The following is a 56,545-nucleotide window of genomic DNA, read 5'->3' as shown; positions in this document are numbered from 1 at the left end:
GGGCAGCAGCACACCCTGGAAGGCCAGCAACATCAACGCGCCGGAGATCGCCGCGACCACGCCGGCGCCGACGGCGGCCAGCCCCGACCAGGTGGCGATCAGGCCGCCGGTGCCGGCGCCCAGCAGCCCGGCCGACAGCGCGGTCAAACTCAGGAACGGCAGCCCGTCGTGGTCACCGCCGAGCTCGAGGTCGCTCAGCAGCACGGTGGCCGCGATCGCGATGGCGCCGACGACGAAGGCGGCGATGTAGACGGCCGTCACGGCACCTCCTGCGAGTGTGAAATGCTCTCCGCAACGATCTTCGCATCCCGGTGGGGGCCGGGCTGACCACAATTTTGGTGGTGGACAGCCGAGCGGGTATCGTAGACCAATGGTGCGGTCAACGCGCCGACTCTTGCGTGCTTTCTGACGTCACTGGAACTTTCCAGCGAGGATCTCACGTTCTTGGTAGTCGGAGCGCAGGCTGCGCCGAGTACGGGCGCAAGCAGCACACATATGAGTTACGAAACCGACTGACAAGACACGAAACCAACACCAAGAGGATCGCCAACAAGACATGGCCAAGAAAGACGGTGCCATCGAGGTCGAGGGCCGCGTGGTCGAGCCCCTGCCCAATGCGATGTTCCGCATTGAGCTGGAGAACGGACACAAGGTGCTCGCGCACATCAGCGGCAAGATGCGGCAGCACTACATCCGCATCCTCCCGGAGGACCGCGTCGTGGTGGAGCTTTCACCGTACGACCTGTCCCGCGGCCGCATCGTGTACCGCTACAAGTAGACCGCCCGAAGCGCACAGCACTTCCAACCAGAGAACGAGAAGGATCGAACAGCCGTGAAGGTGAACCCGAGCGTCAAGCCGATCTGCGACAAGTGCAGGGTGATCCGCCGGCATGGGCGGGTCATGGTGATCTGCTCGGATCCCCGGCACAAGCAGCGCCAGGGCTGAGGATCTAGCCAAGATCCGCAGTCAGCTGACTACGCACAATTGAATGCAGAACTCCTAGTACCACTGAGCGGATTGGCCGCTCAGCACGTCCGGTTCGGAGGCCGGTCCCCGTACACAGCGGGAACGGACTGGGAGCGACACCTCCGCAAAGAAGAAGGAAACACACCACTGTGGCACGTCTAGTGGGCGTCGACCTCCCGCGCGACAAGCGTATGGAGATCGCCCTGACTTACATCTACGGCATCGGCCGTACCCGCTCCAACGAAATCCTCGCCGCGACCGGCATCGACAAGGAACTGCGGACCAAGGACCTGACCGACGATCAGGTGACCATCCTGCGTGACTACATCGAAGGCAACCTCAAGGTTGAGGGTGACCTGCGCCGCGAGGTGCAGGCCGACATCCGCCGCAAGATCGAGATCGGCTGCTACCAGGGCCTGCGGCACCGCCGTGGCCTGCCGGTGCGCGGTCAGCGGACCAAGACCAATGCGCGTACCCGCAAGGGCCCCAAGCGCACCATCGCCGGCAAGAAGAAGGCCAGGTAACACCTGATGGCAACTGCAAAGAAGGGCACCGGCCGCGGCGGCAAGACCACCCGTCGTCGGGAGAAGAAGAACGTTCCGCACGGCGCCGCTCACATCAAGAGCACGTTCAACAACACCATCGTGTCGATCACCGATCCGCAGGGCAACGTCATTGCCTGGGCGTCGTCAGGACACGTCGGCTTCAAGGGCTCGCGTAAGTCGACCCCGTTCGCCGCGCAGCTGGCCGCCGAGAACGCGGCCCGCAAGGCTCAGGAGCACGGCGTCAAGAAGGTCGACGTCTTCGTCAAGGGCCCCGGCTCCGGTCGTGAGACCGCGATCCGCTCGCTGCAGGCCGCCGGCCTCGAGGTGGGCGCCATTTCCGACGTCACCCCGCAGCCGCACAACGGCTGCCGGCCGCCGAAGCGGCGTCGGGTCTAGGCGCGGTTGAGACAGGCATAGGGAGAAACAACTCATGGCTCGTTACACCGGACCCGTCACCCGCAAGTCGCGTCGTCTTGGCGTCGACCTGGTCGGTGGTGACCAATCCTTCGAGAAGCGCCCCTACCCGCCCGGTCAGCACGGCCGCGCGCGGATCAAGGAGAGCGAATACCGTTTGCAGCTGCAGGAGAAGCAGAAGGCTCGCTTCACCTACGGCGTGATGGAGAAGCAGTTCCGTCGCTACTACCAGGAAGCCGTGCGTCGTGGCGGCAAGACCGGTGAGGAGCTGCTGCGCATCCTGGAGAGCCGGCTGGACAACGTGGTGTACCGGGCCGGCCTGGCCCGCACCCGCCGGATGGCGCGTCAGCTGGTCAGCCACGGCCACTTCACCGTCAACGGTGTCAAGGTCGACGTGCCCAGCTACCGGGTGTCGCAGTACGACATCATCGACATCCGGGAGAAGTCGCTGAACACCGATCCGTTCATCATCGCGCGGGAGACCGCCGGTGAGCGCCCGATCCCGTCCTGGCTGCAGGTCGTCGGCGAGCGTCAGCGCATCCTGGTGCACCAGCTGCCCGAGCGCGCGCAGATCGACGTGCCGCTGTCCGAACAGCTGATCGTCGAGCTCTACTCGAAGTAAACCCTCGGGGGCCTCAATTTCCGAGGCCCGCCGAGTACCCCCGACGGCATCAAATAGCGGGTGCCGAGAAGGAGAAGGAAAAACATGCTGATTTCTCAGCGTCCCACCCTGTCCGAAGAGGTCATCGCCGAGGACCGGTCGCAGTTCGTCATCGAACCGCTGGAGCCGGGTTTCGGCTACACCCTGGGCAATTCGCTGCGGCGCACGCTGCTGTCGTCCATCCCGGGCGCAGCGGTCACCAGCATCCGCATCGACGGTGTGCTGCACGAGTTCACCACGGTGCCGGGCGTCAAGGAAGACGTCACCGACATCATCTTGAACCTCAAGAGCCTGGTGGTGTCCTCCGAGGAGGACGAGCCGGTCACCATGTACCTGCGCAAGCAGGGGCCCGGTGACGTCACCGCGGGCGACATCGTGCCGCCGGCCGGCGTCACGGTGCACAACCCGGACATGCACATCGCCACCCTGAACGACAAGGGCAAGCTGGAGGTCGAGCTCGTCGTCGAGCGCGGCCGCGGCTACGTCCCGGCCGTGCAGAACAAGGCTTCCGGTGCTGAGATCGGCCGGATCCCGGTCGATTCCATCTACTCGCCGGTGCTCAAGGTGACCTACAAGGTGGAGGCCACCCGCGTCGAGCAGCGCACCGACTTCGACAAGCTGATCCTGGACGTCGAGACCAAGAACTCCATCAGCCCGCGTGATGCGCTGGCGTCGGCCGGTAAGACCCTGGTCGAATTGTTCGGTCTGGCACGGGAACTCAACGTCGAGGCCGAGGGCATCGAGATCGGACCGTCGCCGGCCGAGGCCGACCACATCGCCAGCTTCGCGCTGCCGATCGACGACCTGGACCTGACTGTCCGCTCGTACAACTGCCTCAAGCGTGAGGGTGTGCACACCGTGGGCGAGCTGGTGGCCCGCACGGAGTCCGACCTGCTGGACATCCGTAACTTCGGCCAGAAGTCCATCGACGAGGTGAAGATCAAGCTGCATCAGCTGGGTCTGTCGCTCAAGGACTCTCCGGCCACTTTCGATCCGTCCGAGGTTGCCGGCTACGACGTCGCCACCGGCACCTGGAACAGCGACGCCGGCTACGACCTGGACGAAAACCAGGACTACGCCGAGACCGAGCAGCTTTAACGAAACCGTCCCGGCCCTACCTGGTACGGGGGCCGGCCCCATTTAGGAGATAGTCGCAATGCCCAAGCCCACCAAGGGTCCTCGCCTCGGCGGTGGCTCCGCTCACCAGAAGGCGCTGCTGGCCAACCTGGCCACCTCGCTGTTCGAGCACGGCCGGATCAAGACCACCGAAACCAAGGCACGGGCGCTGCGGCCGTACGCGGAGAAGCTGATCACCCACGCCAAGAAGGGCACGCTGCACAACCGGCGTGAGGTGCTCAAGAAGATCCGCGACAAGGATGTGGTGCACACCTTGTTCGCCGAGATCGGGCCGTTCTACGCCGACCGCAACGGTGGCTACACCCGGATCATCAAGGTCGAGAACCGCAAGGGCGACAACGCCCCGATGGCGGTCATCGAGCTGGTCCGGGAGAAGACCGTGACCTCGGAAGCCGAGCGCGCTCGTCGCGCGGACGCCGCGCAGAAGGTGGCGGCTGCCGCCGCGCCGCAGGCCGCTGTCGAGCCTGAGGCCACCGAGGGCCCCGCGGCCGACGAGGCCACCGAGGCTGTTGCCGAGGAGGCCACCGAGGCCCCGACCGAGGCCCCGACCGAGGCTCCGGCCGAGGACGACGCTGCCAAGTAGCACCGACGTGACGACCGTGCCCGCCATCGACACCGGTGGCGGGCACGTTCGTTTGCGCCTCGACATCGCTTACGACGGAACCGATTTCGCCGGCTGGGCCACCCAGGCCGGTCAGCGCACGGTGGCCGGGGTGATCGACGCGGCGCTGACCACGGTGTTCCGCGTGCCGGTCGTGACCCGCACCGCCGGCCGCACCGACACCGGTGTGCACGCCACCGGTCAGGTCGCGCACGTCGACATCCCGGTCGACGCGCTGTCGCACGCCTATCCGCGCAGCACCCGACCCGGCGAGGCCGAGTTCACCCCGCTGGTGCGCCGACTGGCCCGGATGCTGCCGCTCGACGTCCGGGTGCGTGACATCGTGCGCGCCCCGGCCGGTTTCGACGCCAGGTTCTCGGCACTGCGGCGGCACTACACCTACCGGTTGGGCTTGGCGCCCTACGGTGTCGAACCGGCCGAAGCCCGCTTCGTGACGCCGTGGCCGCGTCCGCTCGATCTCGATGCGATGACGGCAGCTTCCCGAGAGTTGGTGGGACTGCACGATTTCGCCGCGTTCTGCCGACACCGGCCCGGCGGCACCACGATCCGCGAGCTGCAACGGCTGGACTGGGAGCGTCACGGTGCGCGCGGACAGTACCTGACCGCCCATATCACCGCGGACGCCTTCTGCTGGAACATGGTGCGCTCGCTGGTCGGGGCCATGTTGGCGGTGGGGCAGGGGCGGCGTGGAATCGATTGGGCCGCAGCCCTGCTCGGCGAAACCAGTAGGTCGAGTGATTTCGCGGCCGCGCCGGCGCGCGGACTGACCCTGGTGCAGGTGGACTATCCGCCCGACGACCAACTGTCGGCGCGCACCACGGTGACCCGCGATCTGCGCAGCAGTTCAGAGCTCACCGGCAGCGCCGACGGACAGTAGCTAGCCGTTCAGCCTGCCGGCCACGAAATCGGCTGCCTGGTTGACCAGTCCGGCGTCCACGTAGGCGCTGGCCAAGTGATCCGGCCAGTTGTTGCGCCAGGTTTTCGGGTCGGCCGGGTTGCAGATCGGGTCGGCGCCGTGGCACAGCTCGATGGTGCGGTCGGCGTAGACCGGGCTGAACGTGCTGATCGGGCCGACCCAGGCGACGCCGTTGCCGAACAATGCGACCGCCGCGATGTGTTGGTCGGTGCCGGGCGGTAGCGGGTTCTTGAAGCCCATCGCGGCGATCGGGACCGCCAGCACCACATCGGCGACCGCGGCGCCCAGCGAGTACCCGCCGATCACCAACCGGGTCTGCGGGCAGGTGTTGACCATGTGCTGGATGCGCCGACTCATGTCGTTGGCGCCGATGTCGACTTCGGTGTTGGCCGGATAGCGCACGGCGTACAGGTTGATGTTCTGATTCACCCGCGAGCGCAACGCGCTGACGAACGCGTTGCCGATCGTGCCGGCCCCGGACGGTTCGACCCGGCCGCGCGCGAAGATGACCTCGACCTGTGGACACGGGTCGGCCTGGGCCACCGCGAGCGAACCGGGCGACAGCGCCGCGAAACCCAACGGCGCCACCGCAACCACCGCTGCGAACACCACGCCGACGCAACCGAATCGCCGAAGAAGTCGGCCAGCAGTAAGTTTGACCACCTAAGCGATGGTAGCGCAGAGTCCGGTCGGCGGCCGGTGAGCGAACTCGGTCAGACCAGGCCGGCGATGAATCCGGCGGCCTGGCTGGGGAACGGGCCGGACTCGTAGTTGGTGTGCGCGAACGGGTTCCGGCCGTCCGAGCAGATCGGGTCACCGTCGGAGCACAGGTCGATCGACCGTCCGCCCAGTTTGCCGGAGGTCACCGGGATGCCGAACTTGGTCGACGGGTTGCCGAACACCGCGACCGCGGCGACCTTGCTGGCCAGGTCGGAGGCCAGCGGCGCCGACGAGCCGACCGAGCCGACCCTGTTGCCCAGCGGCGGCACGCCCATCAGCATGTCGACCACCGCGGCGCCCTGCGAGTAGCCGCCCAGCACCACCCGGGTGTCCGGGCACTGTGACGCCAGGTACGAGATCCGGTTGCTGGCGTCGTTGGCCCCGTCGGCTGCGGTCAGGAAGTCGTAGGAGGCCGGGTAGCTGACCCCGTAGGTGCTCAGCGTGCGGCCACCGAGCTGGCCCTGCAGCGAGTCGGCCAGCGCCTGCCCGACCCGGCCGATCCCGGCCGGTTCACTGGTGCCGCGGGCGAAGATCAGCTCGACGTCCGCGCACGGTTCGGCGGCGGCGGACGGGGTGGTGGGCGCGGTCGGCAGGGCGGCCGGGGCGATCAACATTGCGGCGGCCGCGACGACGGCGGCTGGGATGCGCGCCCAGCGAGGCGCGGCAAGAGAGTCGCTCATGGTGCCCAATCCTCACATATCGCCGGGCCGGGAAGAAATTTCGAGGCCCCGCTCACGTCGGGCCGGCCGACCTCAGACCAGGCCGGCCACGAAGCCCGCGGCCTGCTGGGTGGCGCCGGAGGATTCGTAGTTCTTGTGGGCAGCCATGCTTTCGCCGTCCGAGCAGATCGGGTCGCCCGGGTTGCACAGGTCGATGGATCGGCCCGCCCACACCGGGCTGACGGTGATCGGCAGGCCCAGCTTGGTCGACGGATTGCCGAACAGCGCGATCGCGGCCACGTGGTTGGGCGCATTCGGCGGCAGCGGGGCGTTGAAGCCGACGGCCGGCACCGGCACCGCGGCGATCACGTCGATCACGGCAGCGCCCTGCGAGTAACCACCCAACACCAGCCGGGTGTTGGGGCAGGTGTCGATCATGTACTGCACGCGACCGCTGGCGTCGTTGGCACCGCCGGCGGCGGCCAGGAAGTCGAACGAGGCCGGATAGTTGACGGCATAGGTGCTCACCGACCGGCCGCCGACCTGATTGCGCAGCGCACCGGCGAAGGACTCGCCGACCCGGCCGATCCCGGCCGGCTCGTCGGTGCCACGGGCGAAGATCACCTCGATGTCCGGGCAGCCGTCGGCGTGTGCGGTGGTCGGAGCCAGGACGGGTGCGGCCAGGGCGGCGGTGCTGGCGGCGATCAGGGCGGCAACGCGAGCAGACGTGACGGATTTCACAGTCGACACCTTAGCGATCGCTGGCCGCGGGGGTCGGTAGCGACCCGGCTTCCCGGGCCACCGCGGTGTCGCCGCGGCGCGCCAGGAGCAAACCGGCCAGCACCACGGCCGCGCCGACCGCTTGGGTCGGGCTCATCCGTTCGCCGACCAGCAGAGCGGCCCACAGCAGGGCGAACAGCACCTCGGACAGACCGATCAGCGACGCGAAACTGGGCCGCAGCATCGCCACCCCGACGATGCCCAACGAGTAGGCCAGCGCGGTGCTGATCAGGCCGAGGGCGACCACGGCCACGATCGGGGATGTGGTCAGGCCCGCGACGGTGATGTCGGCGCCAGTGAACCTCAACGGCATCATGCCGGTCAGACCGAGCAGTGCGACCGTCGCCGCACCGACCACCAGTCCGCCGGTGGCCAAGGTGATCGGGTGCAGCGCGTCGCCGTCGGGCGTCGGCCGCCGCCCGGTGTCGCTCATCAGGAAGTAGCACGCCGCGCACACCCCGGCGGCCAAGCCCCAGAGCACGCCGACCACGCTGACCTGCGCGCCGCTGAAGACGTCGAGCACCACCATGATGCCGCCGACGGCCAGCGCCATCCCGGTCAGGGTCAGCGTCGTGGGCCGCCGCCGGGTGGTCAGCCACAGCCAGCCGACCACCAGGATCGGCGCGGTGTACTCCAACAGCAGGGCGACACCCACCGACAGGTGCGCGACCGCGTTGTAGTAGCCCAGTTGGGCCCCCGCGATCGGGACCACGCCATAGACCACGACGGTGCCGGCGTGCCGGCGGGCCTCCCGCCACCAACCCGGGCGCAGTGCGCCGGCCACCGCGACCATGATCAGCGCTCCGGTGAGCAGTCGGACGGTGACCGCCGCCGTCGGGCTCCAACCGGCGTTCATCAGCGCCCGCGCGAACGGGCCCGACATCCCGAACGCCAGCGCGGAGGTCAGAGCGGCAAGCAACCCCAACACGCGCACACACCTCGGCTGTCATGAGTAAAATGATGTTTGGTCATGACGACGATAGAGCCGGAGGAAGTCACGGGTCAAATGAATTTCACTCATGACACCGAACTCACCTTGCGGGCCGCCTGTGTGCTGGTCAACAGCGACCGGATCGACGGTGAACAACTGGCCGACCAGCCGGCCCTGGATGGCTACCTGGCCGGGTTCGGTTGGACCGGCCGGCGGGACCACGACGACGCCGAACTGGCCGCGGTGCACCGGTTGCGCGCGCGGCTGGGCCGGCTGTGGGCCGCGGCCGACGACGAGGAACAGGCCGTCGGTCAGGTCAATGCGCTGCTCGCCGACACCCGCGCGGCTCCGTGGCTGACCCGGCACCCGGAGATGCCGCAGTGGCATCTGCACCTGGCGGCCGTGCACGACCCGTTGGCGCAGCGGATGGGTGCCGACATCGCGATGGCATTGGCCGATCTGATCCGGTCCGGTGAGTTGCGCCGGCTCAAGACGTGTGCCGCGCCGGATTGCCAGGCCGTGCTGATCGACCTGTCCCGCAATCGATCCCGCCGCTTCTGCGACACCGGCAACTGCGCCAACCGGCAACACGTGGCGGCCTACCGGCGGCGCCGAGCCAAGGCGGGGGCCGATGGCCGCTGAGCGGCTGCTCGAGCTGCGCATCCACGGCGTCAACAACACGCCGCCGGCCGCCATCCTGGACGCCGTGCAGCGCGAATGCGGCGACGCCGACGTCGGCTTCTACCGCCAGCGTCCGAACCCCGGCCTGGTGCGGGCGTTCTCCTGGGGCGGCGCGGCGCGCACCTCGCCGACCGGCAACTGGCTGAACTTCTCGAGCTGGCTGCGGGCGGTCAGCAACGCCGGGTGGTTGCTGATCATCCCGTTCGGCTTGACCAACGTGGCGTACTGGTCCCGACGCCTGGTCGGCCCGGGTCAGCGGTACCGGTCGGCGCGCGGCACCGCGGCGCTCACCCGGTTGTTCGGGCTGGGCCAGACCCTGCTGCTGGCAGCCACCTTCAGCACCGTCGGTCTGGCCTTGGCGCCGCAACGGATCGCGGCCGACGACCCCGGCAACCGCACCGCGGTGCTGTCGCTGGTGCCCTTCCTGGCCATCCTGGCCCTGGCGGTCACCGAGCAGATCCTCAACCGCAGTGAGCGGCCTTCGACCGCGCTGCCGGACCGGCCGGCCGAGGCGGCCGCCAGTCAGACCCCAGACCCGCGCGCGGTGGGCGACCGGTTCAAACTCGGCTGCCGCAACTTCTGGGCCATCACCGCCGGACCGCGGCAGGCAGCCCGGGTGCACACCGCGGCCGGTTGGGCGCTCACCCTGGTCTGGACCGGACAAACCTGGCGGCCGGAGCATCCGGCTGGCTACTGGCTCAGCGTCGGTGTGGCCGCCGGTTTGCTGACCGCCTGCGTGGCGCTGACCGCGGTGATGCCGCTGGTCTCGGAGGGGCCGGCGAAGCTGCAGCACTGGCGCCGCGGTGCGGTCACGGCGGTGTGGTGGGCCAGCCTGGCGGCGTTCGGCGCCCAGCTGGCTGCGCTGCTGGTGGTGCCGTTGCGGCCGACGACGCTCGGGTTGGCGGGGCTGTCCATGGTTCCGGGCGCCCTGGTGTTCGTGATGTTCGTGATCGCGGTGTCGGCGCTGGGCTGGCGCGCGCACCGGCGGGCGTCCTACCTGCTGACCGCGCTGCTGTTGGCGACCGGTGGCCTGGCCGTGCTGGCCGATCAGCTGGCACCGGCCGCGATCGGGGCGCGCGCCGGACTGGCCGCCACCGTGCTGGTGGCCCTCGCGCTGGCGGTCTGGTGCCTGCGGCTGCTGGCCTCGCCGCAGCCCGCCGAGGCCTGGCGGGGTGCGGCACCGGGCGTGCTGTTGCTGCTGGCGCTGACCGCGGCGATGCTGCTGTCCACGGTGTTCGTGCTGCTTTCGGCAGACTTGCTGGCCGACGGGCGGATCGGCAATCCGGGCGGCCAGATCGACGCGGTGCCCCCGATCTATCTGAGCTTTGCGGCGATCCTGCCGGTCTCGTTCCTGGTGCTCGCGGCGACTGCGGCCGTGGTGATCGGGCGAGTGCGCCGCTGCGCCCAGTTGGTTGAGCCGGACCTGGATGCCACCACCCAACCGCCCACCGGCGAACCGCAGGACCGGGCCCGCCGGACCGCGGCGCGCCGCCGGGCGGCACTGGCGCACCGCGCCGAACCGGCCGCCGGCGTGCTCGCGGCGGTGGCCGCCGCGACGCTGCTGGCCGGACTGGTGCTGGCCGCACTCGTCGACGACGCCGGCCGGGCCGAATCGGCGGTGCTGCGGCCCCTGACCACGGTCGGGGTGGGCGCCGCGATCCTGCTGGGTGTGACGCTGTTGGGGCTCGGCACGAACCAGGGCCGCCCGCTGGGCGTGGTCTGGGACCTGATCTGCTTCCTGCCGCGCGCTGCGCACCCGTTCGGGCCGCCGTGTTACGCCCAGCAGGTGGTGCCCACGCTGCTGGCGTACTGCCGAGCCTGGTTGGGTCCGGCGCGGCCGGCCCCGGCCACGGGTAACTGTCTGGTGCTGGCCGCGCACAGTCTCGGCGGTGTGCTGGCGGTGGCCGTGCTGCTGCAGTTGGATCAGGACTACCGGGGCCGGATCGGCCTGCTCAGCTACGGCAGTCAACTGCGCGCCTATTTCGGTCGGATCTTCCCGGAACTGCTGGGCCCCAACGTACTTGGCGTGCACGACGCCGGATCCGCCCGGTTGTTGCGCTGTCCCACCTTCGATGACCCGCCGTCCCGCCCGGCACCGGCCGAGGCGCCGGCCACAGTGGCCGAACTGCTCAGCTCCGCAGATCGGCTGCGGTGGGTCAACCTGTGGCGTCCCACCGACCACCTGGGTTTCCCGGTGTTCGACCGGCGGCCCGACAACGGCGTCGACGTGCCGGCCGACGAACTCATCACCGAAACCGCCGAAACCCGGCCGCGCGTCGACACCCACGGCGACTATCCGCGGGCGCCGCAGTACCAGCAGGCGATGGACCGGCTGCGGGCTCAGCTGAGCAACTGAGCGGGCAGCCACAACTCCGGGTAGCCCACCGCGAACACCGTCCCGTGGTAGCGGCCGCGCGGAAAGCCGGTGGTCGGCACGCTGATCCGGACCGCCCGATTCGACCGTGCTGGCAACGTCATTCGCGGTGGCGCCACGCTGATCTGGTCGGCCGGGATCCGGGACCCGTCGTGCGCGCACAGCTCACTGCAGGTCAACTGCACATCCGGCAGGTCCGTGCTGCCGTCGTTGTGTACCCACACCTCGCCGTGCGCCCAGCCGGCGGCACCGCCGGCGTCCGGATCGGCTCCGGACAGGATCACTCGTCCCGAGCAAACACGTTGTGGCAGAGCGAATATCGCGGTGTCACGGCGACTCGGCCAACCCGCCGTCGGCGAGCGCAGCAGGCGCCCGACGGTGGCCCACCACAGCTGAAGGAACGGATCGGCCGGGCCGGCGGGCCCGGCCGGATCAGGCTCGGCGCGGCCGGCGTCGTCGGCGCCGGACCGCGGGTCCCGGCGGTCGTTGCCGAGGGTGTCCAGCAGACGGTCCAGCAACTCGCTGGCGGCCCGAAAACCTTGTGCTTGTATCGCATTGAGCACTCGGGGGTCGGCGGCCCGATGCGTCTGGAACGGCCAGGGCACCGGCTCGGGTTCGGCCAATTTCGCTCCCCTCGTCGGCCCTGCGCAAGGTCGGTATCACGGTATGCTAACTGCGCATATGGGGTAGGAGGGGTAATGACTTCATCCAAGATGCCGCCCCAGGACGGCAACAGCACGTTGCTGTCGTTGCTGTCGATCTATGTCGCGATCGATCGGGCGATCCTGGCCGACCCCGCGGTGGGAGCCGCGGCCGAACCGTACCTGCCCACCTTCGCGGCGCACGCCGGTTGGTCCGAGCAGTTGCAGCGCGACCTCCACTTGACCGGGTTCCCGGATCTCGATGCGGCCCTTGACTATCTGACCGGCGCGGAGAACCTGTCCAAACCGGTGCTGTCCCGGATCAGCTTCGCGCTCGGCGTGCTGCTGAACCTGCCGTTGTCGCGCACCACCGGCACCGACGAGGCCATCGCCGGGGTCTTGGACCTGGCCGGGCCGATCCGGCGGGAACATCAGACCGGTTATTTGCTGGCGGCGTTGCTGCAGAACCAGTTCCACGGCTGGCGGGATTGGCCGGAGGTCGCCGCGCTGGCGGCCCGCGCCGGCTTGCTGGATCCGACCGTGGCAGCCCTGCCGCCGTGCCGGGCCCGGGTGGTCCGCACCGAAGCCGGTATCGACTGCGTAGAGGTGAAGACCGTTTTCGTCGACGACACCGTGGAATTCGAAGACGTCATCGCCATTCTGGACCCGCGGAACTGGGACAAGATCGGCGCCGACTTCTTCTGCAGGATCGACCCGGTCGCCGGCCTGGCCCCGAACGGGTGGGGCCGGTTGATGGAGTACGCCAGCCTGGGTTGTGGCTGGCTGCCGCCCTGGCGGACCGCGCTGAAATACTCCAAGGCCTCGGTCGGCACCGATCGGGCCGTGGTGCAGTACGACCTCGACGATTCCCAACCGTTTCCGTGCGGCGGTGACGGCGCCATCACGGTGGACCGCGGTTGGCTCCAGGTGGACCGCGGATCGTCGGCCGGAATGTCGACCGGGGTCACGGTGACCACGTCCAAGCTGGTGCACATCGATCCGCTGTCACCGTTCCTGCAGAAGCTGCTGGTCTGCACGTCCGGATACGGACAGGCCGCGCTCGACATGATCGTCGGCGGCGCGCAGAACCCGCCGGAGGACGCGGTGGGTTGGGCCGAGCCACCCGAGCCGGTCGCGACCGGGGCAGCCACCGGCTCTGGTGGCCAACCGCCCCCCGCGACCTCGCCCAGCAGCACGGCCGGTGGGTTGGCGGTCAGCATGGTTTCCGAATGCCTGGCGGCGCTGACCCGGGACAGCTCGGCGCTGGCCGCCAAGTGGGCCAAGGGGGCTCTGGAGCCCGACGACCTGAGCCGCTTCGGTGCGACGCTGGGTGCCCGGCTGGCTTCGGATCCGTTCACCTTCGTCAAGCGGCTCGCCGAACTTCCCAAGGGAGACAAGCCATGAACGGACTCGATGACACCGTGGACCGGTTCACCGCGACCACCGAGACCGCGGTCCGCGAAGCGCAAGCCCTGGCCCGCTCGGTGGCCGCCGAAATCGACTCCGGCAGTTACGGTCTGGACGGCTGGACCAAGTCGATGCTGCGGTTCTACGACATCGTGGCGCGCGGGTCGGCCAACCATCTGCAGAACGTGATGGGCAGTTGCGCACCGCAGGCCCCGGACGATGGGCCCGCGGGCACCGACATCAAGGTCCCGGTGGACGCGGCATTTGCCCGCAGCATCACCGTGACCGTCCCGTTCCGGCAGCTGGCCGGGACGCGCGTGATCCCGGATGCCGCGCTGAGATTCCACCCGGGACGCACACTGCCGGCCGGCGCCACGGCATTCCGGATCAGCGTCGCCGAGCCGCAGTACCTGGGTGCGTACTACGTCGGGACGGTGCGGCTGACCCGGGTCGTCACCGATCCGGCGAATCAGGGCGCAACCGACGTTCCGGTGTCCGTTGCCCTGTGAGTGATCCGGACGCCCGCTACATCGACGAGTTGCTCGACCGCGCGGTACGAGCGATCAACGCCGGTGACCGAGCCGGGGCCAGCGCGCTGGCGCAGCAGGTGTTGGACCAGGACGCCGGCAACGCCGACGCCGAGGATCTGCTCGGCGCACCCACCGATCGCGGCGAGATCCGGCGGCTGACGATCTTCTTCGCCGACCTGGTGGATTCCACGGCGTTGTCCACCCGGGTGGAACCCGAGGCCTACCGCACGGTGGTGGCCCGCTACAAGACTCTGGTCACCGAGATCGTGGAACGGTTCGGCGGCCACATCGGTTCGACCAAGGGCGACGGGCTGCTCGGCGTGTTCGGCCACCCGCAGGCCCACGAGGACGACGCGGTGCGCGCGGTGCACGCCGCGGTGGAGATCGTCCGGATGGTGAACCGGATCAGTGCGCAGGCCGCCCGGCGGTACGGCTTCGAGATCCAGGTCCGGGTCGGCGTGCACCGCGGTGTGGTGTACCTCGACATCGGCCAGGACGACGTGTACGGGCTGGCCGCCAACGTCGCCGCCCGGGTGTCCGGGCTGGCCCCGCCGGATTCCGTGGTGGTCTCCGCGGAGATGGCCCGGCTGGTCGCCGAACGGTTCCAACTTCAGCGACGAGATCCGCAGCGGGTCAAGGGAATCCAGGACCCGATCGACCATTATCTGGTGCTCGCCGAGCGGCCGGTGCAGTTGCCCTCGCCGATCGGTCCGCTGGTCGGACGCGACGCCGAGGCCGCGCACCTGATCGCGGCCTGGGCGCAGGCCCAGGCCGGCACCCTGACCTCGCCGGGGGTGGCGCTGCGCGGTGAGGCCGGTCTGGGCAAGAGCCGGCTGGTCGCCGAGATCGTGGCCCGGGTGCGTGCCGACGGCGGCGCGGTGCTGACCCTGCGCGGTTCGCCGCTGCACAGCCACGTCGGACTGCACCCGGTCCGCAAGCTGCTCGAGGAACGCTGCGGCATCGTGCCGGCCGACACCGGTGCGCAGCGCCTGCAGCGGCTGACCGCGATGCTGACCGAGCTGGGTGTCGAACCGTTGCTGACCGTCCCGCTGCTGGCCCCGGTGCTCGGCATTTCGCCGACCGCCGGTTACCAGCCCGCGCCGGCCGACGGGATGAAACTGTTCCGGCAGATCGCCGACGGCGTGCGGGACGCCTTGCTGGCGCTGACCCGCGGCGCCCCGACCCTGGTGGTCGCCGAGGACATGCACTGGTTCGACGAGGACACCGCCGAACTGACCGAGATGCTGCTGGCCGAGCGTTGCGGACGGTTGCTGGTGCTGCTGACCAGCCGCGTCCCGGACCCGGTGAACACCGCCGCGGGTGTGGTGCAGTTCGACCTCAAGGCGCTGACCGCCGGCCAAACCGACACCCTGGTGGCCGCCCTGCATCCCGACTTGGACGCCGAAGCCCGCGCGATCGTGCGCCGGCGCAGCGACGGGATCCCGCTCTACATCGAAGAAGTCGCGGCCAAGGTGGGTGCTGCGGTCGAGGTTCCGGACTCGCTGTATGAGGCGCTGGTGGCCCGGCTGCGGTCCTGCCCGCGCGGCACCAAGGTGATCGAGGCGGCCTCGGTGATGACCGGGCGGATCCGGCGGATGCTGCTGTCAGCCGTCGTCGGGATGGACGACGAAGCCCTGGACGCCGCGTTGGCCGAACTGGTCGAACATCGGGTCTTCGTGTTCACCGACGACGGCGCCAAGGTGGCGTTCCGGCACGAACTGCTTCGCGAGGCCGCCGAAGAGCTGGTGCCGCCCAGTGTGCGGCGCAAGCTGCACGGCCAGATCGCCGATGCGTTACTGGCTCTGGCCGGCGGTGCGGTGGACTGGCCGCTGATCGCCAGCCACTGTGAACGTGCCGAGCGGTTCGAGCAGGCGATCGTGGCGCACCAGAAGGCCTCGGCTGCCGCCGGCCGCCGCGGGGCGCTCGACGAATCACGCAAGTTCCTCACTCGGGCGCTGGCGCTGCTCGACCGACTCGACCCGGCCGAGCAGGCGCACGTCGAGATCCGGCTCCGGCTGCGGCGTGGGTTCCTGTGGTACGCCGCCGAAGGCGCCTCCAGCCGGCACGCATTCGCCGACTTCGGGCGTTGTCTGGAACTCAGCGGCACCGAACTCAACGAGGACCTGTTTCCCACCCTGACCGCGTTGTACGGCTACTACGCCACCCGGGCCGACCTCGACCAGGCCGAGCAGTTGCTGACCGCATTGGAGGCCGGCCTGCCCGAAGACCCGGTCGGCGCGTTGCCGACCAACACCGCCGGTTTCGGCATGATCGCCTGGTACCGCGGCGATTTCGACACCGCGCTGACCAAGTTGACCGAGGCTGAACAGCTCCGCGGCCGGGTCACCCCGACCCTGTTCGAGAGCTGGTTCATGGCCAACGAGCCGATCGCCTCGATCCACACGCATCTGGCCCTGGCCCGCTACGTGCACGGTGATCTGGCCGGAGCGCAAACCGCCCTGGACGCGACGGTCGACCGCTGCGCCGAAGTCGGTGTGCCACAGGGACCGTTCAGTTTGGCCTATGCCCGTCAGCTCGAGGTGTTGATGCGGATCGACTCCGGTCAGTTGGACCTGGCCGAGCGGGCCATGCAGGACCTGCTGGCCCAGGCCGGAGCGCACGGGCTGGAGTCCTGGCAGGCGATCGGCGCGGCCCAGCAGGTCGTGGTGGCCGCGCTGCGGGCGGTGGAAACCGATTGCGACACCGGCGAACTGGCTGCCCACATCGAGGCGGTCACGGCGCTGGTCGAAGCCTGGCGGGCGCTGGAGTTCCGCATCATGCTCACCTCCTACGATGCGGTGCTGGCCCGGCTGCTGCTGGCGGCCGGTCGCCCGGAGGCCGCCCGGCAGCGGCTGGACACCGGTCTGGCGCTGGCCGCGGAAACCGGTATGCACTACTACGACGCCGAGCTGCTGCGGTGGCGGGCCCGCACCTGGGAACAGGATGCCGACATCCGCGCCGATCTACGGGCGGCGCTGGACCTGGCCCGCCGCCAGCGCGCGGCGATCTTCGAATTGGCAGCTGCCACAGATGCTTTCGAGCGGTTCGGGGAGTCCGCCCGGGCCGACCTGGCGACCGCGGTCGAGCGTTTCGGGGAGTCGAGCAGCTGGCCCGCGCTGCAGCGGGCCCGGATGCTGCTGCGATGAGGGCACGCCGACCGGCGCGCGTCGCAATCCTGGGCGGCGGCATGGCGGGGTTGACTGCGGCCTGGCGGCTGAGCGCGCCGGGCAATCGGGAGCAGTTCGAATCGATCACGGTGTACCAGCGTGGTTGGCGCCTCGGCGGCAAGGCCGCCTCCAGTCGCGGCCGCAACGGCCGGATCGAGGAGCACGGCCTGCACATCTGGCTGGGTTCCTACGTCAACGCGTTCAATCTGCTGCGCGAGTGCTACGAGGAGCTGGACCGGGCGAACACCGACCCTCGCGCCCCCATCCGGTCCTGGGACCAGGCCTTGATCCCGGCCGACGACCTGGGCCTGGCCGAACGCTGGGGCGGTGACTGGGGGACCTGGCTGGGTGCCTTCCGACCCAACGACGAATCACCGGCCGCCGACACCGACGGCCGGGAGATGACCGCGGTCGGATTCCTGGAACGCTCGTTGGACCTGCTGGCCGACTTCGCCGCCTCGATCGGCGATGCCGGCCCGCCCACGCTGCGGTTGAGCACCTCACCGCAGCCACCCGCGGAATCCGGTGCCGGCGAGGTGATGTGGCGCGCCGTGACGGCGGTGCTGACCGAGCTGGCCGCCGGCCCGCCGGGGCAGCAGGGGCCGGTCGACGGTCTGGATCGGGTGCTGGCCACCATCCGGGCCGAACTCGACCACCGCCGTCGACGTGATCACCAACGCAGCTGGCTGCTGCTGTCGTTGGTGACCGCCACGGTCCGTGGCATCGTCGCCGACCGGCTGATCACCGACCCGCGTGGCTTCCGCGCGGTCAACGACGAGGATTTCGGCGGCTGGCTTCTGCGGCACGGCGGGCATCCGGATGTCCTGGAATTCCCGTTGATCCGCGGTCTTTACGATCTGGTGTTCGGCTTCGAGGACGCCGATCCGCAGCGGCCGGCCTTCGGTGCCGGGTTGGCGATCTTCCTGACCGGGCTGGTGCTCTTCGAGTACAAGGGCGCGATGTTCTGGAAGATGACCGCCGGTATGGGCGACGTCGTGATCGCTCCGATCTATCAGGCCTTGCGCAACCGCGGCGTGCGCTTCGAGTTCTTCCACCGGCTCGACCATTTGCACCTCGATGCGCAGGCGCACGGCATCGCCGCGATCACCCTGGGCCGGCAGCTGCGATTGGCCGACGGCGTCGACGAATACCGGCCGCTGACCGAAGTGGCCGGGCTGCCGGTGTTTCCGGCCGCGCCGCTGGCCGACCAACTCGACCCGGCCGACCGGCAGCGCTGCCGGCGGCCGGCGGATCTGGAGCAGCACTGGGGCGCGCGTGACGACGCCGAAGTGCGGGTGCTGCGCCGCGGTGTGGACTTCGACCAGGTGGTGCTCGCGGTCTCGCACGGCATGCTCGGCATCGTCGCCGACGAGCTGGTGCAGCACAGCAGCGCGTGGCAGCAGATGCTGACCCGGGTGCGCACCGTCGCCACCCAGGCGCTGCAGATCTGGTTGCGGCCACAGCCGGCCGAGCTGGGCTGGTCGGGTGCACCCGCGGTGACCACCAGCGCCTACCTGCCGCCGTTCGAGACCTGGGCGTCGATGCCGCAGACGCTGTGGGCCGAACAGTGGCCTGCCGACGACGCGCCACGCACCGTGGCCTACTTCTGCGGCAGCCTGAACGCCCCGGTGCCGACCCAGCACAACGCAGCCGACGAACTGCGTCGGTACCGCACCCAGGTGCGCCAAGACGCCACCGACTTCCTGAATCGGGATGTCGGACTGTGGTTTCCGAACGCGGTCGGTCCGGACGGTTTCGCCTGGGAACTCCTGGCCGGGGCGGACGGTGCGCGCGGGGCCGCCGCGGTGGACACCCAGTACATCAGCGTCAACGTCGACCCGTCGGACCGGTATGTGCAGTCGGTGCCCGGGTCGGACCGCTATCGGCTGCGTCCCGACGAAAGCGGCTACGACAACCTGGTGCTGGCCGGCGACTGGACCGACTGCGGCATGAACGCCGGGTGCATCGAGGCCGCGGTCCGCTCCGGGCTGCAGGCCGCCAACGCCCTACTGGGCCGGGGCCGCCACCAGCGGATCCGCGGATACTGGTTGCCCTGAGATGGCGGACATGACCGGGATCGACGACGGCAGCATCGCCGATCTGCCGTGGGCGCAGGTGTTCGACCCGACGGCCAATTTGGCTGCGCTGACCCGGGCGCAGGCCCGCGGGGTACGCGCTGCGCGCGCGGTCGTCGACCGGATCATCGCCGGTGACGCACCCGAACTCGCGCGGCTGGGCTGCCGGCCGCGCTTCGATCCGGACCACGACGCGCTGCGGTTGTCGGTACGCGACGGCGTGGCAGCGGCGCCGGTCTGGCTGCACCACCGCGGAGCACACCAGCTCGGCCCGATCCGGCTGCGCTGCAGCGAATTACGTACCCACGACGGCGCAGTGATCGAATCCGATTGCGTGCGTTTCGAGCCCGAGCTGCTGGTGCTGCCGGCCGGAGCCAGTCGCGCGACGATCGTGGTCGTCCAACTGCCGGCCGGCCGGCCGCCGGGACAGTACCGCGGCACCCTGCTGGCCGAAGGGCAGGACGCCGTGTGGCTACCGCTCGTGCTGACCCTGCCCGGCCCGGAACCTGGGTCAGGCTAGAGCGCGAATTCGACGTGGACGGCCTCGTCGCCGGCGTCCACCGTGCCGACATAGACGCCGCTGGCCAATTCGAACGGCACCACCCGCAGTCGGAAGTCCTGCACCCCGGGATCCAGCGTCGGCGGATCGAAACTCACTGCCGAAGCTGGTATTTCGGCCTCGTTCGGATCGCCGAACCGGCGGATGTGGGCACGCAGCTCGCGGGGCTGCTCGGCGGCAGCGGCGTGCAACTCGATCTCGATCGGCTGGTCGTCGTAGGGGGCCGGCCCGATCAGCACGGTCTGTCCGATCTCCATCGCGCCGACCAGCGCGATGTCGGCGAATCTGGTGGCGGTCACCACAGCGTCGTCGACGCTGTAGCGACCGGCGCCGATCTTGGCGGCGGCCGCCTCGGCGACGATCTGGGCCTGCTGGGCCATCCGGGTCGCGACCGTGTTGGTGTATCCGGCCACCTGGCGTCCGCTGGCCGGGGTTTCGCGCAGCACCGTGCGACTCAGCTCGACACTGCCGCGCACCGTGAGGTCGACCAGCGCGGCCATGGTCTGCATCAGATCCGTTGCGGTGTACCGGTCTTCATTGATCTTGCCGGATGCCTCGGTGGCCAGCTCGGCGGTCCGCGAGATCATCGACTGCGCCTGGCTGCGCACCGATTCGATCAGCGGCTCGAATTCGGACATCAGTGCTGCTCCTCGGAATCGGTGCGCAGGCTGGCCAGGGCGCTGTTGAACACCTGCACCGCGTAGTCGGTCCAGGCCTGCCCCCACCGCGTGCCCAGATCACGGAGGTCGGCATCGGACAGGCCATCGGCCCACTGCCGTGCGGTCTGGTTGGCCAGGCCGGCCGCCACGTCGACGTAGTGCTGCGCATTGCCCCGAACGCTGTCGATCAACACCTCGCGCCACCCGGTCGGCAGATCCAGCGCTTCGGCGGCGGCCTCGGCCGCCGCCACCGGATCGGTCGGCGGGGTATCGGCCGGCCCGGCCTGCGTGTCGGTGTCCGGCTCCTCGGTGGGTGAAAACGGTTGGAACGGAATGCATCCGGACGGCGGATTGTGCGCGTTGTCGGTGAGCATCTGAGTTCCGGCATCCGACCAGCCGCTGTGGCAGGCCAGCGCCGCGGTACTGGTGGGGCTGAGGCCGCGCATCCGCAGTTCCTTGCTGGTCCGGATCCGCACGCCGGACTGCGGAACGCCGGGCTCGAGTTCGGTGATCCAGAGGTAGCCGTTGTCGACCTCGACCAGTCCGGAGTCCGCAGGGTCGCGGACGTCGTCGAGTTCGTAGTTGATGCAGATCCCGCCCGCACGGGGTTCGGCCTTCCAGTACCTCAGCGACGTCCGCAGCACCCACTGGCTGCGGTCCGGGCTGACCACCTCGAGCACCCGGATCCAGCCGGCCGTGGTCAACGGGGTGCGGGTGCGGATGTCGACGAAGAAGTCGTAGAGCATCGGCCAATTGCGCGGCTCGATGGTGGCGGCCATCTGTTCCAAGGTGATGTCTGGACGCAGCCAGTCGGTGCGCACCACGCTGCAGTACTGTCCACCGACCCGCCTCAACCGTCCCACGCAGGCGTCCGGGCCGCGCGCCACCGGCGCCGGGATCCCGTCGTCGCCCTCCAGATCGAGGATGGTCTGTCGGTAGCTGTTGCGGTCCTTGGCGCCGGTCAATCTGCCGGCCATCCCGATGCAGGTGTCCGGATCGGCCGGGCTGGCCTGGTTCACCAGTGCCGCCACCGGATCCATCGGGGCGTCGCGCTCGAAGAACGGGGCCGCTTCGGGGCCGAAGGCGTCCGGATCCTCCTCGTCCACCACATGCTTGAGCACGTTGGCGGCGTACAGCAGTTTGGCGGTCACCGGTGCGCCGGCCGGCTCCGCGGTGATCCGGTCCAGCGCCTGCGCCAGGGTGGGGAAGCGGACCTCACCGGCAGCTTCGGCCCGGTCCGGATCCGAGCGCAGCGCGGTGGCGTTTCGCTTGACGTAGCCCTGCAATTCGCGGTACCAGCCCCGTTGCCCGGGCCGCGTCGAGCCGGGCAGGAACTCCTCGACCAGGCCCAGCACCGTCGGATTCGTGGTGTGGCAGACCTTGTCGTCGATGGCGCCGAACAGGGCCAACTGCGCATCGACGTCGGCCATCTGCCCGCACCCCCTCACCGCTGGCCCTACTCTATCGGTAGCGCACTGGATCCGGAGGGGAAAGTCATGCTCACCGAGCACGTGGATGCCGTCGAAGCGCGGCTGCGCGACGTCGGGCGTGTGGTGCGTAACGCCATGCTCGACGCGCTGCCCGATGGTGAGCCGGTGCGCTGGCTGTACGGACCGATGCGGGAGTACCCAGCTCGCCCCGGCAAGGCGTTGCGGCCCGCACTGTGCCTCTCGGCGGGGCATGCGTTCGGCGGTCGTCCCGACGACCTGCACGGCATTGCGGTGGCAATCGAATTGCTGCACAACGCATTCCTGGTGCACGACGACGTCGCGGACGGCAGTGAGATGCGCCGCGGGCGTCCGACGCTGGCCGCCGAGCACGGCCTGGCCGCGGCGATCAACGCCGGCGACGGCCTCGCCGTGGTGGCCGGGCAGGTGCTGCGCCGCGCCACCCGCCGACTCGACCGTGACCTCGCCGAGTTGGTCTGGGGCGAATTCGACACCATGGCGATGCGCACGCTGGAGGGGCAGGCCACCGAGTTGGGCTGGCAACTCGACGGGGTCGCCGAGTTGCGCCCGGAGGACTACCTCGAGCTGATCATGCACAAAACCTGCTGGTACACCACGATTCACCCGCTGCGGGTCGGTGCCATCGTGGGATCGGACGGGACCGCCGACCTGAGCGCCTTGGTGCGGTTCGGTTTTCACTTCGGCGCGGCCTTCCAGATCCGTGACGACCTGCTCAATCTGCTCGGCGACGAAGCCACCTACGGCAAGGAGATCCTCGGTGATCTCTACGAAGGCAAACGCACGCTGCCGCTGGTACACCTGATGGCCAACGCCGAGGGCGACGACCGCGCCCTGGTGGCGCACTACCTGGCACTCGACCGGTCCGAACGCGAACCCGAACTGGTGGCCCGGATCCGCAGCCTGATGGACCACTACGACAGCATCACCTTCACCACCGAATTCGCCGAAGGCATCCTGCTGACCGCCGAGGAGTACTTCACGCAGGCCTTCGCCGACGCCCAGCCCGGCCCCGACCTGGACTTCCTGCGCGCCCTGGTGCCCTACGTGTGGGCCCGCTGGCGCTGAGCCGCTGTGCATCGCCGCGCACACCAGCGCGGCCGACGGCCTACCGTGAGGGCGGTGACGCCCACCTCCACCCGGCTGGCGCTGGACGTAGCGCGCTACCGCACCCGCCGGCGTGAACACGCACTGCTGACCGGGCAGCTCGGTTCCGAATCGGTACGCGCGCCGCTGTATTCGCTGCTGGCCGGACTGTTGCTGGCGGTGCTGTTGGTGGTCGGTGCCGGGATCTGGGGCGTGCTGCGCCCGCAGCCTCCGACGGCCGACGCCGAGGTGGTACTGACCCGATCGGGCGCGTTGTACCTGCGCATGCAGGGCCGCTGGCATCCGGTGCCCAACCTGGTGTCCGCACAGTTGATCGCGGGCCGGCCGGTCAGCCCGCGAGTGGTCGACGACGCCACCATGCTGGACACCGAACGCGGTGCACCGCTGGGCATCCCGGGTGCCCCCGCGGCGGTCGGCAGCACGCTGGCCGAAACCGGTGTGACCTGGCAGGTTTGCGACGGCGCCGGCACCACGGTGGTCCTGGGCACCGATCAGCCGGCCGACTCGGGCCGACTGGCCGAGGCCGAACCGGTGCTGGTGGTCGGTCCCGGCGGCACCACCCAGTTGCTGTTCGGCGGCCGGCGGGCCCGGATCGACCGCACCGACCCCGCGGTGCTGCGCGCGCTGCGGCTGGAAGGTGTGCAGCCCAAACCGGTTTCGGCGACCCTGCTGAACGCGCTGCCCGAGGCCGCGCCGATCACGGCGCCGGCCATCCCAGGCGCGGGTGGACCCGGACCGGCAGCTCTGTCGCAGTACCGGATCGGGGACGTGCTGCGGGTGCAGGCCGGTTCCGGCGTGCAGTACTACGTGCTGTTGTCCGGCGGTGTGCAGCGGATCGGGGCGCAACTGGTGGACCTGATCCGGCTCAGCTCGGTGCGCCCCGGCGCCGAGATCCCCGACGTCGACCCCACGGTGCTGGCCCGGGTGCCGACCGTCGGGGTACTGCGGCTGGCCGAGCTGCCCGAGTTCGGTGCGCCGCGCGGCGCCGAGGTCGACGTGCTGTGCGTAGCGTGGCAATCCGGCCTGACCGCACTGTCGGTGGGCGCGCCGTCGGGTGACGCCGCGGTGGCGTTGGCCTCGGCCGACGGCGACGGACCCGGTCTGGACGCGGTGTCGATGCCGCCGGGCCGCAGCCTCTACGTGCGCCCGGACGGCCCGGCCGTGCCGGGCGGGACCCTGATCGTGGACACCGGGGCGCGGTTCGACATCCCCGACGAGCAGACCCGCACCGCCCTCGGGCTGCCCGAGCAGCCGCAACCGGTCCCGCGCTGGCTGCTGGCCGCGCTACCGATCGGCCCCACCCTGGACCGCGCCGCGGCGCTGGTCGCCTGGGACGTGCAGCTGCCGGCGCGCTGAGATCGCCGCCAGCGCAAGCAGACTCGCGGCCGCACCGGCCAACGCGATCCGAGCCGGCCGCGGGTCGGCGCTGTGTTGCGGCGCGGTCGGCCCGACCGGTCGGGCCGCCGGGGTGACCGGCGCGATCGCGATGGTGTCGGCGCTCAACGCCGAAGCCGGGTCGACGATCCCGGCCCCGGTGACCGGATTCCAGCCGCCGGGGGTGCGCTGCACGGTGGTCTTGATCCGGGTCATCACCTGGCGCGCGGTGAGCTCCGGAAACCGGGCCCGGATCAGCGCGGCCAGACCGCTGACCACCGGTGCCGCGTAACTGGTTCCGGAGATCGGCATCTCCCGGTCCAGCAGCGGCAGCGTGTCGACCAGGCCGCTGCCGCTGGGGTGCAGTGACACCACCTGCTCGCCCGGGGCGGCGACGTCGACCCACGGGCCGGGCATGCTGAACTCCGACGGCGTGCCGTCGGCGGCCACCGAACCCACGGTCAACACGTAGTCGTCGTACCAGGCCGGGCTGACCGCCACCCGCGCGGCTTCCCAGGTCAGATCGTCGACGTCGGGCTGGCGCGGACAGTGGCCGAGACCGCCGGCATTACCGGCCGCTGCCACCACCACGGCGTCCTTGACGTCGACCGCGTAGGCCAGCGCGGCGCCGAGGGCCGCGTCGTCGATACCGCCGCCGGCGCAGGCCACCACCGACACGTTGATCACGGTGGCGCCCAGGTCGGCTGCCGTGCGCACCGCGGCAGCCATGGTGTCGACGTCGCCGTAGCCGCCGGCCGAGTCCTGGTCGGCCGCAGCGAACTTGGCACTGGACTGCCGGATGGACAGCAGCGTGACCTCGGGCGCAATGCCGCTGAAACCGGTGCTGTCGGCTGGATCCGGTGCGGCCGCGATGATCCCGGCCACGATGGTGCCGTGTGCGTCGCAGTCCGAGGTGCCGTCGCCGTAGCCGACGTAGTCGCCGGCCGGTTCCAGCGCGGCCAGCCGCGGATGCCGACTCACCCCGGTGTCGATCACCGCGACGCGTTGGCCGGAACCGCGAGTCAACTTCCAGAGGTCGGCCAGCGGATAGCCGGCGATCGGGCTGCTGCGCTGTGCCGCAGCGGGTTTGGCGCGCGGCGCGACCACGCATGCGGCGACCTGACTGGTGGCAACCGGTGGTGTCGGTGGGCTGGGTTCGGGCAGCGCGGTGTGGTCGACCACGGGCGGCACCAGCGCATGTGCCGGGCTCACCAGCACGGGTGCACCGGCCAGCATCGCTGCGCTCAATGCCACACCGAGCCGGCGGGCCGGCCCGCTCACGGCAGCTCCAGCAGCTGCAGGTGGTACGCGGCCAGCGGAACCGACGCCGCCACCGCCAGGCACTCGACCGCGTCGGCGCAGCGCCGCAGCAGCGGAGGAGCCGAGCCGGCCGACCAACCCAGCCGGCCCGCGGTCGCCGCCCCGGCACACAGCGCGAGCGCCCACCATCCGGTCAGCTGCGGGTACTGGCTGCGCAGCACGAACAGCGCGCCGGCGGCGCAGCCGATGCCCGCGGTCAGCAGCGCGGCGCGCGACCAGGTTCCGCGATGCGTGCGGGCGTGCAGCAGCAGCGCGGCCGCGGTTAGTCCGGCCTGCGCGGTGGCCGTCGTCGACGACGGTGCGGCCACCAGCGTCCACGTGGACCCGGCCAGCACACCGGCGGCACCGGCGACGGTGTAGGCGGTCAACAGCTGCTGCGCCCGATCGGCCGCGGCCAGCAGCGCACCGGTCTGCTCGGTCCGGCAGCTGCGCGCCGCCAACGGGCCCGCACCGGCCAGCAGCGCCGCCGAGACCAGCAGCAGTAGCGTGCCCGCACCGGTGTTCGGCGGCTCGCACAGCACCGCCGCGGCCGCGGCCATGGTCAGCAGCGCCCCGAAACAGGCTGCGGTGAACAATCCGAGCGCGCCGGCCGCCGCGGTGCCGGCGGCCGCGCCGAACAGTGCCGCCGGTGCCCCGGGCGGGCCCGGCACCGCCAACATCGCCAACAGCACCGCGGCGGCCAGCACCGCGCCGGCCGCGGCCAGTCGCGAGCACTCCGGGTCCCACTGCCGGGTCGGCGGCCGACGGGTCAACGCGTCGGCCTCGTCGTGCACCGCGACCCGGACCGGCGGACCGGGTGTGCTGTGCAGCACCAGGGTGCTGCCGTCCCGAATACCGGCTTGCGCCAACGTCTTCGACATGTTCAGCGGCGGTTGGCCGAGCAGGCTCAACTGCGAGCAGGCCAGCGTGGCGGCCGCGTCGCAACCGTGTGCGACGACGATGTCGACGAGCGTCGGCAGCAGCGTCGCGACCGGGATGCCGGCCGGTAACGCCAGATCGATCTCGGTGCCGGATCCCGGCGCGGCAACGTGTACCGAAACCCGGCGCAATCCGGTGTCGTGGTGAGTTGTCATGCGCGCCGACGGTATCCGCGCCGCGCCACCGGCACCTACCGCCATCCACAGGTGAATTGCCGGGGCCGTCCGCGCTGCCTAGCGTCCCCGACATGCCGGCAGCTCCGAGCCCGCCCAGCACCGCGACCGTGGCCGTGCGTCGGATGCCCCGGGACCGGCACGCGCGGCCGGCCGAAACCGAACTCCGGATCGACGCGCCGCCGGTGCTGCCCAAACCGGCCGCGGTGCCCTTGCTGCTGCGGCTGACGCCGCTGGTCGGTGTGCTGGCAGTGCTGGGAATGATTGCGGTACTGACCCTCTCGGGTTCCGGCACGGCCCGCAACCCGGTGTTCCTGGCTTTCCCCGTGCTGATGCTGATGTCCTGCGTCACGATGCTGGTGCACCACGGCGGCGGTCGGCTGCGGGCCGAACTCGACGCCGACCGGGACCGCTACCTGCACCGGTTGGTCGAACTCAACGCCCAGCTGGACACCGCGGCCGCCACCCAACTGGACACCCTGCGCGCCGACCATCCCGCTCCGCACACGCTGTGGTCGCTGGCTGGAACCACCCGGATGTGGCAGCGCAGCAGTACCGACTTCGACTTCCTGGCGGTCCGGGTCGGTTCCGGGTTGACGCGCACCGACCTGCAGCCCACGGTGTGCGAGCACGACGCCGATGCGGCCGACCCGCTCTGCACGGCCGCCGTGCACCGATTGCTGGGCGCGCACGAACTGATCCCGGATGCCCCGATCACGGTATCGCTGGCCGGGCAGGTCACCTGCGTGCACGGCCAGGACCCGCGGCCGCTGCTGCGCGCCATGATCTGCGCGCTGGCCAGCACCCACAGCCCCGCCGACGTCACCGTGGCCGCGGTCCTCGGGCCCGACCAGCGGGCGCACTGGGACTGGCTGAAATGGCTGCCGCAGCACGCCCATCCGGTGGCCGCCGACGCTGCCGGCCCGCTGCGGCTGCAGTACCCGGACCTGGAGAAAGCGCTGGCGCTGCTATCCGAATTGCCGGTGAGTCGGCACCTGCTGCTGTTGGTCGACGGCCCGCCGCCGCCGGGTCGGCGGTTACCCGAGCGGGTCGCGGTGCTCGCCGCGGCCACCGGCGCGCCGGCCGGTACCCAACAGTTGGTGCTGACCCCGGCCGGGCTCCAGCTGCCCGGCAGTCCCGAACCGGTGTCCCCGGACCGGATGACGCTGTCGGCGGCGCGGGCCTGCGCGCAGCGGCTGGCCGGTTACCATCCGGACGCCGAGCCCACCGCGGCCACCGGCTGGCCGGCGCTGATGGGTCTGGCCGCGCCGACCGGGTTCGACCCGAACCGCCAGTGGGCGCAGGGCGGCCGGCGGCTGCGCGTCCCGCTCGGGTCGGCCGCCGACGGCACCCGGATCGACCTGGACATCAGCGAGGCCGCCGAAGGCGGCATGGGTCCGCACGGATTATGCATCGGCGCAACGGGTTCCGGAAAGTCCGAACTGCTCAAGACCATCGCCTTGGGGATGATCGCCGGACACAGCCCCGAGCAGCTCAACCTGGTGCTGGTCGACTTCAAGGGCGGGGCCACCTTCCTGGAGTTCCAGCCGGTGCGGCACGTCGCCGCGGTGATCACCAACCTCGCCGACGAGGCGCATCTGGTGGACCGCATGCACGATGCGCTGTCCGGCGAGATCAACCGGCGTCAGCGGGTGCTGCGGGAAGCCGGGAACTTCGCCGGCATCGCCGACTACCGGCGGGCGGCCGGTGCGGGCACCGCGTTGCCGCCGCTGCCGGTGTTGTTCGTGATCGTCGACGAGTTCTCCGAACTGCTCAGCCAACACCCGGATTTCATCGAACTGTTCATCGCGATCGGACGGCTGGGTCGCTCGCTGGGCATCCATCTGCTGCTGGCCAGTCAGCGTCTGGAGGAAGGCCGGCTGCGCGGTTTGGAATCCGCGCTGTCCTATCGGATCTGTCTGCGCACCCTGACCGCCGCGGAATCCCGCGCCGTGCTGGGGGTGCCGGACGCCTATCAAAATTGTTCGCGACCTGGTGCGGCGTACCTGAAAGTCGGTGCCGGCCAACCCGTGCCGTTCCAGACGGCGTGCGTCTCGCAGCCGGCACCCAGCGTGGCGCCGGTACCGCCGCCGGTGACCGATCACCGCGCGGTGCCGTTCGGTGCCGAACCGGTGGGACCGGTCTGGACCGGCCGACCGGCGTCGTCGTCCACCGGCACGCTCAGCGCCGCGGTGCTGGCCGCGGTGGCCGGCCTCGGACCGCCCGCGCACCAGGTCTGGCTGGAACCGCTGCGCCAACCACCCACTCTGCAGCAGTTGCTGGACTCGGTGCCGCCGGCCGACCTCGCAGTGCCGCTCGGTGTCGTCGACCGGTATTACCAGCAGCGCCGGGAGACTCTGACCGTGGACCTGGCCGGCGCCGGCGGCAACGTCGGCATCGTGGGCGGCCCGCGCTCGGGTAAGACCGCCGCACTGCGCACCCTGATCCTGGGATTGTCCGCCCGCCATGACCCCGGCCGGGTTCAGTTGTACTGCTTGGACTTCGGCGGTGGCGGTCTGGCACCGCTGGCCGGTCTACCGCACATCGGGGCGCTGGCCGGGCGTCGCGACACCGAACTGGCGCAGCGGATCGTGTCGACGTTGACCGGTGTGCTGCGCCGGCGGGCTGCCGGCGCTGCGGCCCGCCCCGACGATCCGCGCGGGGCGGTGATCCTGGTGATCGACGGCTGGGCCGCGCTGCGGCAGGACTTCGACGGCCTGGACCTCGCGGTCACCGCGCTGGCCACCGAAGGTCTGGCGGTCGGGCTGCACGTGGTGCTGACCGCGAGCCGGTGGGCCGATGTCCGGCCCGCGCTCAAGGACCACATCGGCACCCGTATCGAGCTGCGCCTCGGGGACCCGGCCGACTCCGAGATCGACCGCCGCGCCGCGCACGGCGTACCGACCGGGCGGCCCGGTCAGGGGCTCGCACCCGACGGCGCGCCGTTGACCATCGGGGTGGCCCGGCTCGACCACACCGCCGGCGGCACCGACTTGACCGCAGCGGCGGCTGCGGCAGCCGCCGACCTGGCCGGCCGCCATCGGGACGCGTGCGCGCCGGAAATCCGGTTGCTGCCCGAACGCGCCGACGCCGTCGAGTTGCTCGACGCAGCACCACCCACCCGTCGTGCGCTGCCGCTGGGTCTGGAATCGGATCAATTGCAGGTGGCGGTAGCCGATTTCGCTGCGCAACCGCATCTGCTGGTGCTCGGCGCGGCCGGCTCCGGAAAGACCGCGACGCTGCGCATGTTGCTGACCGGGATCCGGGCCCGACCGGGCGCAAAGATCGTGCTGCTCGATCCGCGCCGCACCCTCGCCGGCGCTGCCGCACCGGGTGCCTGCACCCCGCGCGAGATCTCGGCTGCGGTCGCCGATCTGGTCACCACCCTGCGCGGGCACCTCGACGCCGAGGAGGCACCGGCACCGGAACCGACCTACCTGGTGATCGACGATTACGAGTTGATCAGCGCGACCGGGGTGCTCGATCCGCTGCTCGAGCTGCTGCCGCACGCCCGCGACCTGATGCTGCACCTGCTGATCGCGCGGCGCAGCGGAGGCGCCGCGCGCGCCCTGTATGAGCCGGTGCTGGCTGCGGTGCGCGAACTCGACGCGATGGCCGTGGTGCTGAGCATCGGCCCAGACGACGGGCCGCTGCTCGGCGCAACCCGGGTGGCACAACACATTCCGGGTCGCGGCCTGCTGATCACCCGCACCGCCGGACAGCAACTGGTGCAGGTCGGATGGGTCGAACCGTGACACTGTGCGAGGTCGGCCCGGCCGAGATACGCATCCTGGCCGGCGCCGGTGCGCCGCGACGCGCCGATGCCGAACTGAGCGATGCCGCACTGCGCGGCCTCGACGAGCCCGCCGTGCTGGTCGGTGATCGCGTCGTGGACACCGCCGGTCTGTGGTCGCAGCTGCTCGGGCCGCTACTGGCCGACACCCCGGACACGACCCTGGTGCACCCGTCCTGGTGGCCGCTGGGCCGGGCCGACCGGCTGGCCGCGCTCGCCGAGCTGGACGCCGAAACCGTCACCGTCGCAGCGCGCGCCGACCTACTGGCCCGCACCGCGCCCACCGCGACGTTGATCGAGATCGCCGAGCAGTTGGTGCTGGTGCGCGGCACGGATGGCGCCGTCGGGCAGCGTGTCTTTGCCCGCGCCGACGACGTCGGGCCGCTGGTGGCCCGGCTGCTGCGCACCGTTCGCCGCGGCCGCACCGATCGGGTGCTGATCGACGCGCCTTCAGGCGTCGCCGGTGCCGCCGATCTCGCCGCGGAGTTGAGCCGACGGTTGCGTGACCGCGGCGTGCGGGTGCGCCAGGTCGATGACGCGCTGTTGATCGCCGCAGTTGCCGCGGCCGGTCCGCAGCCCGACGCGGCGCCACCTTCGCCCAGGGCGCAAAGACGACGCAAGTGGCCGGCCGTTGCCGTCGTCGTCGCCGCGATCACCGCAGCGTTGTGCTCGACCGGCGGCGAAACCGGGGTGCCGGCAACCACATTGGTGGAGGGCCGGGTCGGCGTTCAGGTGCCGGCCGACTGGCTGGTGCGCCGGGTCACCGGCGGCCCCGGTTCGGCGCGGGTCGAGGTCAGCGCGCCCGGCGATCCGTCGACGATCCTGCACATCACCCAGGCCCGGGTGCCCAGCACCGATCTGGCCGCCACCGCGGCGGTGCTGCGGCGCGCCGTCGACCAGCAACCGGCGGGGGTGTTCGTGGACTTCGACCCGGATGACCGCCGGGCCGGTCGGCCGGCGATCAGTTACCGAGAGGTCCGACCCCAGCACGACATCCGCTGGGCGGTGCTGCTGGACGGCGGCACCCGGATCGCCATCGGTTGCCAGGCCGGCCACGACCGGCCGCACGCCATCGACGCGGTCTGCGACCGGGCGCTGGAAACTGCCAGGGAGATCTCATGAAATCACCGGAACCGAGGCCGGCGCTGGTGCGTCGAAACCAGTATCCACCCCGACCAGTGAGGAAACATCATGGATGAACCAGCCAACTCCGAAGCCCTGGCCACCGACTTCGAACTCATGCGCAGCGTGGCCGCCGACACCGAGCAACGCAGCGGTGAACTGCGAAACCTGTTGCAGTCCTTCATCTCACGGATGATCACCGTGCCGCCCGCGGTGTGGGGCGGACCGGCGGCCGCGGCCTTCAAGAGTGTCGTGGCGCGCTGGGAGGCCGAATCCGGAAAGCTGTGCGGCGCACTCGATCAGATCGCCAACACCATCCGCAGCAACGAGGTGCAACTGCGTGAAGCCGCCCGCGAACACGCCGCCCAGGTCGGCAACGTCGAAACCGAGATGTGAGGAGCAGTGATGGAAGAAACCACCATGTCGTATGACTTCAACCGGATCGAGGTCATGGTGCGACAAGACATCCACGCCACGTCGACCCGGTTCAACGCGGCGCTGGAGGAGTTGGCCGAACGCATCAAACCCCTGCAGCAGATCTGGACCCGGGAATCGGCCGCGGCTTACCGCAACCAGCAGATGAACTGGAACAACTCGGCGAGCGCGCTCAACGGCATCCTGACCCGGTTGGCCGCTGCGGTGGGCAGTGGCGCGGCCGCCGTGGCCGACGCCGACCGGCGCTCGTCGCGGCTCTGGCACTAGCCCGCGCCGGTGTGCGACTTCTGTGCGGCCCCGTCGGGAGGAGAGCCCGCGGGGTCGCACAGACTCCCCGCCGCAGAACCTGAGCAACACCGGCGACGACCCCGTTGAGCTGGTAAGACGCCGCACCGAAAGCGAGTTGTCCGGGCCTGCCGGGCGAACCACGATGGTCTCGTGAACGCCAACTTGGAGACGGACCTGAACGCCAACGTAGCCCGGTACGCCGCATTCCTGCCCGATCGCCTCCGGACCACGTCGGTGCCGCCACGTTCGAGCTGGATGCCCTGGCGCGGCGGGCGAATCCACATTGTCCGGGCCGGGGATTCGGCCGCACCGGTACGCGGCATCCTGGTCCATGGTGGCGGTGGTTATTCGGCGGCGCTCTGGCCGCTGGTGGGGGTGGCGCTGCGGCGTGCGGCCGATGTTGAGGTACTGGCCCCGGACCTGCCGCTCTACGGGTACACCGAGGTGCCGGACCGGTCCGGGGTGCGCTACCCGGACTGGATAGATCTGTTGTGCGACATCATCATTGCCGAACGCCGCGTCGATGACCGGCCGATCGTGCTGTTCGGCGCCAGCATGGGCGGCATGCTGGCGTATGAGGCGGCGGCACGCACCCGCGCGGTGGCCGCGGTGCTGGCGACCTGCCTGTTGGACACCACCGACCCCGCTGCTCGGACGGCCGCGGCCCGCTTCCCGCTGCTGGGCCGGCATGGTCACCGGGTGCTGCGCGCCCTGGACCCGCTGCTGGGCTCGGTGCCGGTGGGGATCCGCTGGCTGGCGGACATGACGGCGATGAGTGCCAACCGTGAATTGTCCCGGTTGTGCGCAGCCGACCCGCGCGGCGGTGGTACCCGGGTGCCGATCGGGTTCTTGTCCAGTTGGCTGAACTTCGCGCACACCGCGCCTGAGGACTACGCCGGTCCGCCGGTGACACTGGTGCATCCGGCCGCCGACACCTGGACCCCCCCGGAGCTCAGTGCCCGCTTCCTGCAACGGATTTCAGCGCCCACCCAGCTGGTCCTGCTGGACAACTGCGGGCACTATCCGATCGAAGAGCCGGGTTTGACCCAGCTCGAACGAGTGGGCCGCAACACCGTCACGCAGCTGGCGGAACCAGCTGGGTGACGACGCGCTGCAGTTGTTCGAGCGCATCGTGGTAGCCGTGCCGGGTCAGCACCCGGTGCAGCTGCGCGTCCACGGTGTGCACCAGGGAGTGCGCCAGCCGGTCGGCATCCGCGCCGTCGGCCCGGCCGCAGCGCTGCAGGTGGAAGGCGACCTCGCGGCAGATCCGGTTCTCAAAGGCGGTCAGTTCCTCGAGGTCGGACCCGGTGGTGGTCAACCGGTGCAGCAGGGCGTGCAGCGTCGGGCCCTCCCGATGCAAGTCCACCAGCTCGGCCAGCAGGGCCGTCATGGTCTGGTCGAACGGTGGGTTCTCGACCCGCAGCCGGGCGAACAGCGCGGCGAACCGGTCCTGGGCCTGACCGACGTGCCGGTGCGCCACGGCCCGCAACATCGCGTGCTTGTCCGGGAAGTACTGATAGAGCGTCCCGATCGACACCCCGGCCCGCTCGGCGATCCGATTTGTGGTCGCTGACAACCCTTCCCGGGCGAACACCTGGGCAGCCACTTCGACCAGGACATCCACTGTTTCCTGGGCGCGGGCCTGGCGGGGCTTGCGTCGTGGTGCGTCGATAGCGCCGATTGTAGGGTGGGTGGCAGCCGGCCCGAGTCGGCTTCCCGCGCACCGGCCAGGAGGTCATCATGACGGTTTACGCACGACCGGGCACCGACGGTGCGCTGATGTCGTTTCCGTCCCGCTACGACAACTACATCGGCGGCGGTTGGGTGCCGCCCAAGGCCGGCCGCTACTTCGAGAACCCCACCCCGGTCACCGGCGAGGTGTTCTGCGAGGTCGCCCGCTCCGACGAATCCGACATCGAGGCCGCCCTGGACGCGGCGCACGCCGCCGCCCCGGCCTGGGGCAAGACCACCGCGGCCGAGCGCGCGATCATCCTGAACCAGATCGCCGACCGGATCGAGGCGAACCTGGAAGCCATCGCGGTGGCCGAAAGCTGGGACAACGGCAAACCGATCCGGGAAACCCTGAACGCCGACATCCCGCTGGCCGTCGACCACTTCCGGTATTACGCCGGGGCGATCCGGGCGCAGGAGGGATCGCTGTCCGAGATCGACGAGCAGACCGTGGCCTACCACTTCCACGAGCCGCTCGGCGTGGTCGGCCAGATCATCCCGTGGAACTTCCCGATCCTGATGGCGGTGTGGAAGCTGGCCCCGGCGCTGGCGGCCGGTAACGCGGTTGTGCTCAAGCCCGCCGAGCAGACCCCGGCCTCGGTGCTCTACCTGTTCTCGGTGATCGGCGACCTGCTGCCGCCGGGCGTGGTGAACATCGTCAACGGGTTCGGCGTCGAAGCCGGCAAGCCGCTGGCGTCGAGCAACCGGATTGCCAAGATCGCGTTCACCGGCGAGACCACCACCGGCCGGCTGATCATGCAGTACGCGTCGCAGAACCTGATCCCGGTGACGCTGGAGCTGGGTGGCAAGAGCCCCAACATCTTCTTTTCCGACGTGCTGGCCGCCGACGACGGCTTCCGGGACAAGGCGCTCGAGGGCTTCACGATGTTCGCGCTGAACCAGGGCGAGGTGTGCACCTGCCCGTCCCGGTCGTTGATCCAGGCCGACATCTACGACGAGTTCCTGGCGCTGGCCGCGATCCGCACCAAGGCCGTGCGCCAGGGCGACCCGCTGGACACCGAGACCATGATCGGTGCGCAGGCCTCCAACGACCAGCTGGAGAAGATCCTGTCCTACATCGAGATCGGCAAGAGCGAAGGCGCCCAGGTGGTCACCGGCGGTGAGCGCGCCGAACTCGGCGGGGACCTGAGCGGCGGCTACTACGTCGCTCCGACCATCTTCACCGGCAACAACAAGATGCGGATCTTCCAGGAGGAGATCTTCGGGCCGGTCGTCGCGGTGACGTCGTTCACCGACTACGACGACGCGATCGCGCAGGCCAACGACACCCTCTACGGACTGGGCGCCGGGGTGTGGAGCCGCACCGGCAACACGGCGTATCGCGCGGGTCGGGACATCAAGGCCGGCCGGGTCTGGACCAACTGCTACCACCAGTACCCGGCGCACGCCGCGTTCGGCGGTTACAAGCAGTCCGGCATCGGCCGGGAGAACCACCTGATGATGCTCGACCACTATCAGCAGACCAAGAACCTGCTGGTGTCCTACTCCGAGGCGGCCCAGGGCTTCTTCTGAGCGGTTTTGACCTGCGCGGACGCCGACCGGTAAGCTCCACCGTTGGCGTGCTGTGCCTCCTGCTTGCAGGGGCGAGCGGGTCCCGGGTCGATGTCGGTCGCCGGGAACACCCTGTCGCATCGCCTGACCGGCACCCGGTGAACGCCGGGATCCAACCGCCCGTACGGGCCCGATAGTGAGGTAAGCGCTGTGCCTACGTACACGCCCAAGGCAGGTGACACCACGCGTCAGTGGTACGTCATCGACGCCCAGGATGTGGTGCTCGGCCGTCTCGCCGTCGCGGCAGCCAATCTGCTGCGCGGCAAGCACAAGCCGACGTTCACCCCCAACGTCGACGGCGGTGACTTCGTCATCGTCATCAACGCCGACAAGGTTGCCATCTCCGGCAACAAGCTGACCAACAAGTTCGCCTACCGGCACTCGGGCTACCCGGGCGGTCTGCGCAAGCGCAGCATCGGCGAGCTGCTGGAGAAGCACCCGACCCGCGTCGTCGAGAACGCCATCGTCGGGATGCTGCCGCACACCAAGCTGGGGCGGCAGATCCAGAAGAAGCTCAAGGTGTACGCCGGCCCGGATCATCCGCATGCCGCGCAGCAGCCGATTGCCTACGAGATCAAGCAGGTGAGCCAGTGAGCGAGATCGAAACCACCGAGGCCCCGGAAACCACCGAGGCCCCCGAGGTGACCGAGTACGTGGAGGCCGTCGAGGAATCGACGCCGCGCGAGCCGGTGTACATCGACCGCCCGATCCAGACCGTCGGCCGCCGCAAGGAGGCCGTGGTGCGGGTCCGCCTGGTGCCCGGCACCGGCAAGTTCAACCTGGATGGCCGCAGCCTCGAGGAGTACTTCCCGAACAAGGTGCACCAGCAGCTGATCAAGGCTCCGCTGGTGACCGTGGATCGGCTGGACAGCTTCGACGTGTACGCCCACCTCAACGGTGGCGGCCCGTCCGGGCAGGCCGGCGCGCTGCGCCTGGCGCTGGCCCGCGCGCTCATCCTGGTCTCCCCGGAGGACCGCCCGGCGCTGAAGAAGGCCGGCTTCCTGACCCGGGACCCGCGTGCCATCGAGCGCAAGAAGTACGGCCTGAAGAAGGCCCGCAAGGCTCCTCAGTACAGCAAGCGCTGATACGTCACCCTTTGGTCGCGAGCGTGTGTCAAAGCACGCAACCGCCGGGCGTGTCGCGTGCCGAACGCACGCTCGCGACCGAAGGTGGAGTGGGAAATCGACATCCCCGGAGGAGCGGTATGGGCCGATTGTTCGGCACCGACGGAGTACGTGGTCTGGCCAACAGCGATCTGACCGCAGAACTCGCCTTGGCGCTGGGCGTGGCCGCAGCCCAGGAACTGGCTCGATCCGGCCCGGCGCACCGCCGGGTGGCAGTGGTCGGCCGTGATCCGCGGGCCAGCGGAGAAATGCTGGAAGCCGCCGTCATCGCCGGCTTGACCAGCGCAGGCGTGGACGCGTTGCGGGTCGGGGTGCTGCCCACCCCGGCGATCGCCTATCTCACCAACGCCTATGACGCCGACTTCGGCGTGATGATCTCGGCCTCGCACAACCCGATGCCGGATAACGGCATCAAGATCTTCGGCCACGGCGGGCACAAGCTCGACGACGCCACCGAGGACCGGATCGCCGAGCGGGTCTCGGCCGGTCCGGGTGTGCGCCCGGTGGGCGCCGGCATCGGCCGGGTGGTCGACGCCGACGACGCCCTGCAGCGCTACCTGCTGCACGTCGGCAAGGCCGCCAGCACCCGACTGGACGGGCTGACCGTGGTGGTGGACTGCGCGCACGGCGCGGCCTCGGTCGCAGCCCCGATGGCCTACCGGGCCGCCGGCGCCGACGTCATCGCGATCCACGCCGAACCCGACGGCCTCAACATCAACGACGGCTGCGGCTCCACCCACCTCGACGTGCTGCGCCAGGCCGTGCTCGAGCACGGCGCGGACCTCGGGCTCGCGCACGACGGCGACGCCGACCGCTGCCTGGCCGTGGACGGCACCGGCGCCGTGGTCGACGGCGACGCCATCATGGTGGTGCTCGCGCTGGCCATGCGCGACGCCGACGAACTTGCTTCCAACACCCTGGTCACGACCGTGATGAGCAACCTGGGTCTGCACCTGGCCATGCGGGCCGCCGGCATCGAGGTGCGCACCACCGGTGTCGGGGACCGCTACGTGCTCGAGGAGATGCGGGCCGGCGAATTCACCCTGGGCGGGGAGCAGTCCGGCCACATCGTGCTACCCGCCTACGGCACCACCGGCGACGGTGTGGTCACCGGTCTGCAGCTGATGTCGCGGATCGCCGCGACCGGCCGCCCGCTGGCCGAGTTGGCCGCCGCCATGCGCACCCTGCCGCAGGTGCTGATCAATGTCGAAGTGACCGACAAGACCACCGTCGCTGCCGCGCCCGCCGTGCAGTCCGCGGTCCGGGCCGCCGAGGACGAACTCGGTGACACCGGGCGAATCCTGTTGCGCCCGTCCGGAACCGAGCAGCTGGTCCGGGTCATGGTGGAGGCCGCCGACGAGGACACCGCCCGCACGTTGGCGGCGCGGGTGGCCGAATCGGTCAGCGCGCAAAACTGACGGGAACCGTTTCGCCCGCTGGTGCGTCCAATCGGGTATGGGACGACTTGAAGTCAATCCGGTGGCGCTGCGCGCAGTCGCCGACGAATTCGACACTGCCGCCAACGACCTCGACGGACTGGCTCGCCTGCAGCTGGCCTTCGGCGCCGCGGTGGCCGGCCGGGTGCATGCCGGCGACGGCGCCGCATTGCGGCAGAGCTGGGATGCGCTGCTCGGTGAGTTCCGCGGCTGGTCGCGCGCGGCCGCCGAGATCGGCGCCAGTCTGCGCGACGGCGTCGATGGCTACACCGGCGCCGAAGCCGACGCCACCACCGGGATCGGCTGAGTCATGGCGTACGACGTCGCCGACCGGCTCGGCCAGGGCGCGGCCGCGGTCGATGACCTGGCCACCTATCTGTGGGCCGCGCACCTGCGTGGCTATACCCATCCGGATCTGACCGTGCACCCGATGCAGCTGCGGGACTGGTACGGCACCGAGGACGGACTGGATCTGACGGTCCTCGAAACCGATTGTGCGGGTTTGCGTTCGGCGCTGGCCACCGCCGAACAGAGTTTGGCGCAGGTGCAACGGCAGAGCGCGGAGCTGTCGGCGGCCTGGCAGGGGACCGGCGCCGAGGCGGCCGCGAACTTCCTGCGCCGACACTGCGCGACGGCGACCACCTTGGTTGCGGCGCTGGCGGCGGCCGCGCAGCGGGCCGAGGCGCTGCGCGCGGAGCTGTGGCGGATCGTCGACAGCAAGGTCGCCGACACCATCGCGGTGGCCGAGCGCGCCGGCGGCCAGCGCGCCGCGTGGCGCAGCGCATGCGCGGCCCTGCTCAGTGGTACGGCCGCCGAACCGGAACTGGCGGTCATCGACGAACAGGTGCATCCGTTCGTCGCCGCGGCGGTGGGTTCGGACTGGATCGGCATGGCGCGGGCGGCCGTGACAGCGGTGGCGGCGGCGTATCGGGAGGCCGGGCAGGCCGCCGCGCTGCCGGCGAATCTGCACTTCGAGGTGCCGGGCTGGTTGGGGCCGGTCGCCGAGCCTGCTGCTGCTGCGGCTGCGCCCGAGCCGGCCCCCGCGGTGGCGGCTGCGCCGGTGGCGACTGCGCCCAGCGGATCGGTGACCGAGTCGGCCGCGTCCCCGCCGGTCGACGACCTGCTGGGCGAGCTGGACCCGCTGGCCGAGCTCGAGGATCCATTTCTCGAAGACCCGTTGGCATCGGACCCGTTGGTGTCGGAGCCGTTGGCGGGGGAGGCGCTGGCAGCCGAACCGTTGGCGGGGGAGGCGTTGGACTCGGGCGCGCTGCCCAGCCTGCCCACCGGACTCGGTGACGGCCTGCTCGACGGCCTCGATCCGCTGGGGCTGCCCGATCTCGCAGCGGCCGAGCCGCTTGCCGACGGGTTCGAACCGCCTGCCGAGCCGGCCGAAACTGAGGAGACCGAACCCGAGCAGCCGGCCGGCACCGGCGGTGGCTCCTCGGAACCGTTGCCGCCAAAGGACGCTGAACCGGAGGACGTCGAGCCGGACGACGCTGAACCGCAGTACGCGGCGGAGCAACCCGTCGAGCCCGAGCCCGTCGCACCCGAACCCGTCGCGCCCGAGCCGGACCCGCAGATAGCCGCGCCGCTCGGTGCGGATCCGGACGGGTCCACGCCGTGCGAGACCGCCGCCGAAGAACTACCGCAGGCCGGGCAGTGATCCCGCTCAGGCGGTCAGGCCGACCAGTTCCTCGACGAACGCGAACGTCTCCCGGTCGTCGGCAGCCAGCGGATGCACCAGCATGGTGGTCACCCCGGCTTCGGCGTAGGCGGCCAAGCGTTCCTTGACGTAGCCGCGTGGCCCGACCAGCGACACGCTGCGCACCAACTCGTCCGGCACGGCGTCGATGGCCTCCTGCTTGCGGCCGGCCAGGAACAGGTCCTGGATCCGGTCGGCTGCCTCGCCGAACCCGTACCGGGTCGCCAGGTTGTGGTAGAAGTTCTTGCCGCGCGCTCCCATGCCGCCCAGGTAGAGCGCCAATTGTGGTTTGGCCCAACGTAACCGGTCTTCGACATTGTCGCCGATCGCGAGTCCGGCCGACACCATGACATCCAGCGGGCCCAGCGCCGGATCCCGCTTGGCGAATCCGGCGCGCAGCGCGTCGCCCCACACCTCGTCGGCGCGTTCGGGGTAGAAGAACACCGGCTGCCAGCCTTCGGCGATCTCGGCGGTCAGCGCCACGTTCTTCGGGCCGAGCGCTGCGATGGTGATCGGAATCCGTTCGCGGACTGGGTGATTGATCAGATGCAAGGACTTGCCGAGTCCGGTGCCGGCCTCGGCGGGCAGCGGCAACTGGTAGTACTTGCCGTCGTAGTCCACGTTCTCCCGGCGCCACACCTGCCGGCAGATCTCGACCACTTCCCGGGTGCGGCCCAGCGGAGCGTCGAACGGCACACCGTGGAAGCCCTCCACCACCTGCGGGCCGGAGGTGCCGATGCCGAGCCGGAACCTGCCGTCGGACACGTAGTCCAGGCCGGCCGCGGTCATGGCCAGCAGGGACGGGGTGCGGGTGTAGATCGGCACCACGCCGGAGCCCAGTTCGATGGTCGAGGTCTTGGCGGCCAAGAAGCCCAACTGGCTGATGGCATCGAACGAGTAGGCCTCGGCCACCAGTGCGATGTCCACACCGGCGGCTTCGAGAGCGACCACCTGTTCGGCGGCCTCACGGAAGCCGCCCGCATAGCTGAGGAAGATGCCGGTACGCATGGCCTGAACTCTAACACCAACCGGTTGGTTGGTAAATTGCGGGCGACCCCGAATTGGTGCCCGTTGATTTGCCCATTACCCGGACGGAAACGATATATTCGAAGTCAAGAAATGAATCGATGAACGGTGTGCAAATCGTGAACAAGATTATCCGACGGGGTCGGGGAATTCGCTGGGTACCCGCGTTGGCGGTGGCCGCCGCAACATTGGCGGCACCCGTTCCGATGGCCGCGGCCGACCCGGGCGCACCCTGCGACGGCTTCTCGGCGGTGCCCATCACCATCACCGGAACCAGTCCAGATCAATTGGGCGACTGGATCGTTCGGTACGAAAGAGTGGCCGGTGGCGACCCCGCGATGGCCGAGGAGATCAACGGGATCATCGACGCCGAAGCGCACGGCCAGGTGTTGACCTACGAGCCCAGTGCCAGCAAGACCCTGCCCTGGACGCTGAACGTCGACGGCCGGATCCAGAAACGTGCGGTGACCATTTCAGAATTGTTCACCGGTGAATACAATGCCGATCAACCCAATTTGCCGTACCACGCCGTGGCGACCCGGGTATTCGATTGCCGAAGTGGTGTCCTGATCGACTGGGACAATCTGTTCGTCGACAAGTTGGCCGGATTGACCCGACTGTCCGAGCAGACCAAGAAGATCATCCCGACGGTCTACGCACCGCCCAGCCGGCCCGGGGTGTGGCAGTGGGGCAGTGAGGTCGCCCCGGTCGACGCCAACTTCCGGTTCTGGGTCCCCACCGACGCCGGTATCGAGTTGCACTTCCCGGACTGGCAGTTCGGCCGTGGCGTCGCGGTGATCACCGTGCCGTGGGCCGAACTCCGGGACCTGATCGTCCCGGAGTTCCAGGCCATCACCTAGCTGCCGGCTGGGCGATCCGCTGGGTGTAGCAGCCGTGGAAGGTCAACGGCAGGTGGTGGCGCAGCCGGCCCTGGTACACCGGCCCGGCCTCGATGTCCTGGGCGTCGAAGACCGACAGGTTCATCACGTTGTCGACGCCCTCGAGCCCCGGCGTGAGCAGCCAGCCGTCGTCCTCGGCCTCGGCGCCGGGCCGGGCCGCGAAGATCGACTCGTGCGGTAGATAGCCGTCCGGGAACCGGTACACCGCTTCGGTACCGGCCTGGTTGTCGATCTTGGCCAGCGCGTTCGGGAACGCACTCTGGTCCACCCCGGCCGACAGATAGGTGTACCGGTTCGGCTTGGCCATCCGGAACACGTTGAGCGTCGGGAACTCTCCGTTGAGTGTGGAGAACTCCTCGATGGTGGTCTGGCCGGACGGCGAGATCCGCAGCCGGGTCGGCACCCCGCCGTAGGCCATGGTGGAGGTCTGCATCAGGTCCTGCACGGCCGAGAGTTGACCGTTGAGGTCCTCCCAGCTGGCGTGGTAGTTCAGCAGATCCACCACCACGTCCTCGCCGTCGTCGTAGGCGTTGGACAGGTGCAGATGCAGCAGCGGGTCGGTCTGAAAGATCCGCGGCTTGCCACCGTCGAGCGGCACCAGCGCGATCGTGGTGCCCATCGAGTGGTCGTATTCGATCGCCTCGATGTAGTTGAGCAGGCCGAAGGCCGCGCCGAAGAACTTCTTCAACGGGAACACCAGCGGCGGGATGACGAACACCAGGTAGCGCTTGGTCAACCCGACGTCGTGGTTGAACATCGGCCGCGGCAGCGGCACCGAACCCAGCCGATGCATCTTGCCGTACCGGTCCACCCGGTAGCAGATCAACTTGGGGATCGGCGCCATCGCCATGCCGAAGTTGTACATGTCACCGGTGTCCCAGTCCCACTTCGGATGCGCCGAGAATGCGCCCAGCCACTTGAGTTCACCGTCGAAGTCGTATTCGCCCTTGGTGCGCAGGGTATCCGGGTCGACCTGGGTGGGCTTGCCGCCCTCCCACAGCGCCAGCAGCTTGCCGGCGTGCATCACCACGCCGGTGTTGGCGACATTGGTCGGGAACCGCAGCGCATTGGCCAGCAGACCGCCGTCGCGCATGGTGCCCAGCGCCCGGTACGGGGCGCCCTCGGAGATGATCGAACGCTGATAGTGCTTGGTCTGGATGAACCGGTTGCGGAAGTGCACCTTGCCGTCCGCCATCGAGAACATCGACAGCATGCCGTCGCCGTCGAACAGGTGGCCCAGCGGGGTGCCGCCGGCCTCCATCTTGCCGGGCCCGTTGCGGTACAGCGTGCCGCGCAACTCGGCGGGCAGCTCACCGGACACGTCATCGATGGTGTAGTCGTACTCGTCGTAGAGCGGGGTGTAGGCCTGCACGTTGCCGTCGGCAACACTGGGCTGACTCATCGCGGACTCCAATCCGTTCTAGATCACTTGGCCTGGTAGACCCGCAGTGTGCAGCCCAGGCCGGGCAGGTGCGGGTCGAACTCCAGCGGCATCGGGCCGTCGGCGTGGAAAACCTTCTCGCAGGCTGCTTTACAGCCCATCAAACATGAATTCTCTTGGGCGTCACCGGTTCCCGGCACCACATGAATCGCGCATTCCGGGATCTCGTAGACCAGGGTTCCGCCCGGCTCCTCGCCGGTGCGGTGGATCGGGCCGACCAGGAAGGTCGACATCGACACCCCCATGTCCATCACCGGGGCGTACCAGGCCTTGGGCACGATCTTGACGGCGTTGAACATCGGGATCAGGAACCGCAGCCAGTGCCGCAGCCGGCCGGCGACGGCATCGGAGACCAGTTCCTCGACGGCCTGGAACGGCAGGTCGCGCAACAGTTCGGTGCTCACCCATTCGAGTTCGGCGACGAACTGGCCGTACTGGCGCTGCCAGGAGCTGCGCGGGCTCTCGAACACGCCCCGACGACGGCGTCGTCGCACCAGCTGCTGCCACTGCGCCTCCATGGCGTCGCGGTCGTCGGTGATCAGCCGCAGCACCGGCACGAACACCGTTTCCGGCAGGTCGGCGACCCGCTTGAGCATCGAGTGCATCAGCAGCTCATCGCGCAACATGGTGAGCCGGCCGGGCTCGGTCTGTGCGGGTGCGGCCGGGACGGCACGGGCTGTGCTCATCGGGCTGATCCTTTCACTGGGCCGTCGACGTCGTGCATGTCAGCTCCATCCGCCGGTCTGGTCGGTTACCGCTGGGTAGTCGACCAAACGCGTCGCGCCGCCTGCGTTCACCATTGGCCACCTTGACGTTGCGGCTGTGATTCCGGTGGTAGCTCCGGTCCGCCGTAGGGCAACTGGATGGTGTGCTCGGTGATCGGCGTCGGATCGGCGCGACGCAGCGGATCCAGATCCGCCGGTGGCAGCGCGGTGTCGTCCCCGGGTGGACGCGGCGCGTTGCGGGCGCCGCGGACCAGCAGGTTGGGGTCGTCGTTCTGGCAGTAGGTGTACAGGTACGGCTCGGGATAGTTCGGGATGAACGGCACATCGCGCTGATGCGGGTAATCACACACCGGGCGCGGATAGATGTCGGCGATCGCCCAGATCGCACCGTCGTGCATCAACGACCGGATGCCGTCCAGCAGCGGTTGACGTTCGTCGTTGAACATCCGATCCAGCGCCGGCACCCGGACATAGGACAACTGCGCGACGGTGCTCAGGTCGCCGAGCAATTCGACCATGGTCGGCGAGTTCTCGGCGATCACGGTGTCCACGGTGTTCAGCAGGTCCGGTGTGTTGTTCAGCAGCGCGCGGATACCGGCATCCTTACCGGCCACCCCGCCCAGCGTCGCCGCCAGGTTGTCCGACATCGCGTCCAGGCCGGCCGAGGAATCATCGAGGATCTTGAACACCGTGCGACTGCTGCGCAACAGCGTCATGGTCTGCGGCAGCACCCCATCGAGCGTGTTGAGCAGCACCTGCGAACCGTTGAACAGCTGCCGCAGCTTCTCCGGACCCTGTTCGCTGACGCCGAGCTCTTCGATCACCGAGTTGATCTGCTCGGGATCGGCCTGGGCCAGCACGCCGTCGATGTTGGTCAGCAAGCGCCACAACGGGATCGGCGTCTCGGTCCGGGAGCGGTCGATCACCGCGCCGTCGGCCAGGAACGGACCGTCGGTCTGCTGCGGCGTGAATTCCAGGTACTGCTCACCGGCCGGCGACAGGACGGAAACCCGAACCGCGGTGTCGCGCACCGGGATCTGCACATTTCCGTCCAGCATCGCGGTGGCCACCACACCGTCGTCGGTGACGTCGACCGACTTCACCCGGCCCACCGGGATGCCGCGCACCGTGACGTCCTGCCCGGCCAGCAGGCCACCGGACTCCTCCAGGTCCACCTGCACCGAGATCTGCCGGTCGAACGGGTTGACCCGCAGCGCACCGAAACTCAGGTAGGACACCCCGATCACGACCAGCAGCAGCTGGCCGACAACCGAGAGCAGCAACCGCCGCGACACCGCGAACTGCACGGCGCGAATGGCCAGCGCGGCCACCGGGTTGAGAACCGAACGCAGACTCATTGCGGTGGCCCCCAGATCCGGCCGCGGTCCGGACCCCACACCCGGTCCCCGAGTTGGGTCAGCACGAAGCGGACCGAGCCGACCATGTTGTCCCAGTTCTCCCACTTGGGTCCGGTGAAGCCCGGGTCGGCGTAGTGGTTCATGTCCGGGATGTGCCCGATCGCCACCTGCTGCAGGTCGACGTCGGCGGCCGCGGCGTTGCTGCCGAACAGTTTCAGCCCGGCCGGCAGAAACCGCTGGATGTTGGCCATCGTGACCCGCGGATCGGTCGACACTTCGTTGAATGCCGCCGACAGCGTGTTCAGGTCATGGATCCAGCTGCGGGTGTCGGTGCCCTGGATGGCCGGGAACTTCTGCAGCTGGTCGGTTACCGCGCCGATCTGGTTGACCAGACCGACGATCGCAGAGGTGTTGTCCGCCAACGTCAACAGCGCCGGGGTGGCTGAACCCAACACGTCGTTGATGGTGTCCCGGCGGGCGTTGAGCTCATCGGCCAGCTGCGCGGTGCGGTCCATCGCGGTCCGGATCTCATCGGAGCGTTCGGCCATCATCGAGACCAGCGCGCGGGATTCGTGGATCAGGCTGTTGAGCCCTTCACCCTCCTTGCCCAACGCGGAGCCGACCCCGTTGAGCACTCGGGTCAGGTTCCGGATCACACCGCCGTTGACGATCATCGAGGTGGTGGCCAGCACCTGCTCGACGGTGGCCGCCGCACTGGTGTCTTGCTGCGGGATCACGTCGCCGTTCTGCAGCATCGGTGCCGACGTGCCGGCCGGGGGAGTCAGCGCGACGAACACGTCGCCGAGCGGGGTGGCCGAGCGCAATTCGGCGGTGGTGCCCTGCGGTAGCTGCACGCCGTCGAGGATGCGCAGCTGTACCAGCGCGGTGTAGTCCCGCGCGCTCATCCCGACCACTTCGCCGACGTCGGCGCCGCCGACCCGCACCTTGGCCCGGTCCGGCAGGTTCAGTGCGTTGCTGAACTCGGCGTTGAGTTCGTAGCTGGCCCCGGACAGGCCGGGCGCCGGCAGCGGCAGCTGCTCAACACCGGCCGAACAGCCCACCAGCACGGTGCTCAACGCTGCGCCGACGGCGATCCGAAGGCCGGTGCTCATCGGTCCTCCAGTTTGGTCAGGGCATCGAGCATGGTGGTCATCCCGAAGTCGGGGCCCAGGTCCCGGATCGAACCGGTCCGGCAGCCCAGCTGGCGCAGGCCCAGGATGTTGCAGACTTCCTTGGTCATCGAGCTGTCGAAGAAGACATTGTCGAAATGTGCTCCCACCCGCAGCATCCCGTTCTCCATGTCGATCGCCGCGGCCGCGTTGTCGATGGCCAGCGGGGCCACGTCGAACACCTCGGCCAGCTCGCGCCGGTAGTCCACCAGCGCGCGGCTCAGCCGGGACATGCTGCCGACCGACTTGTTCAGGTTGCCCCCGTTTTCGCTCAACAGCACGTTGAGCTGATCCAGCAGGTTGTTCAGCCGGCGACCGGTCTCCCCGCGGCCCACCTGCTCGGAAGCCAGCAGGTCGGTGAGTTGGCGCACGTAGCTGCCGAATTCACGGACCTGAACCTCGTTGCGGGCCGCCGCGTCGGTGAGCGTGCTCAGGTTGGTGATGATGGTCGTCAGGTTCTCCTCGGTGGCCGCGCCGCCGTCCGGGCCGGTGCGCAGCGCCTCGGACAGGCCGGCCAACGCCTCCTTGATCTGCGGGCCGCTGGTGGAGGTGATCGCCGAGGTGGCCGACATCAACTCGGTCAACGGTCCGCCGCCCTGGCCGTCGCCGCTCATCGCGCCGCCGAGCTTGTCCACCATCTTCAGCACCCGGTCGAATTCGATCGGAGTCCTGGTCGATTGCGGCCCCAGGATCGCGCCGTCGGCCAACTTCGCGCCACCGGAGTAGGCCGGGGTGAGTTCGATGTGCCGGTCGGTCAGGATCGAGGTGCCGACCGTGACGGCGGTGACCTCGGCCGGCACGTCGATGTCGCCGGACACCTCGATGCCGACGTCGATGTGGGTGCCGCGGTTGACGATCGAGGTCACCCGCCCCACCGGCATGCCGAGCACCGAGACGTCGTTGCCCTCGTAGAGTCCGATCACGTTGTCGAACTGGGCGGTGAAGCGCAGCGGAGCCTTGGTTTCGGGGCGGAACAGATACGCCCCGGCCACCGCCAGCACCACGGCGGTCAGCACGGCGATCAGGATCGCGGTCTTGCGTGTCATCTTCGGTCCCGGCCTCACTCGCAGTCCTTGAAGTACTGGTAGCGCTCGGGCCACTTCCACTGCTCGGCGCGCAGGCTGATGGCACACATCCAGGAATCGACCATCAATCCGCCCGGCAGCATGAAGTCCAGGAACGGGCCCGATCCGGTTGCGTTGGCCGCGTTGCGCATCGCCACCGGCATGATCTGGAACAGGTTGCGCAGCAGAGCATCATGGTCACCGAGCATCGACATCACGCCCTGCAGATCGGCCAGCAGTTTGTCGATCTGCGCGTGGTCGGTCGCCATCACGTCATCAGCGGTGGCGATCAGCGTGCTGGTGGCCCGCAGCAGTTGCTCGACTGCCGCGCGGCGCGCCACCACCTCACCGGTCAGCTCCCGGCCCTGGGTCACCAGGGCGGCCAGGTCCTGTTCCTGCCCGCCCAGGATCTCGGCGACGGTTGCGGTGTTGCGCAACAGGTCCGAGATCTGGTCGCGGCGATCGGAGATGATCGCCGACAGGCTCTGCACGTTGGTCAGGGCATCCGGCAGCACGGCCGGCACACCGTCGAGCTGGCCGGACAGCGTGTGCAGTGATTCGGCGAACCGCTCGGCGTCCACCTCCTCGAACGTGGTGGTCGAGTCGGACAGCAGCTTCTGCAGGTCGTACGGCACCTCGGTGTTGGCCAGCGGGATCCGGTCACCGGGCAGGCTGCCGGAACCCTTGGGCCGCAACTCGACATAGCGAGACCCCAGCACCGTGGTGAGTTTGATCGACGCCTGCGTCTCGACGCCGAGCCGGACTGCCTTCTCCAACTTCATGCTCACCACGACGCGGTTGACGTCGAGTTTGGTGCCGCTGACCACTCCGACCGGGACACCGGCGATGCTCACCTCGTCACCCGGCCGCAGGCTGGCCGCCTGCAGGAACTCGGCGGTGTAGCTCCGCTTGCCCAGGTGCAGCGAGCTGATCATGGTCGTGGCCGCGATCACCACGACCAACGTCAGCAACGCCAACGTGCCCAGCAGGGCCTGATTGCGGTCCTCCAGCGTACGCGGCCGACCCGGCTGGTCTGGCTCGACGTTGCCCTCAGAGCGCTTACGCCACTTCAAGATTCGCATGCCCTACCTGCACTTCGCGGTGTACTTGCGCTGCCCGCCCGGGGTAGCCGCGTTGACGATGGTCGGGATGATCGGTTTGAGGAAGTTGAACAGGGTGAAGTTGAAATCACACGGCATCGCGCTCATCGCGGTGGAGTCACCGGTGATCCGGGACAGACCCTTGAGTACGGCCGGCAGATTGGACCCCAGGGTGGCCCAGCCGTCCTGGGTGTTCACCATCGCCGCGAGCATGCCGGGTTCGCGCGCCAGCATGTCGTGCAGATCGGGCTGAGTCGCGGTGGTGATCGCCGAGAGCCGGGACACCACGGTGTTGATCGAACCGGTCGAGGTGACCAACTCGTCGCGATGCGCATTCAAACCGGAGACCACCGACCGCATCTGGGTCAGGGTGGTCTGCAACTCGGAGCCGCGTGCAGCCAGGTTCTCGGTGACCGCGTTCAAACTGTCGATCACCCGGCCCAGCACCTGATCCGGGCCGGCCATCGACTGCGCCAACTCCGAGGTCTGCGACACCAGCAGCACCACCGAATCCGAATCACCCTGCAGCGCATTGATCAACGCGTTGGACAGATTGCCCCGGTTGGTCGGGTCCAGCAGCGTGAACATCGGCTCGAAGCCGTTGAGCAGGTTGGTCACATCGAACGACGGTTCGGTGCGCTCGACCGGGATCACGGCGTTGTTCGGCAGCCGTTCGGGCGCACCGAAATCGGCCATGGTCAAACCGATGTAGCGCTGCCCGATGATGTTCTGGTAGACCACCGAGGCCTTGGTGTTGCCGTACAGCGGCTGATCGCGTTGCACCCGGAACCGCACGGTGGCCAACTCGCCGTCCAGTCCGATCGCATCGACGCGGCCCACCCGCACCCCGGCCACCCGGACATCGGAGCCCTCCCGCAGTCCGGTGACGTCGGTGAACTTCGCGGTGTAGGTGTAGGTGTCGCCCTGCACCTCGCGGCGCAAGGTGACCAGGATGGTCCAGGTCAGGGTCAGGCAGACCGTCATGAACAGGGCCAGCCAGATCAACTTGCGGGGTCGTTCACTCATGGCGTTCCCGGGACGAACTCGGCCGGCGGCGGGGGGACCTGCAGGGCACCCTGCAGCACCTCGTCGGCCGGGGTGGCCGGATCGGGCAGGGTGATGCCGGGCGGCGGAATGTAGCCGCGCGGGTCGGGCAGACGTCGGGTGTCGACCACCGGAATGCCCTCCGGGGCAGTCGCACAACTCGGTCCGCGCAATTCGCCGTACACCGGGCAGTCGGCCCGGTTGTAGAGCCGCAGCGGCGCCAGCGCGACCACCAGCTTGAAGGTGAACGTCACCTTCTTGCCGGTGCGGGTCCACATCTCGTCGAAGAACCCGTCGATCACGTTGTTCAGTCCGACGCTGATGGCGGGGAACTTCGCGCCGTGGTCGGCCAGCACCCCGATCACCGGCGTCAGGTTGGTGGTGATCCCGACCAGGTTGTCGGTGTGGTTGTCCATCGCGGTGCGCACCGTGCCGACGGTGTGGTCGGCGCCGGTCAGCAGGTTGGTCAGGGCGACCCGTTGCTCGGCGATGGTGCGCATCGGCTGCACCGCGTTCTGCAGCGAGTCCAGCAGTTCGGGTGCGGTGTGCCCGAGCGCATCCAGCGCAGCGTTCCAGGTCGCCAGCGTGGGCGGCCCGGATCCGTCGGTGCGCAGCTCATTCATCTCGGTCACGATCCGGTTCAAACCCTGTGCGGCCGAGGTCAACTCGGGTCCCTTGCCGGCGGTGGCGTCGGCGATGGCGCGCATCACACCCAGGGTGTGGTCGGTGTCCGGACGGCCCACCGCGGCGACCAGTTCGCGCACCTTGGCCAGCGTGGTCTGGAACAGCTGGGTCGGCAGCGTGGTGTCCTGGGTGATGACGTCGCCGGCTTGGATCGGCCGCGCGTCACCGTTGTTCACCAACTGCACGGTGGACACCGCGAACGCGTTGCCCGGCACGATCCGGGCGGTCACGGTGGCCGGGATGTGGGCGCTGTATTCGGGTTTCAGGTCGATGTCGACGACGTTGTCGCCGCCGGCCAGCGCCGGGTTCACCGAGCGCACCGAGCCGACCAGCACGCCGCGGTACTTGACGTCGGACTTGGGTGGCAGGCCGTCGCCGACGCTGGGCAGCTTGGCCACCACCGGCACCCGAGGGTCCAGCGAGCCATTGGATTTGGCCATCATCAGCGCACCGACGACGGCGCACACCGCCAAGAACGCCACGCAGGTCAGGATCAGTGCCCGGTCCGAGGGCCCGCGGCCGTCCAGTTCGAACTGATTGCCCATCAGCCGCCGAGCCTCCCGCCGGAGTCGACGCCCCAGAAGGCCATCGTGAGCATCATGTTGGTGACCACCATCAACGTGATGGACAACCGCATGGCCCGCCCGGCCGCCACCCCCACGCCCTGCGGTCCGCCGGAGGCGTAGAAGCCGTAGTAGCACTGCACGGTCGACATGATCGCCACGAACACCGCGACTTTGATCACCGCGAAGATCATGTCCCGGCCGGACAGCATCAAGGTGAAGTAGTGCAGGTAGGTGCCCGAGGCCTGCCCGCTGGCCACGTACACCACGAACTGGCAGACCAGGAAGTTCAGCGCCAGGCAGACCACGAACAGCGGGATGACCGCCATCGCCGAGGCCAGCACCCGGGTGGTGACCAGGTAGGGGATCGGCCGGATCGCCACCGAGTCCAGCGCGTCGATCTCCTCGGAGATCCGCATCGCGCCCAGCTGTGCGGTGAACCGGCAGCCGGCCTGGATGGCGAACGCCAGAGCCGCCATCATGGGCGCCAATTCGCGCACCGTGGCCAGCGCGGTCAACAGGCCGGTGGCCGGTCCCAGGCCCAGCAGGTTGAGCGCGTTGTAGCCCTCGATGGCCACCACGGCGCCGGCCGCCGCGCCGACCACCAGCACCACACCGGCGGTGCCGCCGCCGACCACGATCGACCCGTTGCCCCAGGTGACGTCGGAGGACAACCGCAGGAATTCCTTGCGATACCGCTTGAACACCACCGGGATTCCGGCCAGCGTGCGGAAGAAGAACGCCACGATGTGGCCGTTGCGGGCCATCTGGTAGCGGGTGGACTGCACACCCGCGGCCAGCGGGCGCAGGTGCAGCGGAACGAAACTGGATGCCATGGTCAGAAACTCGTCTTCGGGAACAGCACCAGGTACATCTGACTGATCAGCACGTTGGCCAGCAGCAGCAACAGGATCGACTGCACCACAGCGGCATTCACCGAGTTGGCCACCCCGGCCGGCCCGCCGCTGGTGTCCAATCCCTTGTAACAGGCGATGATCGCCACGATCACGCCGAACACCACGGCCTTGACCATGGTCACCACCAGGTCGTCGACCGTGGCGAACGAGGAGAAGGTGGCGGTGTAGCTACCCGGTGTGCCGCCTTGCAGCATCACCGTGAACGCATAGCCGGCCAAGAACCCGATGAAGCAGGTGAAGCCGGTCAGCGCGATCGCGATCAGCACCGCGGCGGCCAGTCGGGGCACCACCAGGCGGCGGATCACCGAGATGCCCATGACTTCCATGGCGTCGGTTTCGTCGCGGATGGTGCGTGCGCCCAGGTCGGCGCTCATCGCCGAGCCCACCGCGGCGGCCATCAGCACGGCCGCCACCAGCGGGGCGCCCTGCCGGATGGTGGCCAGCCCGTTGGCCGCGCCGGCCAGCGCGGTGGCGCCGAGTTGGCCGGCCAGCAGGCTGAACTGGACCGCCAGCGTGACGCTGATCGGGATCGCCACGAACAGCGTCGGGACCACAGCGGTGCGGGCCATGAAGACCGCCTGCTCGACGAACTCCCAGAACGGGAACCGGCCCCGGATCAGATCGGCGAACAGGTACTGGAAGGTACGCACGGCCAGCACGCACTGGCCGCCCACGGTGCGCAGCGACCGCATCGGGTGCCGGTCGATGTAGCCGCGCCACCAGCCCAGCACCGCGTCGGAGGCGCCCTGATCAGCGGGACGCGCGGCCACCGTCATCGGTCCATCCCCCGGCAGACCATCTCCCAATGTCGTCAACGGGCTTGGAAGATCAGGTTCAGTTGCTTCATGCCGCGCAGCATGAAGCTGGGCTCGTACTCGAAGTCGTTCTCCTCGGCCAGCGCGATGCCGCGGTAGCGGTTGGCGATCTCGGCCAGTGCGATCACGGCCTGCAGCCGGGCCAGCGGCGCGCCCAGGCAGGCGTGGATGCCCTGGCCGAAGGCCAGGTGTGTCTTGGCGTTCGGGCGCAGCGGGTTGAACTCCTCGCCGTCGTCGTACTGGGCTTCGTCGCGGTTGGCCGAGCCGAACACCAGCACCACCAGCGAGCCGGCCGGGATGGTGTACTCGCCGAGCTTGGCCTCGGCCTTGGTGATCCGGAACATCGACTGCACCGGGGTGAGGAACCGCAGCGCCTCTTCGACCAGCAACTCGGCGTGCTTGACCGGATCTTCCTGCAACCAGTCCCACCACTTGGGGTTCAGCGCCAGTTGGTGCAGCGTGCCGGTCATCAGCTTGCGCGAGGTCTCGTTCCCGGCGATCAGGATCTGCTGCAGGATGCTCAGCGCGGCGCCGGTGGTCAGTGGCTCGTCGTCGTTGGCCATCGAGGCCTGCACCAGGCCGGTGATCAGGTCGTCCTGCGGGTCGGTGCGCCGCGCATCCAGCTCGGCGGCGAAGTAGCGCTGGTACTCCAGCAGGCTGCGGGCCTGCTCGAGCGCGCCGTCGGCGTCGATCTCGGCTCCGATGGTCAACGCGAACTGATCCGACCAGCGCCGGAAGTCGTCGATCCGGTCGTCCGGCACGTTGAGCGCCTGGGCGATGATCCGCAGCGGCAGCGGAGCCGCGAAGTGTTCGACGATCTCCACCGGCTCGTCGGTGGGCAGTTGGTCGAGCAACTCGCGCACGATCTCGCGGATGGCCGGCTCGCGCTGGGCCACGAAGCGCGGCGTGAAGGCGCGGGCCACCATCCGGCGGTAGTAGTGGTGATCCGGCGGATCAGCGGTCAGCAACGTCGGGATCATGTCCCAGCCCTGCGCGGTGAGCTCTGCGACTTCGTTGGCGACCGACTCCGGCGGCGGCATCTGCGGCAGCCCGAACGCCGAGGAGAACACCTCGTGGTTGGTCAGCGCCTCGCTCACCAGCTCCCGGGAGGTGACGAACCACATGCCCCGCTCGGCTACGAAGTGCACCGGCTCGTCCTTGCGCAGCGCCTGGTACCAGGGGAAAGGCTGCTGCATGGTCTGCGGGTCCAGCGGGTCGAAGGACGACACGGGGCAGCTGGCGGGCGGGGTGGCGGTGTCGGTCAAGGCCGTCTCCAGTTTCGAATGCGGACTGCGGTGTGGTGCGTGGTCCTGATTGCTTGACTAATTGGTGGACCAATATAATAGTGAGGTAGGTCATAATCAAGTGCTGGTGCGAACCGGCGAGGAGGGTGGGCGAGCGTGCCAACAGCTGTGGTGACGGGGGCCGGCAAGGGTATTGGGCGCGCGATCGCCGAGCGACTCGCGGCCGACGGCGCCGACGTCGTCGTGGTCGACGTGGACGCCGACGCGGCCGCCGAGGTGGCCGCCGCGGTCGGCGGCCGATCCGTTGCCTGCGACGTCACCGCGCGCGATTCGGTAGCCGCCCTGGCCGACGCCGTCGAGCAGGTCGACGTGCTGGTCAACAACGCCGGCATCTGGCGATCCACCAGCCTGGACGACAGTGCGGTCGAGGACGTCGACGCCGTGTTGAAGGTCAACGTGCTGGGCACCTGGTTGGTCACCAGCGCGCTGTCACCGAAATTCGGCGCCGGTGCTGCGATCGTGAACCTGACCTCGGTGCTGGCCGAACTCGGCGGCGTGGGACGCGGCATCTACCCGGCGTCCAAAGCTGCGCTGGTGGCGCTGACCAAGCAGATGGCCGCCGAGTACGCGCCGCGCGGCATCCGGGTCAACGCGGTCGGGCCGGGTCTGGTGCTCACCGACGGCACGGCAGGCGAATTCGCCGACCCCGGATTGCGCACGGCGATCGCCGAGTCGTTCCCGCTGGGCCGGATCGGTGAGCCGGGAGACGTCGCCGAGGCGGTGGCGTTCCTGGCCTCGCCGCGCGCGAGCTACATCACCGGCCAGGCGCTCTACGTCGACGGCGGCTGGGGCATCAACGGTTCGGCGTTCCTGGGCACCGCCGTCCAGCGCTACATCGAGAGTCTGGCCGGGGCCACCGCGTGACCGGCAGCAGAGCACAAGCACAGCCAACGAGGAGGCCACAGTGACCGACATCGCCGACACCAAGGACAGCGCCTCGAACCCGGACTTCCCGGGTGCGCCCGGACCTTCGGTACAGAGCCTGTTGGCCACCGACACCCGCGAGGTGCCGGCGCCGCTGCTCGAGGAGTCCGCGGCGTTCCTCGGCTCCGAGGACATCGACAAGGACCGCTACCTGACCCAGGAGTTCCACCAACTCGAGGTGGAGAAGGTCTGGAAGAAGGTCTGGCAGTTGGCCTGTCGCGAGGAGGACATCCCTGAACCCGGCGACTTCGTGGTCTACGACCTGGCCGACATGTCGCTGATCGTGCTGCGCACCGCGGCCGGCGAGATCAAGGCGTTCCACAACTCCTGCCTGCACCGCGGCACCCGGCTGTGCGACGACGCCGGCCGGGCCAACCAATTGCGTTGCCCGTTCCACGGTTTCACCTGGAGCTTGGAAGGCGACCTGACCGACGTGCCGGGCCGCTGGGATTTCGGCCATCTCGACGACGCCAAATTCGCGCTGCCGCAGGCCCAAACCGGGTTGTGGGCCGGGTTCGTGTTCGTCAACCCCGACCCGGAGGCCGGCCCGCTGACCGACTACCTCGGCGATCTGGAGAAGCACTTCGCGCCGTTCCACCTGGAGAACCGGTTCAAGGCGATCCACGTGGCCAAGGTGATCGACTGCAACTGGAAGGTCGGCATGGAGGCCTTCCTGGAGTCCTACCACGTGATCGCGACGCATCCGCAGCTGCTGGAGTACCTCGGTGACGCCAACACCCAGTACGACGTGTACACCCGCACCGACGGGCTGCCCGGGTTCAACCGGATGATCACACCGCAGGCCACCAGCAGCCCGCATCTGGAAGACCTGGAACCCCAGGACGTGCTGGACGCGATGTTCCGGGACTTCTTTCCCGAGGGCGTCGGCGCATTCGAGGTGCCCGAGGGCCAGTCGGCCCGCCCGATCGTGGCCGCCGCGATGCGCGAGAACCTGGCGCAGAGCACCGGCGCGGACCTGTCCGGGACCAGCGACTCGGAGATCCTGGACGCCATCCAGTATTTCGTCTTCCCGAACATGGTGCCCTGGGCCGGCGTCGGCGCCCCGCTGACCTACCGGTTCCGGCCCTACGGCAACGACCCGCACCGCTGCATCTTCGACATCTGGCTGATGGTTCCGCTGCCGGCCGGAGTGCCCAAGCCCAAGGCGCCGCCGGCGCACTGGCTGGCCGCGGACGAGGACTACAACGCCGCCCCCGAACTCGGCGGGTTGTGCGCAGTGTTCAACCAGGACCTGTCCAACTTGCCGAAGGTGCAGCGCGGGCTGCGGTCGATGACCAAACCCGGCGTGACGCTGGCCAATTACCAGGAGGTCCGGATCCGGCAGTTCCACCAGGATCTCGATCGGTACATCGCCCGATGACGGTTGCCTCCCGCGCCGGTGCGGCCGTGGGTGATGATGGTCGGATGACCGACACGCCCAAGGCCGGACCGGGGAGACCGGCCGGAACCGACAGCGGAGACACCCGGCGGCGAGTCCTGGAGGCG

55 protein-coding genes (2 of these 55 running past the window's edge) are annotated in these 56,545 nt (G+C 69.4%); 32 read left to right on the top strand and 23 right to left on the bottom strand.

Annotated features, from left to right (window positions below):
- Positions 1–261: the start of a hypothetical protein gene (locus AC5Y3P_RS10485; RefSeq protein WP_500045827.1), read on the bottom strand. Its footprint begins 261 nt before the window's first position; the window shows 261 of its 522 coding nt (coding positions 1–261); it begins with the start codon at positions 259–261; the stop codon falls past the left edge of the window.
- A gap of 295 nt (positions 262–556) precedes the next feature.
- Here AC5Y3P_RS10485 and infA point away from each other — a divergent pair, with 295 nt between their 5' ends.
- The 8 genes from infA to truA all read left to right on the top strand — a co-directional run bounded on the left by infA (position 557) and on the right by truA (position 5,223).
- On the top strand, positions 557–778 hold the full coding sequence (infA, locus tag AC5Y3P_RS10480; RefSeq protein ID WP_003418601.1) for a translation initiation factor IF-1: 222 nt from the start codon (positions 557–559) through the stop codon (positions 776–778).
- A 54-nt stretch (positions 779–832) separates the two neighbouring features.
- Positions 833–946 carry a 50S ribosomal protein L36 gene (rpmJ, locus tag AC5Y3P_RS10475; RefSeq protein ID WP_003879483.1) on the top strand — a complete coding sequence of 38 codons (114 nt, stop codon included), beginning with the start codon at positions 833–835 and terminating at the stop codon, positions 944–946.
- A 170-nt stretch (positions 947–1,116) separates the two neighbouring features.
- On the top strand, positions 1,117–1,491 hold the full coding sequence (gene rpsM / locus AC5Y3P_RS10470) for a 30S ribosomal protein S13 (RefSeq protein WP_500045826.1): 375 nt from the start codon (positions 1,117–1,119) through the stop codon (positions 1,489–1,491).
- Positions 1,492–1,497: 6 nt separating this feature from the next.
- Positions 1,498–1,908 carry a 30S ribosomal protein S11 gene (gene rpsK / locus AC5Y3P_RS10465; RefSeq protein ID WP_500045825.1) on the top strand — a complete coding sequence of 137 codons (411 nt, stop codon included), beginning with the start codon at positions 1,498–1,500 and terminating at the stop codon, positions 1,906–1,908.
- A gap of 34 nt (positions 1,909–1,942) precedes the next feature.
- Positions 1,943–2,548: a 30S ribosomal protein S4 gene (gene rpsD, locus AC5Y3P_RS10460; protein WP_500045824.1), complete on the top strand. Its 606-nt coding sequence runs from the start codon at positions 1,943–1,945 to the stop codon at positions 2,546–2,548.
- A gap of 84 nt (positions 2,549–2,632) precedes the next feature.
- Positions 2,633–3,685 (top strand): DNA-directed RNA polymerase subunit alpha, encoded by a 1,053-nt coding sequence (locus tag AC5Y3P_RS10455; RefSeq protein WP_500045823.1) that lies wholly within the window; start codon positions 2,633–2,635, stop codon positions 3,683–3,685.
- A 58-nt stretch (positions 3,686–3,743) separates the two neighbouring features.
- Entirely contained in the window at positions 3,744–4,307 is a 564-nt protein-coding gene (gene rplQ / locus AC5Y3P_RS10450; protein ID WP_500045822.1) for a 50S ribosomal protein L17, read from the top strand.
- Positions 4,234–5,223: a tRNA pseudouridine(38-40) synthase TruA gene (gene truA / locus AC5Y3P_RS10445; RefSeq protein WP_500045821.1), complete on the top strand. Its 990-nt coding sequence runs from the start codon at positions 4,234–4,236 to the stop codon at positions 5,221–5,223. Before rplQ ends, truA begins: the two co-directional genes overlap by 74 nt.
- On the opposite strand, the gene AC5Y3P_RS10440 is transcribed toward truA, so the two are convergent.
- From AC5Y3P_RS10440 to AC5Y3P_RS10425, 4 genes are all read right to left on the bottom strand, one after another.
- The gene (locus AC5Y3P_RS10440) at positions 5,224–5,925 is read right to left on the bottom strand and encodes a cutinase family protein (RefSeq protein WP_500045820.1); all 702 of its coding nucleotides are present in this window, start codon (positions 5,923–5,925) and stop codon (positions 5,224–5,226) included.
- Between the two features lie 50 nt (positions 5,926–5,975).
- Positions 5,976–6,596, bottom strand: a complete 621-nt coding sequence (locus AC5Y3P_RS10435) for a cutinase family protein (RefSeq protein ID WP_500045916.1) — start codon at positions 6,594–6,596, stop codon at positions 5,976–5,978.
- 138 nt (positions 6,597–6,734) lie between these two features.
- Positions 6,735–7,382 carry a cutinase family protein gene (locus AC5Y3P_RS10430; RefSeq protein ID WP_500045819.1) on the bottom strand — a complete coding sequence of 216 codons (648 nt, stop codon included), beginning with the start codon at positions 7,380–7,382 and terminating at the stop codon, positions 6,735–6,737.
- A 10-nt stretch (positions 7,383–7,392) separates the two neighbouring features.
- Positions 7,393–8,349 (bottom strand): EamA family transporter, encoded by a 957-nt coding sequence (locus tag AC5Y3P_RS10425; RefSeq protein WP_500045818.1) that lies wholly within the window; start codon positions 8,347–8,349, stop codon positions 7,393–7,395.
- 78 nt (positions 8,350–8,427) lie between these two features.
- On the opposite strand from AC5Y3P_RS10425, the gene AC5Y3P_RS10420 reads away from it, so the two are divergent.
- Positions 8,428–8,994, top strand: a complete 567-nt coding sequence (locus AC5Y3P_RS10420) for a CGNR zinc finger domain-containing protein (protein ID WP_500045817.1) — start codon at positions 8,428–8,430, stop codon at positions 8,992–8,994.
- Positions 8,984–11,389: a hypothetical protein gene (locus AC5Y3P_RS10415; protein WP_500045816.1), complete on the top strand. Its 2,406-nt coding sequence runs from the start codon at positions 8,984–8,986 to the stop codon at positions 11,387–11,389. The genes AC5Y3P_RS10420 and AC5Y3P_RS10415 overlap by 11 nt, the downstream gene beginning before the upstream one ends.
- Here the strand turns inward: AC5Y3P_RS10415 and AC5Y3P_RS10410 are convergent.
- On the bottom strand, positions 11,374–12,030 hold the full coding sequence (locus AC5Y3P_RS10410; RefSeq protein WP_500045815.1) for a hypothetical protein: 657 nt from the start codon (positions 12,028–12,030) through the stop codon (positions 11,374–11,376). The genes AC5Y3P_RS10415 and AC5Y3P_RS10410 overlap by 16 nt on opposite strands.
- Positions 12,031–12,105: 75 nt before the next feature.
- Here AC5Y3P_RS10410 and AC5Y3P_RS10405 point away from each other — a divergent pair, with 75 nt between their 5' ends.
- From AC5Y3P_RS10405 to AC5Y3P_RS10385, 5 genes are read left to right on the top strand one after another with little or no spacing between them, the layout of a single operon-like run.
- Positions 12,106–13,452 carry a hypothetical protein gene (locus tag AC5Y3P_RS10405; RefSeq protein WP_500045814.1) on the top strand — a complete coding sequence of 449 codons (1,347 nt, stop codon included), beginning with the start codon at positions 12,106–12,108 and terminating at the stop codon, positions 13,450–13,452.
- Positions 13,449–13,964, top strand: a complete 516-nt coding sequence (locus AC5Y3P_RS10400; RefSeq protein ID WP_500045813.1) for a hypothetical protein — start codon at positions 13,449–13,451, stop codon at positions 13,962–13,964. Before AC5Y3P_RS10405 ends, AC5Y3P_RS10400 begins: the two co-directional genes overlap by 4 nt.
- A complete protein-coding gene (locus AC5Y3P_RS10395; protein WP_500045812.1) occupies positions 13,961–17,131 on the top strand; it encodes an ATP-binding protein in 3,171 nt (1,056 codons plus the stop codon). The genes AC5Y3P_RS10400 and AC5Y3P_RS10395 overlap by 4 nt, the downstream gene beginning before the upstream one ends.
- Positions 17,128–19,209: an FAD-dependent oxidoreductase gene (locus AC5Y3P_RS10390; RefSeq protein ID WP_500045811.1), complete on the top strand. Its 2,082-nt coding sequence runs from the start codon at positions 17,128–17,130 to the stop codon at positions 19,207–19,209. Before AC5Y3P_RS10395 ends, AC5Y3P_RS10390 begins: the two co-directional genes overlap by 4 nt.
- A 10-nt stretch (positions 19,210–19,219) precedes the next feature.
- Positions 19,220–19,747, top strand: coding sequence for a hypothetical protein (locus tag AC5Y3P_RS10385; protein WP_500045810.1), 528 nt, complete (start codon positions 19,220–19,222; stop codon positions 19,745–19,747).
- On the opposite strand, the gene AC5Y3P_RS10380 is transcribed toward AC5Y3P_RS10385, so the two are convergent.
- Positions 19,744–20,424, bottom strand: coding sequence for a hypothetical protein (locus tag AC5Y3P_RS10380; protein WP_500045809.1), 681 nt, complete (start codon positions 20,422–20,424; stop codon positions 19,744–19,746). The genes AC5Y3P_RS10385 and AC5Y3P_RS10380 overlap by 4 nt on opposite strands.
- Positions 20,424–21,875 carry a hypothetical protein gene (locus AC5Y3P_RS10375; protein ID WP_500045808.1) on the bottom strand — a complete coding sequence of 484 codons (1,452 nt, stop codon included), beginning with the start codon at positions 21,873–21,875 and terminating at the stop codon, positions 20,424–20,426. The genes AC5Y3P_RS10380 and AC5Y3P_RS10375 overlap by 1 nt, the downstream gene beginning before the upstream one ends.
- Before the next feature lie 66 nt (positions 21,876–21,941).
- On the opposite strand from AC5Y3P_RS10375, the gene AC5Y3P_RS10370 reads away from it, so the two are divergent.
- Positions 21,942–22,979: a polyprenyl synthetase family protein gene (locus AC5Y3P_RS10370; RefSeq protein WP_500045807.1), complete on the top strand. Its 1,038-nt coding sequence runs from the start codon at positions 21,942–21,944 to the stop codon at positions 22,977–22,979.
- 54 nt (positions 22,980–23,033) lie between these two features.
- Complete coding sequence (gene eccB / locus AC5Y3P_RS10365; protein ID WP_500045806.1) at positions 23,034–24,374, top strand: type VII secretion protein EccB; 1,341 nt, start codon at positions 23,034–23,036, stop codon at positions 24,372–24,374.
- Here eccB and mycP read toward each other — a convergent pair.
- Positions 24,303–25,628, bottom strand: a complete 1,326-nt coding sequence (gene mycP / locus AC5Y3P_RS10360; RefSeq protein ID WP_500045915.1) for a type VII secretion-associated serine protease mycosin — start codon at positions 25,626–25,628, stop codon at positions 24,303–24,305. The two genes, eccB and mycP, sit on opposite strands and share 72 nt — an antisense overlap.
- A gap of 41 nt (positions 25,629–25,669) precedes the next feature.
- The gene (locus AC5Y3P_RS10355; protein ID WP_500045805.1) at positions 25,670–26,785 is read right to left on the bottom strand and encodes an EsaB/YukD family protein; all 1,116 of its coding nucleotides are present in this window, start codon (positions 26,783–26,785) and stop codon (positions 25,670–25,672) included.
- Between the two features lie 92 nt (positions 26,786–26,877).
- Between AC5Y3P_RS10355 and eccCa the strand changes: the two genes are divergently transcribed.
- The 5 genes from eccCa (at position 26,878) to AC5Y3P_RS10330 (ending at position 33,545) form a co-directional block, all read left to right on the top strand.
- Positions 26,878–30,558: a type VII secretion protein EccCa gene (eccCa, locus tag AC5Y3P_RS10350; protein ID WP_500045804.1), complete on the top strand. Its 3,681-nt coding sequence runs from the start codon at positions 26,878–26,880 to the stop codon at positions 30,556–30,558.
- Positions 30,543–31,718, top strand: a complete 1,176-nt coding sequence (locus tag AC5Y3P_RS10345; protein ID WP_500045803.1) for a type VII secretion-associated protein — start codon at positions 30,543–30,545, stop codon at positions 31,716–31,718. The genes eccCa and AC5Y3P_RS10345 overlap by 16 nt, the downstream gene beginning before the upstream one ends.
- Before the next feature lie 69 nt (positions 31,719–31,787).
- The gene (locus tag AC5Y3P_RS10340) at positions 31,788–32,114 is read left to right on the top strand and encodes a WXG100 family type VII secretion target (protein ID WP_500045802.1); all 327 of its coding nucleotides are present in this window, start codon (positions 31,788–31,790) and stop codon (positions 32,112–32,114) included.
- A gap of 9 nt (positions 32,115–32,123) precedes the next feature.
- Complete coding sequence (locus tag AC5Y3P_RS10335; protein ID WP_500045801.1) at positions 32,124–32,420, top strand: WXG100 family type VII secretion target; 297 nt, start codon at positions 32,124–32,126, stop codon at positions 32,418–32,420.
- Positions 32,421–32,591: 171 nt separating this feature from the next.
- The gene (locus AC5Y3P_RS10330; protein WP_500045800.1) at positions 32,592–33,545 is read left to right on the top strand and encodes an alpha/beta fold hydrolase; all 954 of its coding nucleotides are present in this window, start codon (positions 32,592–32,594) and stop codon (positions 33,543–33,545) included.
- Here the strand turns inward: AC5Y3P_RS10330 and AC5Y3P_RS10325 are convergent.
- Positions 33,517–34,065, bottom strand: a complete 549-nt coding sequence (locus tag AC5Y3P_RS10325) for a TetR/AcrR family transcriptional regulator (RefSeq protein ID WP_500045799.1) — start codon at positions 34,063–34,065, stop codon at positions 33,517–33,519. The genes AC5Y3P_RS10330 and AC5Y3P_RS10325 overlap by 29 nt on opposite strands.
- A gap of 116 nt (positions 34,066–34,181) precedes the next feature.
- On the opposite strand from AC5Y3P_RS10325, the gene exaC reads away from it, so the two are divergent.
- The 6 genes from exaC to AC5Y3P_RS10295 all read left to right on the top strand — a co-directional run bounded on the left by exaC (position 34,182) and on the right by AC5Y3P_RS10295 (position 39,967).
- On the top strand, positions 34,182–35,705 hold the full coding sequence (gene exaC, locus AC5Y3P_RS10320) for an acetaldehyde dehydrogenase ExaC (RefSeq protein ID WP_500045798.1): 1,524 nt from the start codon (positions 34,182–34,184) through the stop codon (positions 35,703–35,705).
- Positions 35,706–35,894: 189 nt separating this feature from the next.
- The gene (gene rplM, locus AC5Y3P_RS10315; protein ID WP_500045797.1) at positions 35,895–36,338 is read left to right on the top strand and encodes a 50S ribosomal protein L13; all 444 of its coding nucleotides are present in this window, start codon (positions 35,895–35,897) and stop codon (positions 36,336–36,338) included.
- Positions 36,339–36,343: 5 nt separating this feature from the next.
- Complete coding sequence (gene rpsI, locus AC5Y3P_RS10310; protein WP_500045914.1) at positions 36,344–36,829, top strand: 30S ribosomal protein S9; 486 nt, start codon at positions 36,344–36,346, stop codon at positions 36,827–36,829.
- Positions 36,830–36,948: 119 nt separating this feature from the next.
- Positions 36,949–38,286 (top strand): phosphoglucosamine mutase, encoded by a 1,338-nt coding sequence (gene glmM / locus AC5Y3P_RS10305; protein WP_500045796.1) that lies wholly within the window; start codon positions 36,949–36,951, stop codon positions 38,284–38,286.
- 37 nt (positions 38,287–38,323) lie between these two features.
- A complete protein-coding gene (locus AC5Y3P_RS10300) occupies positions 38,324–38,611 on the top strand; it encodes a type VII secretion target (RefSeq protein ID WP_500045795.1) in 288 nt (95 codons plus the stop codon).
- Between the two features lie 3 nt (positions 38,612–38,614).
- The gene (locus AC5Y3P_RS10295) at positions 38,615–39,967 is read left to right on the top strand and encodes a hypothetical protein (protein ID WP_500045794.1); all 1,353 of its coding nucleotides are present in this window, start codon (positions 38,615–38,617) and stop codon (positions 39,965–39,967) included.
- A 6-nt stretch (positions 39,968–39,973) separates the two neighbouring features.
- On the opposite strand, the gene AC5Y3P_RS10290 is transcribed toward AC5Y3P_RS10295, so the two are convergent.
- A complete protein-coding gene (locus AC5Y3P_RS10290; RefSeq protein ID WP_500045793.1) occupies positions 39,974–41,014 on the bottom strand; it encodes an LLM class F420-dependent oxidoreductase in 1,041 nt (346 codons plus the stop codon).
- Between the two features lie 137 nt (positions 41,015–41,151).
- Here AC5Y3P_RS10290 and AC5Y3P_RS10285 point away from each other — a divergent pair, with 137 nt between their 5' ends.
- Positions 41,152–41,892, top strand: coding sequence for a DUF3298 domain-containing protein (locus AC5Y3P_RS10285; RefSeq protein ID WP_500045792.1), 741 nt, complete (start codon positions 41,152–41,154; stop codon positions 41,890–41,892).
- Here the strand turns inward: AC5Y3P_RS10285 and AC5Y3P_RS10280 are convergent.
- The 11 genes from AC5Y3P_RS10280 to AC5Y3P_RS10230 all read right to left on the bottom strand — a co-directional run bounded on the left by AC5Y3P_RS10280 (position 41,885) and on the right by AC5Y3P_RS10230 (position 54,076).
- The gene (locus AC5Y3P_RS10280; RefSeq protein WP_500045791.1) at positions 41,885–43,333 is read right to left on the bottom strand and encodes a carotenoid oxygenase family protein; all 1,449 of its coding nucleotides are present in this window, start codon (positions 43,331–43,333) and stop codon (positions 41,885–41,887) included. The two genes, AC5Y3P_RS10285 and AC5Y3P_RS10280, sit on opposite strands and share 8 nt — an antisense overlap.
- A gap of 23 nt (positions 43,334–43,356) precedes the next feature.
- Positions 43,357–44,058, bottom strand: a complete 702-nt coding sequence (locus AC5Y3P_RS10275; RefSeq protein ID WP_500045790.1) for a hypothetical protein — start codon at positions 44,056–44,058, stop codon at positions 43,357–43,359.
- A gap of 107 nt (positions 44,059–44,165) precedes the next feature.
- On the bottom strand, positions 44,166–45,455 hold the full coding sequence (locus tag AC5Y3P_RS10270; RefSeq protein ID WP_500045789.1) for an MCE family protein: 1,290 nt from the start codon (positions 45,453–45,455) through the stop codon (positions 44,166–44,168).
- A complete protein-coding gene (locus tag AC5Y3P_RS10265) occupies positions 45,452–46,567 on the bottom strand; it encodes an MlaD family protein (RefSeq protein WP_500045788.1) in 1,116 nt (371 codons plus the stop codon). The genes AC5Y3P_RS10270 and AC5Y3P_RS10265 overlap by 4 nt, the downstream gene beginning before the upstream one ends.
- Positions 46,564–47,670: an MCE family protein gene (locus AC5Y3P_RS10260; protein ID WP_500045787.1), complete on the bottom strand. Its 1,107-nt coding sequence runs from the start codon at positions 47,668–47,670 to the stop codon at positions 46,564–46,566. The genes AC5Y3P_RS10265 and AC5Y3P_RS10260 overlap by 4 nt, the downstream gene beginning before the upstream one ends.
- Positions 47,671–47,684: 14 nt before the next feature.
- Positions 47,685–48,770 (bottom strand): MCE family protein, encoded by a 1,086-nt coding sequence (locus AC5Y3P_RS10255; protein WP_500045786.1) that lies wholly within the window; start codon positions 48,768–48,770, stop codon positions 47,685–47,687.
- A gap of 3 nt (positions 48,771–48,773) precedes the next feature.
- Complete coding sequence (locus AC5Y3P_RS10250; RefSeq protein WP_500045785.1) at positions 48,774–49,814, bottom strand: MCE family protein; 1,041 nt, start codon at positions 49,812–49,814, stop codon at positions 48,774–48,776.
- The gene (locus tag AC5Y3P_RS10245; RefSeq protein ID WP_500045784.1) at positions 49,811–51,061 is read right to left on the bottom strand and encodes an MlaD family protein; all 1,251 of its coding nucleotides are present in this window, start codon (positions 51,059–51,061) and stop codon (positions 49,811–49,813) included. Before AC5Y3P_RS10245 ends, AC5Y3P_RS10250 begins: the two co-directional genes overlap by 4 nt.
- Complete coding sequence (locus AC5Y3P_RS10240; RefSeq protein ID WP_500045783.1) at positions 51,061–51,915, bottom strand: ABC transporter permease; 855 nt, start codon at positions 51,913–51,915, stop codon at positions 51,061–51,063. The genes AC5Y3P_RS10245 and AC5Y3P_RS10240 overlap by 1 nt, the downstream gene beginning before the upstream one ends.
- Before the next feature lie 2 nt (positions 51,916–51,917).
- Complete coding sequence (locus AC5Y3P_RS10235) at positions 51,918–52,772, bottom strand: MlaE family ABC transporter permease (RefSeq protein ID WP_500045782.1); 855 nt, start codon at positions 52,770–52,772, stop codon at positions 51,918–51,920.
- 35 nt (positions 52,773–52,807) lie between these two features.
- Complete coding sequence (locus AC5Y3P_RS10230; protein WP_500045781.1) at positions 52,808–54,076, bottom strand: cytochrome P450; 1,269 nt, start codon at positions 54,074–54,076, stop codon at positions 52,808–52,810.
- A gap of 135 nt (positions 54,077–54,211) precedes the next feature.
- Between AC5Y3P_RS10230 and AC5Y3P_RS10225 the strand changes: the two genes are divergently transcribed.
- The 3 genes in view from AC5Y3P_RS10225 to AC5Y3P_RS10215 are tightly spaced (at most 44 nt apart) and all read left to right on the top strand, a layout consistent with a single transcriptional unit that may run on beyond the window.
- On the top strand, positions 54,212–54,979 hold the full coding sequence (locus AC5Y3P_RS10225) for an SDR family NAD(P)-dependent oxidoreductase (RefSeq protein ID WP_500045780.1): 768 nt from the start codon (positions 54,212–54,214) through the stop codon (positions 54,977–54,979).
- A 40-nt stretch (positions 54,980–55,019) separates the two neighbouring features.
- Entirely contained in the window at positions 55,020–56,420 is a 1,401-nt protein-coding gene (locus AC5Y3P_RS10220) for an aromatic ring-hydroxylating oxygenase subunit alpha (RefSeq protein ID WP_500045779.1), read from the top strand.
- 44 nt (positions 56,421–56,464) lie between these two features.
- Positions 56,465–56,545, top strand: partial view of a TetR/AcrR family transcriptional regulator gene (locus AC5Y3P_RS10215; RefSeq protein WP_500045778.1) — the start only. Its footprint extends 567 nt past the window's final position; the window shows 81 of its 648 coding nt (coding positions 1–81); it begins with the start codon at positions 56,465–56,467; the stop codon falls past the right edge of the window.

The sequence above is a fragment of the Mycobacterium sp. NGS45 genome, from assembly GCF_059812645.1.
This window is presented reverse-complemented; position numbering and strand designations above follow the sequence as displayed.

Excerpts from the sequence above, each read along its gene's own strand:
- infA (WP_003418601.1), top strand. The coding sequence starts at position 557 with ATGGCCAAGAAAGACGGTGCCATCGAGGTCGAGGGCCGCGTGGTCGAG.
- rpsK (WP_500045825.1), top strand. The coding sequence starts at position 1,498 with ATGGCAACTGCAAAGAAGGGCACCGGCCGCGGCGGCAAGACCACCCGT.
- rpsD (WP_500045824.1), top strand. The coding sequence starts at position 1,943 with ATGGCTCGTTACACCGGACCCGTCACCCGCAAGTCGCGTCGTCTTGGC.
- AC5Y3P_RS10455 (WP_500045823.1), top strand. The coding sequence starts at position 2,633 with ATGCTGATTTCTCAGCGTCCCACCCTGTCCGAAGAGGTCATCGCCGAG.
- rplQ (WP_500045822.1), top strand. The coding sequence starts at position 3,744 with ATGCCCAAGCCCACCAAGGGTCCTCGCCTCGGCGGTGGCTCCGCTCAC.
- AC5Y3P_RS10435 (WP_500045916.1), bottom strand. The coding sequence starts at position 6,596 with ATGTTGATCGCCCCGGCCGCCCTGCCGACCGCGCCCACCACCCCGTCC.
- AC5Y3P_RS10420 (WP_500045817.1), top strand. The coding sequence starts at position 8,428 with ATGAATTTCACTCATGACACCGAACTCACCTTGCGGGCCGCCTGTGTG.
- AC5Y3P_RS10415 (WP_500045816.1), top strand. The coding sequence starts at position 8,984 with ATGGCCGCTGAGCGGCTGCTCGAGCTGCGCATCCACGGCGTCAACAAC.
- AC5Y3P_RS10405 (WP_500045814.1), top strand. The coding sequence starts at position 12,106 with ATGACTTCATCCAAGATGCCGCCCCAGGACGGCAACAGCACGTTGCTG.
- AC5Y3P_RS10400 (WP_500045813.1), top strand. The coding sequence starts at position 13,449 with ATGAACGGACTCGATGACACCGTGGACCGGTTCACCGCGACCACCGAG.
- AC5Y3P_RS10390 (WP_500045811.1), top strand. The coding sequence starts at position 17,128 with ATGAGGGCACGCCGACCGGCGCGCGTCGCAATCCTGGGCGGCGGCATG.
- AC5Y3P_RS10385 (WP_500045810.1), top strand. The coding sequence starts at position 19,220 with ATGACCGGGATCGACGACGGCAGCATCGCCGATCTGCCGTGGGCGCAG.
- AC5Y3P_RS10380 (WP_500045809.1), bottom strand. The coding sequence starts at position 20,424 with ATGTCCGAATTCGAGCCGCTGATCGAATCGGTGCGCAGCCAGGCGCAG.
- AC5Y3P_RS10375 (WP_500045808.1), bottom strand. The coding sequence starts at position 21,875 with ATGGCCGACGTCGATGCGCAGTTGGCCCTGTTCGGCGCCATCGACGAC.
- AC5Y3P_RS10370 (WP_500045807.1), top strand. The coding sequence starts at position 21,942 with ATGCTCACCGAGCACGTGGATGCCGTCGAAGCGCGGCTGCGCGACGTC.
- mycP (WP_500045915.1), bottom strand. The coding sequence starts at position 25,628 with ATGCTGGCCGGTGCACCCGTGCTGGTGAGCCCGGCACATGCGCTGGTG.
- AC5Y3P_RS10355 (WP_500045805.1), bottom strand. The coding sequence starts at position 26,785 with ATGACAACTCACCACGACACCGGATTGCGCCGGGTTTCGGTACACGTT.
- eccCa (WP_500045804.1), top strand. The coding sequence starts at position 26,878 with ATGCCGGCAGCTCCGAGCCCGCCCAGCACCGCGACCGTGGCCGTGCGT.
- AC5Y3P_RS10345 (WP_500045803.1), top strand. The coding sequence starts at position 30,543 with ATGGGTCGAACCGTGACACTGTGCGAGGTCGGCCCGGCCGAGATACGC.
- AC5Y3P_RS10340 (WP_500045802.1), top strand. The coding sequence starts at position 31,788 with ATGGATGAACCAGCCAACTCCGAAGCCCTGGCCACCGACTTCGAACTC.
- AC5Y3P_RS10335 (WP_500045801.1), top strand. The coding sequence starts at position 32,124 with ATGGAAGAAACCACCATGTCGTATGACTTCAACCGGATCGAGGTCATG.
- exaC (WP_500045798.1), top strand. The coding sequence starts at position 34,182 with ATGACGGTTTACGCACGACCGGGCACCGACGGTGCGCTGATGTCGTTT.
- glmM (WP_500045796.1), top strand. The coding sequence starts at position 36,949 with ATGGGCCGATTGTTCGGCACCGACGGAGTACGTGGTCTGGCCAACAGC.
- AC5Y3P_RS10300 (WP_500045795.1), top strand. The coding sequence starts at position 38,324 with ATGGGACGACTTGAAGTCAATCCGGTGGCGCTGCGCGCAGTCGCCGAC.
- AC5Y3P_RS10295 (WP_500045794.1), top strand. The coding sequence starts at position 38,615 with ATGGCGTACGACGTCGCCGACCGGCTCGGCCAGGGCGCGGCCGCGGTC.
- AC5Y3P_RS10290 (WP_500045793.1), bottom strand. The coding sequence starts at position 41,014 with ATGCGTACCGGCATCTTCCTCAGCTATGCGGGCGGCTTCCGTGAGGCC.
- AC5Y3P_RS10280 (WP_500045791.1), bottom strand. The coding sequence starts at position 43,333 with ATGAGTCAGCCCAGTGTTGCCGACGGCAACGTGCAGGCCTACACCCCG.
- AC5Y3P_RS10275 (WP_500045790.1), bottom strand. The coding sequence starts at position 44,058 with ATGAGCACAGCCCGTGCCGTCCCGGCCGCACCCGCACAGACCGAGCCC.
- AC5Y3P_RS10270 (WP_500045789.1), bottom strand. The coding sequence starts at position 45,455 with ATGAGTCTGCGTTCGGTTCTCAACCCGGTGGCCGCGCTGGCCATTCGC.
- AC5Y3P_RS10265 (WP_500045788.1), bottom strand. The coding sequence starts at position 46,567 with ATGAGCACCGGCCTTCGGATCGCCGTCGGCGCAGCGTTGAGCACCGTG.
- AC5Y3P_RS10260 (WP_500045787.1), bottom strand. The coding sequence starts at position 47,670 with ATGACACGCAAGACCGCGATCCTGATCGCCGTGCTGACCGCCGTGGTG.
- AC5Y3P_RS10255 (WP_500045786.1), bottom strand. The coding sequence starts at position 48,770 with ATGCGAATCTTGAAGTGGCGTAAGCGCTCTGAGGGCAACGTCGAGCCA.
- AC5Y3P_RS10250 (WP_500045785.1), bottom strand. The coding sequence starts at position 49,814 with ATGAGTGAACGACCCCGCAAGTTGATCTGGCTGGCCCTGTTCATGACG.
- AC5Y3P_RS10245 (WP_500045784.1), bottom strand. The coding sequence starts at position 51,061 with ATGGGCAATCAGTTCGAACTGGACGGCCGCGGGCCCTCGGACCGGGCA.
- AC5Y3P_RS10240 (WP_500045783.1), bottom strand. The coding sequence starts at position 51,915 with ATGGCATCCAGTTTCGTTCCGCTGCACCTGCGCCCGCTGGCCGCGGGT.
- AC5Y3P_RS10235 (WP_500045782.1), bottom strand. The coding sequence starts at position 52,772 with ATGACGGTGGCCGCGCGTCCCGCTGATCAGGGCGCCTCCGACGCGGTG.